This is a genomic window from Streptomyces sp. NPDC048606, from assembly GCF_040650855.1.
In the GTDB taxonomy this organism is placed as follows: Bacteria; Actinomycetota; Actinomycetes; order Streptomycetales; family Streptomycetaceae; genus Streptomyces.
The window spans coordinates 1-56,553 of sequence record NZ_JBEZIB010000002.1 but is presented as its reverse complement, the minus strand read 5'-3'; the positions used below and the strand labels follow the sequence as shown (position 1 = coordinate 56,553).

The window sequence follows — 56,553 nt, the reverse complement described above, 5'->3', positions numbered from 1 at the left end:
TTCGTGGCGACCAGCTCCGGGCGCTGGTAGAGCGGGATGGAGCCGGCGGCGGCCCAGATCCGGGCGTCGGCCTTGCGCATCAGCTCGCGCGCCTGGGCCTCGTCCAGCTCGCCCACCGCCTGGTCGAACAGCTGGTCGATGTGGTCCGTGCCGACCCGGGTGTAGTTCTGTTCGACGAGGAGGGAGCCGTCGGCCGCCGGTTCCGGCTTCGCGAAGATCGGGCGGGCGTCCGTGGCCGGGTAGGCCGTCGCGGGCCAGGAGTACAGGGCCAGGTCGTACTGGCCCGAGGCGATGTGGTCCTTGAAGAAGCTCTCGTCCGCGACCTTCTTCATCTCCGTCGCGATCCCGATCTTCCGGAGCATCTGGGAGATCCGGTCGCCCACCGTGCGCAGCGCCTCCGAGCCGGGGCCCGAGGGGAGGACGAAGCGCAGGCTGAGCGGCTTGCCGTCCTTGGCGAGCATCGAGCCGGAGGTACGGACGTTCTGCTTGGCCGGTGCGGGGGCCGGGGTGGACCTCGCCGGTTCCTTGTCGTCGTCCGCCCCGTCGGCGTCCCCGTCGGCGCGGGCGCTCTTGCCGTCGTCCTCGCCCTCTGCCCCGCCCGCGGCGGCCTCGGCCGCCGCGTCCTCCAGGGCCCGCGCCTGCTGGAGCAGTACGTGGCCCTGCTCGACGGCGAGCGATCCCGGGGCGAGCACCGGGGAGGTCCGCGGCGCCTGCCCCTCGACGCCCGGGAGGGCGTCCTCGGGCAGCGCGGGCAGCGCGTCGCCGAGGGCGCCCGGGGCCGCGCCCGGCATCGCGGGGCCGGCCTTCCGGGCGGGCAGGTCGGCGGTCGCGGAGCGCAGGTCGCCGTTGCGCCCGTCGTCCTGGCCCACGATGTAGAGGCCGTCGTTGCCGGTGCCGGGGCCCGCGGGCGTCTTGGAGTCGTCGTGCGGCGCGCCCTCGGCGCCCTCGGCGTTCTGCGCGCCCGCCTTGGCGCCGGCCGGCTCGGTGAGCTTGCCGTCCTTGCGCCAGCCGGCGTCCGCGAGGAGGGCTTGGGCCGCCTGGGTGTCCTGTCCGCCGAGGGCGTCGCTGTTGTCCGCGTACGCCTGCTGCCCGGCCAGCGCCAGGTGGCTGCCGACCGGCTTCGCCGGCAGGCCGAGGGGCTTGAGTACCGCCTCGGCGAGCGCCTTGCGGTCCAGGGCCCGGGCGACCGCGCGGCGGACGCGCTCGTCGGACAGGGCTCCGGAGGCGCCGTTCATGGCCAGCTGCGTGTAGGCCGGCTCCAGGGACTTGCGGATCCGGAAGCCGCGCAGGGCCGCCTGCTCCTCGGCGTACTTCTTGACGGCGTCGGCGCTCTTGCGGCGGCTCTCCGTCTCCTCCGCGGCCTTGGTCTCGTCGGCGCCGTGGGCCAGCGCCCAGGACAGGGTGGCCTGGGCGGGGGTCAGCGAGGCCCCGGGGCCGTGCCGGCCGTCGACGCGGCCCGCGTCGCGGTGGGCCAGGGCGATCCGGTCGACGCCGGCGCGGTCCACCTCGGCGAGGTCGACCTTCCCGGAGGCCAGCGCGGCCGGCCGGCCGGACCGGGGCACGGCCGTCAGTACGAGGGTGTCCAGCTTGGCGGGCGCCCCCCACCAGCGCGGGTTGCGGGTCAGGGCGGCGGTGCCCGTCTTCTTGTCGATGGCCCCGAGGGCGAAGGGGCCGGCGGTGACCTTCAGGGTGCCGCGGGCCCCCTCGTTGAAGGCGTCCGGGGTCCCGGTGACCTGCTTGGGGTAGAGCGGGCTGAACAGGGAGCGCCAGTCCGCGTACGGCTTGACGAAGGTGACCTTGACCTCCAGGTCGGTCTTGCCGCGCTCGATCTTCTCGATCCGCTCGTAACCCGCGTTGCGCGCCGTCCAGTACGCCGAGTCCTTGCCGTTCAGGGCCCGCCACTGGGCGACGAAGTCCGCCGCGCCGATCTCGCGGCCGTCGCTCCACACCGCCTGCTGGTTGAGCTTGTACAGGACGACCTGCTTGGGTTCGCGCTCGACGACCTCGGCCTTCTCCAGGTAGTCCGGGTTGGCGACGGGCCGTCCCTTGGCGTCCAGCGTGAACAGCTGCGGCAGCACGGCGCCCACGATCCGGGTGGTGGTGGCGTCGGCGTCGGCCTGGAAGGCGTTCAGGGTCTGGGGGAGGGCGTCCACGGCCCAGCGCAGCACCCCGCCGTCGGCCACCCGGTCGCGGGTGGTCGTCGCGATGTCCTGACCGGCGGCGACCGGTCCGCCCTCGTCCTCGCCCGCCCCGCAGCCCGCGAGGAGCGGCAGTGCGAGGACTCCCGAGGTGAGGAGCGCCAAGGACCTGCGCCTTCTCTGGGTCATGGGTGGTACCTCCGGGGCGTGGCGTGGGGGCCGTGAACAACGGGAGCGGGAGACCGGTGCTTTCGATCACGTTCGGCGGTATATGGAGCTGATCACACTGGTGCCGGAACCCACTGAAATCGACGGCCCCCCGGGTCCCGCGGACCGCACCCCCGCCACGCCGCGAACCCCACCCGTGCGGACCAATCGGGCGCGCGGGACGGCAGGGCGTTCCCCCGTACGAGGGACGACAATGGGGGCGGGGAGGGGGCGCACGGCCGGTGCCTGCGCACCCGCAATCGCTGCACGTCCCTTCACAACCGGGGACGGGAGGGGCGACACTCTCAGGCGCCCGTGAGCGATGCCATCGCACCCGCGGAAATGAGGTCACGACATGTCCCTGCAAGACGATCTGACCGCCGTACGACGCAACCTGAACGAACTGGTCCGCTCCGTGGAACGGCTGGAGCAGGACATCGCCCGCCAGTCGCCGGCCGGCGCCGGCCGTTCGACCGGCCAGGGCGGGATGGTCTCCGTCCCGGACACCCCGTACGACAGCACGTTGTGGACCGACAGCGACGACGAGGGGCTCGGCGCGCGCGACCGCCGCGCGCCCTGACGTCCGTCGCGGACCCCGGACACCACCCGCACCACCCGGCGCCATCCGCACCACCGGGCACCACCCGCACCATCCGCACCACCGGGCCCCGCGGCGCCGCAGCCGGCCCGCCGCGGCCGGCCCCCGGCGTCGCGGAGCCGTCCACCCCATCGGGACCGGCCGCCCCGCGGCCGGTCCTCCTGGGCCACCCCCGTCACTCCCCGCGGAGTTTCCTTTGGCCACAGGCACGGAACCACCCCGACAGCGGCCCGGAGGCGTGCACTCCCCCTCCCGGGCCGCGATCGCGGCCCGGCACCTGCGTACCGACCGGTGGTGGTTGTCGCCCGCCGGCACCGCGGCCGGGCTGCTCGCCTTCGTCGTCTACTCGACCTGGCGGGCCTTCGCCGACTCCCACTACTACGCGGCCCCGTACGTCTCGCCCTTCTACTCCCCCTGCCTGGCGGAGAACTGCGAGACGATGCGCGGCGGCCCCAACCTCGACCTCTTCGGCAGTTGGTGGGGCCTGTCCCCCGCCCTGCTGATCCTGATCTTCCCGCTCGGCTTCCGGCTGACCTGCTACTACTACCGCAAGGCCTACTACCGGGGCTTCTGGGCCTCGCCGCCCGCCTGCGCCGTCGCCGAGCCGCACGCCTCGTACACGGGCGAGACCCGCTTCCCGTTGATCCTCCAGAACCTGCACCGCTACTTCTTCTACGCGGCGGTGCCGGTCGCGGGGATCCTCACCTGGGACACCGTGCTGACCTTCCGCGACGAGCACTACGCGTGGGGCCACATGGGCGCGGGAACCCTGCTGTTCCTCGTCAACATCGGCCTGATCTGGGCCTACACCCTGTCCTGCCACTCCTGCCGGCACATCATGGGCGGCCGCCTGAAGCACTTCTCGAAGCACCCGGTGCGCTACCGCCTGTGGGGTTGGGTGAGCCGGCTCAACGCCCGCCACATGCAGCTGGCGTGGGCCTCCCTGATCAGCGTGGCCCTGTGCGACTTCTACGTGTACCTGCTGGCCAGTGGCACCATCACCGACCCGAGGATCTTCTGAGATGGCACAGGTGGAACGACAGCCGTGGGACGTGGTCGTGGTCGGCGCGGGCGGCGCCGGTCTGCGGGCCGCGATCGAGGCCCGCGAGCGGGGCGCCCGTACGGCCGTGATCTGCAAGTCCCTGTTCGGCAAGGCCCACACGGTGATGGCGGAGGGCGGGATCGCCGCCTCCATGGGCAACGTCAACGAACACGACAACTGGCAGGTGCACTTCCGCGACACCATGCGCGGCGGCAAGTTCCTCAACCAGTGGCGGATGGCGGAGCTGCACGCGAAGGAGGCCCCGGACCGGGTCTGGGAGCTGGAGACCTGGGGCGCGCTCTTCGACCGCACGCCCGACGGACGGATCTCGCAGCGCAACTTCGGCGGCCACGAGTACCCGCGCCTCGCGCACGTGGGCGACCGTACGGGCCTGGAGCTGATCCGCACCCTCCAGCAGAAGATCGTCCAGCTCCAGCAGGAGGACTTCCGGGAGCACGGGGACCACGAGGCCCGGCTGAAGGTCTTCCAGGAGTGCACGGTCACCCGGATCCTGAAGGACGGCGAGCGGGTCGCGGGGACCTTCTGCTACGAGCGCGAGAGCGGCCGGTTCTTCGTCCTGGAGGCCCCCGCCGTGGTGCTGGCCACCGGCGGCATCGGCAAGTCCTTCAAGACCACCTCCAACTCCTGGGAGTACACCGGCGACGGCCACGCCCTGGCCCTGCTCGCCGGGGCGCCGCTGCTGAACATGGAGTTCGTGCAGTTCCACCCGACGGGCATGGTCTGGCCCCCCTCGGTGAAGGGCATCCTCGTCACCGAGTCCGTGCGCGGCGACGGCGGGGTGCTGCGCAACTCCGAGGGCCGGCGGTTCATGTTCGACTACGTGCCGGACGTGTTCAAGGAGAAGTACGCGGAGTCCGAGGAGGAGGGCGACCGCTGGTACGAGGACCCGGACCACAACCGGCGTCCGCCCGAGCTGTTGCCCCGCGACGAGGTGGCCCGGGCCATCAACTCCGAGGTGAAGGCCGGCCGCGGCTCCCCGCACGGCGGGGTGTTCCTGGACGTGTCGACGCGGATGCCGGCCGAGCGGATCCGTCGGCGCCTGCCCTCCATGTACCACCAGTTCAAGGAGCTGGCGGACGTGGACATCACCGCCGAGGCGATGGAGGTCGGCCCGACCTGCCACTACGTGATGGGCGGGATCGCGGTGGACTCGGAGACCGCCGCCACGGTCGGCGTGCCGGGGCTGTTCGCGGCCGGCGAGGTCGCGGGCGGCATGCACGGCTCGAACCGGCTGGGCGGCAACTCCCTCTCCGACCTGCTGGTCTTCGGCCGCAGGGCGGGACTGCACGCGGCGGAGCGGGCCGCCGCGGCCGGCGCGCGGCCCGAGGTCTCCCAGGAGGCGGTCGACGAGGCGGCGGGCGAGGCGCTGGCCCCCTTCCACGCCGCCGAGGGCGCGGAGAACCCGTACACGCTCCACCAGGAGCTCCAGACGACCATGAACGACCTCGTCGGCATCATCCGCCGCGAGGGCGAGATGGCCGAGGCGCTGGAGCGGCTGGCGTCCCTGCGCGTGCGGGCGGCGCGGGCCGGGGTCGAGGGGCACCGGCAGTTCAACCCCGGCTGGCACCTGGCCCTGGACCTGCGCAACATGCTGCTGGTCAGCGAATGCGTGGCCCGGGCGGCGCTGGAGCGCACCGAGAGCCGCGGCGGGCACACCCGGGAGGACCGCCCGGCGATGGAGCGGGAGTGGCGGCCGGTGAACCTGCTGTGCCGGCCGGTGGAGCCGGCCCCGGCGGATCCGGCGGCCGACCGGATCGTCCTCGTACGCACCCGGACCGAACCGATCCGTGCCGACCTGCTCGCGTTGTTCGAGAAGGAAGAGCTGACCAAGTACCTCGCCGAAGAGGAGCTGTACGAGTGACTGCTTACGATGCCGCCTTCCGGGTCTGGCGCGGCGACGCGGAGGGCGGGGAACTGCGGGACTTCACGGTCGAGGTGCACGACGGGGAGGTGGTGCTGGACATCGTGCACCGCATCCAGGCCACCCAGGCCCCGGACCTGGCGGTGCGGTGGAACTGCAAGGCCGGCAAGTGCGGTTCGTGCAGCGCGGAGGTCAACGGCCGGCCCCGACTGATGTGCATGACGCGGATGTCGGTCTTCACCCGGGACGAGACGGTCACGATCACCCCGCTGCGGGCCTTCCCCGTGGTCCGGGACCTGGTGACGGACGTGTCCTTCAACTACGCCAAGGCCCGGGAGGTCCCTGCCTTCGTCCCGCCGGAGGGGGTGGCGGCGGGCGAGTACCGGATGGCGCAGGTGGACGTGGAACGCTCGCAGGAGTTCCGCAAGTGCATCGAGTGCTTCCTGTGCCAGGACACCTGCCACGTGGTGCGCGACCACGAGGAGAACAAGGCCGCCTTCGCCGGGCCCCGCTTCCTGATGCGGGTCGCCGAGCTGGACATGCACCCGCTGGACGCGGCGGAGGCGGCGGGCCTGGACCGCAAGCGCGCGGCCCAGGAGGAACACGGGCTGGGCTACTGCAACATCACCAAGTGCTGCACGGAGGTCTGCCCGGAGGGCATCAGGATCACCGACAACGCCCTGATCCCGTTGAAGGAGCGGGCCGTCGACCGCAAGTACGACCCCCTCGTGTGGCTCGGCAGCCGGATCCGCCGCCGCTCCTGATCGAACCTGATCGAACCGATGTCCGGCGCGACCCCCGCCGGACACGTGCGCCGTGGACAATGCCCCCTGGTGTTCGTCGATTGACGTGATGTCAGGGGGCTTCGCGGTGCGGGTGGGGGATCTGCTTGCGGACCGGTACCGACTGGACCGGCGGCTCGGCGCGGGCGGCATGGGCGAGGTGTGGGCGGGGCACGACCTGGCCCTGGAGCGGGCCGTGGCGGTCAAGGTGCTGCTCGACGCGGCGACCGGTGAGGAGCTGATCGTCCGCTTCCGGCGGGAGGCCACCATCGGGGCGCGGCTCCAGCATCCGGGGATCACGGTCGTGCACGACGTCGGCCGGCACGAGGGCCGGCTGTTCATCGTGATGGAACTGCTGACCGGGGAGGACCTGGGGGCGGTCCTCGCCCGGGAGCGGGGCGGGGTGGCGCCGGAGGTCGCGGTGGACCTGGCCGCGCAGACGGCGGAGGCGCTGGCCGCCGCGCACGAGCGGGGGGTGGTGCACCGGGACCTCAAGCCCGGCAACCTGTTCCTGCTCCGCTCCGGCCGCGAGGCCCCGGGGGAGGCCCCGGTCGCGGGGCGGCTGAAGATCTGCGACTTCGGCATCGCGCACTCCGCGGACGCGACGGCGGGCTGGACCGTGACGGGGAGGATGTTCGGCACGCCGCCGTACATGGCGCCCGAGCAGTGGCGGGGCGAACACGTCGACGCCCGCTGCGACCTGTACGCCCTGGGGTGCGTGCTGTACGCCCTGTTGAGCGGGGAGCCGCCGTTCGGCTCGGCCGAGCCGATGTACGTCCTGATGCGCCGGCACGTGGAGGACGTCCCGCTGACCCTGCGCGAGGCGGGGGCGGTGGTCTCCCCGGAGCTGGAGCGGCTGGTGCTGGCGCTGCTGGCGAAGGACCCGGCGGAGCGGCCGGAGTCGGCGGCGTGGGTGGCGAAGGCCCTGCGGGCGCTGCCGGTGGGGCCGACGCCGGGGGACGGGGACGGGGCCGGGGCCGGGGCGGAGGCGACCGGCGGGGCCGGCGTCACGGAGCGGGCCGGGGGCGCGGGCGACGAGGAGGCCGACGGGGCGGCCTCGGGGCGGGCCGGGGGCGACCGCACGGGCGCCGGACGCACCGGGGCCGGGAGCCCGCCGACCGGGACCGCCGGGGCCGGGGAGGCGAAGGCGCGCGGGAGTGCCGGGGCCGCCACGGCGGCCGGGAGCGCGGAGGCCGGGGGCGCCGGGACCACCGGGGCCGGGAACCTCGGGACCCGGACCACCGAAGCCGGGAACACCGAGGCAGGGAACACCGGGACCCGGACCACCGGGATCGGGAACGCCGAAGCTGGGACCAGCGGGGCCGGGAGCGGCGGGGTCGGGGGTGCGGGGGACGCCCGGGACGGGGCGACGGCGGCGCCGGCCGTGCTGATCCCGGCCCCCGTACGGGACTTCGTGCGCGAGGTGTTGCTGGAGGCGGAGGTGGCGTTGACCTCGCTGCCCCCCGGCGCGGGCGAGGTGCGTACGGAGGGGCTCGCCCTCGCGGCGGAGGCGGCGGCCCGCTTCGACGCGCGGCTCGCCGGCCGGCTGCTGTCGGACGCCGAGCGGTGGGCGTGGACCGACGGGGCCGGCGACGGGGAACGGATCGCAGGCCTGCTGACGAAGCTGGCCCGGCGGATCTCCCCGGACGCCCCGGCCCGCACCGAACGGGTGCTCACCGGGGCGCTCCAGGCGCTGTTCACGGTGGACGGGCAGCGGCGCGACAGACGGCTGCGCAAGGTGGCCGAGGAACTGGCCGCCGTCGCCCCCGAGCGGGGTCTCGCCCTGGCCCGGCGGCACTTCCCCGGGAGCGCGGCGCAGGACGGCGTACTGGCCCGGGCCGTGCCGGCGAGCGCCGCCACCGACCCGGCGCGGGCGCGGGAGTACCTGGCGGCCATCCGCAACCCGGCGGTGCGCGCGGCCGCCGAGGCCAAGGCCGTCACGGCCGTGGCCCGACGGGACCCGGCGGCGGCCCTGGCCCTGGCGGAACGGATCCCCGCGGGCTCCGGGCGGGTGCGGGCCCTGTGCCGGGTGGTGGTCGAGCGGGCCTCCGTCGGGGACCGGTCGGGGGCGGCCGGGGCCCTGGCCCTGGCGGAACGGGCCCTGGCCGAGTGGGTGGCCCCGCACTCCGCGAACGGACACGGGCCGGCGCGGCCCGATGCGGCGGGCGCGGGCGCTGCGCCGGGCCGCGACCCCGAGGTGGAGGAGGCCGTCCGCGCCCTGGAGGCGGCCCGGGACCTGAGCGGCGGGGAGTACCCGTCGGTGTCGGACCTGGACGCGGCGCGGGAGCGGGTGGCCGCCGCGCGCGCCCTGACGAGCCCCGCCGAGCGGGGTCGGGAGTTGGCCTGGATCGCCCGGGACTGCACGGCGGGGGCGCCCTGGCTGGCGGAGGCCGCCCGGGATCCCGGGCCGCAGCCCCCGCCGGCCGTGACGGTGACCACGAGCGCGGAGTCCGGACGCCCGGCCCGGCGGGTGGAGCCGGGCGGCACCCGGTGGGAGGTCGCCGCCCGCCCCGACGCGGTGTCCGCCGCCGGGGAGCGCGTCGTGTGGACGGCGGGCTCGGAGGTGGGCTGCGCGGACGCGGCGACGGGGGCGGTGCTGTGGCGGGCGCACGCCGACGAGGGGGTGGCAGCGCCCCCGCCGCCGGAGCGGCTCCCGGACCCGGGGCGGGTGGTGTGCCGGGCGGACGGGGACGCCGTCTGCGTGGTGGTGCCGGCGGCGGAGGGGTCGCCGGAGCGGCTGGTGGTGCGGGAGCCGGCCGACGGCAGGGTGCGCTGGTGGCGGGAGCTGCCGGCCGGGGCGGAGGTCCGGCCGGCGGGGGACGTGGTGCTGAGGCTGGTGGACGGGGAGCTGGCCGCGCTGGACGGCCGGGACGGCGCGACCCTGTGGCGGCGGGACCTGCCGGAGCGCACCCGGGTGGAGGAGGTCGCCGGGGACCTGGTGCTCCTGCGGTCCGGCGAACGGCTGCGCGCCCTGTCCCCGTCGGACGGGGAGCAGCTGTGGTCCTGGCCGCGCGGGTTCCGCTCCGGCGGGCGCGGACGCGGGCACGGGCCGGCGGAGCGGGCGGCCGGTCCGGTGCACGTGCTGGACGGGGGCGTCGTACGGGCCCTGGACCGGTCGGCCGGCTTCGAGGTGTGGAGTTTCGATCCGGGCCCGGCGGCCTCCCGGCCGTTGCCGCACGACGGGGTGGTGTACGTGACCGCGTACCGGTCGGCGGCCGGGGGCGACGTGGTCCACGCCCTGGACGCGCGCGACGGGACCGGGCGTTGGGAGCGGCCCGTGGCCCGGCGGGAGAACCCGCGCCGGGCGCTGGAGCCGCTCGGGGTGCGCGGCGGCGTGCTGTACCTGCGCTCGCGGGAGGGCAGCCGGCGGGGGCTGCTCGGGCGGATGGCCCGGGAGGGCCGGACGGGCGCGCCGTTCCTGGTCGGCCTGGACCTGGGGTCGGGGCGGGCCTCGCGGCTGTGGGAGCGCGAGGAGTTCGCGGCGGGCGATGTGGTGCTCGGGCACGACACCCTGGTCGTGGGGCTGGCAACGCTGACGGGGATCGGGCTGCCGCTGCCCTAGGCCGGACCGGGCCGGACCGGACCGGACCGGGCAGGGCAGGGCCGGAGCGGGCGCGGGCCGCGGCGGGCGCGGGTCTCCGTGCTCGGGGTGCGGGGGCCCGTAGGGGCCCATAACCTCCCAAATGTGTATCCGCCGAGAAGCAGGACGCGAAGCAAGGCCCTCCCCGGCACGGCCGCGCGCGGCTGCCTGGCCCTCGCCGCCGCGCTGCTCGCGCTCGGCGGCTGGGGGGTGGTCGGGGCGCCGCCGGCCCGCGCGGAGGATCCCGTCACCCTCTCGCGGCAGGGGCAGATCACCGACCGGGTGGGGGCGCTGGGCGACCGGGTCCCCGCCGTGACCGCCGCGTTGGAGAAGTTGTACGCCGACCGGAGGATCCAGCTGTTCGTGACGTACGTCGACGACTTCTCCGGTCATTCGGCGCAGGGCTGGGCGGACGCCACGGCGCAGAAGAACGGCCTCGGGCAGGACGACGTCCTGTTGGCGGTGGCCACGGGCGCCCGACAGTACGCCTATTCGGCGGACGTGGACTCCGGGTTCACGCGGGAGCAACTGGCCGAGGTGGCCCGTACCGCCATCGAGCCGGCCCTGCGGGTCGACGACTGGGCGGGCGCCGCGATCGGCGCGGCGAACGGCTACGACGCGGTCCTCGGCGGGCGCCCGGTGCCGACGCCGACCCTCACCCCCGGTGAGCGGGACCCGGGCGGGGACGCGGCGAACGGTGCGACGGGGGCCGGTGACTTCGTCCTGCCGGTGGTCGCCGTCGGCGCGGCCGGGGCCCTCGGCGCGTACGCGTACGCGCGCCGCAAGCGCGGCGGGGGCGCGGGGCGCGGCACCTCCACCGGCCATCAGGGGTGGGAGGGGCCGGGCGCGGCGCGGAGCCCGCTGCCGGAGCTGGACGCGCGGGCCAAGGCCCTGCTGGTGGAGACCGACGACGCGGTGCGCACCAGTACCGAGGAGCTGGGTTTCGCCACCGCCCAGTTCGGCGACGAGGCGGTCGGCGCGTTCACGGAGGCGGTGGAGTACGCCAAGAGCGAGCTGACGCAGGCCTTCCGGCTGCGCCAGCAGCTCGACGACGCCTACCCGGAGGACGACGCGACCCGGCGCCGGATGCTGGACGAGATCGTGGCCCGGTGCACGGAGGCGAACCGGCGGCTGGACGCCGAGTCGGCGGACTTCGACCGGCTGCGGGACCTGGAGAAGAACGCCCCGCAGGCCCTGGCCACCGTGGAGGCGCACTTCCGGACGCTGACGGGGCGCACGACCACCGCCGAGGCGACCCTGACGGCGCTGACGGGCCGCTACGCGGACTCCGCGTCCGCGCCGGTGGCCTCCAACGCCGAACAGGCCAAGGACCGGCTGCTGTTCGCGACGACCCACCTCGGCGAGGCGCGGGCGGCCCTCGACGCCGCGGACAACGGGCGGGCGGCCGTGCACGTCCGGGCCGCCGAGGGCGCCGTCGACCAGGCGGCGACGCTGGTGGACGCGGTGGAGCGGCGGGCGCGGGAGCTGGCGGAGGCGGCCGGGAAGCTGCCGGGGACCCTCGGCGAGACGGACGACGACCTCGCGGACGCGGAGGGGCTGCTCACCGGCACCACCGAGGGCACCTCCACCGCGGACCTGCGCGGCCGGATCGCCCGGGCCCGCGCCGTGGTGGCGGACGTGCGCCGGGAGCAGGGCGCCGGCCGGTACGACCCGATCGACGCCCTGCGCCGGGTCGAGGAGGCGGACGCGGCGCTCGACGAGGCCCTGGCGGGGGCGCGGGAGCGGGAGTCGGGCCGTCGGCGGGCGGCGGAGTTGCTGGACCAGGCCCTGTTGTCGGCCCGGAGCGCGATCGGCGCGGCCGCGGACTACGTGACCACCAGCCGGGGCGCGGTCGGCAGCCGGGCCCGTACCCGCCTGGCGGAGGCGCAGCGGCACCTGGAGCGGTCGCTGTCCCTGGCCGGGACGGACCCGACGTCCGCCCTGGCGGAGGCGCAGCGGGCGGACGCGCTGGCGCGGGAGGCGCAGGGGGAGGCGGAGCGGGACGTGGCGGCGTACGGCGATCCGTACGGGGGACGGCGCGCGGGCGGCGGGCGGGGCGGCGCCGTCCTGGGCGGGATCATCCTCGGCGAGATCCTGCGGGGCGGAGGCGGAGGCGGCGGCTTCGGCGGCGGGCGCGGCGGGGGCGGATTCGGCGGGGGCGGGGGCGGATTCGGCGGCGGTGGCGGGAGCGGTCCCGGCACCTTCGGCGGGGGCGGCACCCGCGGCCGGATGGGCGGTGGCGGCCGCTTCTGACCGACGCGCCCGCACGCACGCGTCGCGGGCCCGCACGACCGATGCCCCTCACCAGCAACCGGGAGAGAGACCGTCATGAGCAAGCAGACCATCCTCGGCCGCGTCACCCAGCTCGCGAAGGCGAACATCAACGCCCTGCTGGACCAGGCGGAGGATCCGCAGAAGATGCTCGACCAGCTGATCCGCGACTACACGAACAACATCTCGGAGGCCGAGCAGGCGGTGGCCACGACCATCGGGAACCTGCGGATGCTGGAGGCCGACCACAAGGAGGACGCGGACGCCGCCGCCGAGTGGGGCGGCAAGGCCCTGGCGGCCAGCCGCAAGGCGGACGAGCTGCGCGCGTCCGGTGGCGCGGCGGAAGCCGACCGGTTCGACAACCTCGCCAAGGTGGCGCTCGGCCGGCAGCTGCGGGCGGAGAAGGAGGCGACGGCGGCCGAGCCGACGATCGCGGCGCAGACGGAGGTGGTGGGCAAGCTCAAGGCGGGTCTGGACTCGATGCGCGACAAGCTCGCCGAACTCCAGTCCAAGCGGGACGAGCTGGTGGCGCGGGCGAAGACGGCGCAGGCGCAGAACACGATGATGGACGCGGTGAAGAACATCGACGTCCTGGACCCGACGAGCGAACTGCACCGTTTCGAGGAGAAGGTGCGCCGCGAGGAGGCCATGGCGATGGGCAAGAGCGAGCTGGCGGCGTCCTCGCTGGACGCCCAGTTCGAGGCGCTCGACGACCTCGCCGCGACCTCGGAGGTCGAGGCCCGCCTCGCCGCCCTCAAGGCCGGCCGGGCGGCGTAGGCGAGGACCGTCGTGCGGGCGCCGCGGTGGCGGTGGCGCGGCGCCCGCACGAGGTGGGGGCCGCTACCCGTACATGCTCAGCAGTTGCTCCGCCGAGAGTTCGGTGACGGCCTCGTCCCCGACTCCCCCGGGCATCGGCAGCGGCAGTTCGAACCAGACCGTCTTGCCCCGGTGCGTGCGCCGGGTGCCCCACCCGGCGGACAGCAGGCCGACGAGCTGGAGGCCGCGGCCGCCCTCGTCGGTGTCGCGGGCCCGGCGGCGGCGGGGCTGGGCCAGGTTGGCGTCCCAGACCTCGCACACCAGGGTCCGGTCGAGCAGCAGCCGCAGCCGGATCTCGCCCTCCCCGTACCGCAGGGCGTTGGTGACCAGCTCGCTGACCAGCAGTTCCGTGGTGTCGAGCAGCCCTTCGAGGCCCCAGGCCGGCAGCTTGGCCCGCGCCAGTTCCCGCGCCCGGCCCACGGAGCGGGCCTCGCGCGGGAGCTGCCAGTCGCCGACCGCGTCCACGGGCAGTCCCTGGACCCGCGCCATCAGCAGGGCGATGTCGTCCTCGCCGTGCCGGGTGTCGAGGGTGTTCAGGACGTGGTCGCAGACGTCCTCCAGGGGCCGTACGGGGTCGGCGAGGGCCTCGCGCAGGCCGCGCAGCCCCTCGTCCAGCGGGTGGTCGCGGGATTCGACGAGCCCGTCGGTGTACAGGGCGAGGAGGGCGCCCTCCGGGAGTTCCACCTCGACCTCCTCGAAGGGCTCGCCGCCGACGCCCAGCGGCATCCCGGGCGGCACCTCCAGCAGCAGTCCGGGGCGGGGCGGGGCGCCCTCCTCGGGGGGTTCGACCAGTACGGGCGGCATGTGGCCGGCGTTGGCGATCGTGCAGCGCCGGGTGACCGGGTCGTAGACGGCGTACACGCAGGTGGCGAGGTACACCTCCGAGCGGTCGGCGTCCCGGGTGTGCAGGGCCGCGCGGGAGGCCTGGGAGCCGCCGGGGCCCTCGGAGCCCGCCGGGCCCCCGTGGGAGCCGAGGCCGCGGGCGACCTCGTCGAGCGCGGTGAGCACCTCCGCCGGCTCCAGGTCGAGGAGCGCCAGGGTGCGTACGGCGGTGCGCAGCTCGCCCATGGCGGCGGCGGCGCGCAGGCCCCGGCCCATGACGTCGCCGACGACGAGGGCGGTGCGGTGGCCGGGCAGTTCGATCACGTCGAACCAGTCGCCGCCGACCTCGGTGGCGGCGTTGCCCGGCAGGTAGCGGCAGGCGATGTCGAGGCCGGCCGCCTCGGGGTCGCCGGGGGGCAGCAGGCTGCGCTGGAGTATCAGCGCCCGCTCGTGTTCGCGCCGGTACAGGCGCGCGTTGTCGATGCAGACGGCGGCCCGCGCGGCCAGTTCGACGGCGACGGCCCGGTCGCGTTCGCCGAACGGCTCGCTGCCCTTCGTACGGGAGAACCGGACCAGCCCGACCACCGTGTCGTGGGCGACCAGCGGCACGATCAGGGTGGACTGGACGAGGGCGTCGGCGGCTCCTCCCTCGACGAGCCGGGTCCGGGCCGTGCGCAGGGCCAGCGCCTCGGGCGAGGCGGCCGGGTAGCGGTGGGTCTCCCCCACCGAGACGGGCGCCCCGGAACCCGACAGGGGGGCGTCGGACACGGCGGAGGCGAAGGCCACCCGGCGCAGCGGGGCGGACGGTGCCCGCCCGGCGCCCTGGCCGGGCAGCGTGGGCACGCCGGGTCCCTGCGGTCGGGCGGGCCGGTCGTCGTCGCCGAGCAGCAGTCCCTGGTAGAGGTCGACGGCGGCCAGGTCGCAGAAGCCGGGCACGGTGACGTCGAGCAGCTCGCGGGCGGTGGTCTCCAGGTCGAGGGAGTTGCCGATGCGGTGCCCGGCCTCGTTGAGGAGGGCGAGGTTGCGCCGTACGCCGGCGGCCTCGCGGGCGGCGAGGTGGCGGCGGGTGACGTCGGTGCCGATGCCGGCGACGCCGACGGGGCGGCCGGAACCGCCGTGGACCCGGTAGAGGTTGATGGACCAGTGGCGGTTGTCGCGGCTGCCCGGGGCCGCGCCGGTGATCCTCAGGTCGGTGACGGAGTCGCCGGTCTCCAACACCCGGCGCAGGGCCTCGGACATCCGGTCGGCCTCGTGCGCGGGCAGGTAGTCGTGCACGGTCCGGCCGCGGTGCTCCTCGGCGGCGCCGCCGAAGACGGTCGCGAAGCGGCGGTTGGCGCGCTGCACGGTGAGGTCCGTACCAAAGAGCAGGAAACCGAAGGGAGATTGGCCGAATATGGCCTGCGAAGCGGCAAGGTCGGATTCGATGCGGCGCAGGGCGCGTACGTCGACCACGACGCACAGGGCGGCCCGCTCGCCGGTCTCGGTCTGGGTCGGCATCACATAGATCTCGGCCACGCCGTGGGCGCCACCGCCCCCGGGGATCCGGAAGGGGATCAGACCGGTCCATTCCTTGCCGTCGAGGATCTCGGCCACCTTGCGGTGCCCGCCGGCCCGGAGGTCCGGCGGCATGAACGCCTCGACCGGATCGCGCCCGACCGCCTGGGCCGCGGTGAGCCCGAACAGCTCCTCGGCGCGCAGGCTCCACTGGTCGACGAGCCCGTCCGGACCGATCGAGAACGAAGCGACCTTTATGTAGTCATATATCGAGCCAGGCGGGCTGCTGTGCCACAAGGAGTCGTGCCACGTCTCCTCGGACACTCGGGCCTGATGTGCCTGCGCAGGTATCTCGCTCACGCGACCGTCCCCTCCAGCTCACCGCAACCGGACCGGCCATGACCGAAGTATTCAGCACCACGGCCCCGTACGGCACGGCGTTCACGATCACAAAAGGGTCCCGTTGTTTTCCGGCCACGCCGGGCGGTCTCCCCCGGCGCCGTCCGGGAGACCCCCTGCCACCCTTCTCCTTGTTACTCACCAGGAAGAGCCAACTCGAACCACACCGTCTTGCCCGATTTACCGTGGCGGGTTCCCCAGCGCTGCGCCGAGACGGCCACGAGGTGGAGTCCCCGGCCCCCCTCGTCGTCGGGTTTCGCCACCCTTTCGCGGGGCGGATCCGGAAGCGGATCGGAGACCTCCACCAGCAGGGCGGGGCCGCCCGGGTGGTCGGGGGCGGCCGGATTGCGGCGTACCAGACGGACCCCGATGGGGCCGGAGGCGTAGCGCAGGGAATTGGTGACCAGCTCACTGACCAGCAGGACGGTCACGTCGCCGACGGAGTCGAGGCCCCAGGAGCGGAGGGTGCCGCGCACGGCGTGGCGGGCGGTGCGAACGGCACCGGGCTCGGCGGGAAAGGCCCACTCGGCGCATTCACCGTCTGTGTCGATCACGCCGATCACTTCCCGGGCCACCAGCGACCCCAGTCCGGTTCGTCGGGGACGAAAGGGGGACGAGATTGGGACTAATAGCGACATACCCGATATTCGAGGCGTCGTACCACTCGATCCGTCACGCACCGGCGCACTGTGGCGCGGACGGCCTACGGCGTGCGCGTCACGCGCCCCGATGCGCCCCACCGTGCGGCGCGCGGGGCGCGGCAGGGCGCCCGCCCGCGCGGCCGGACGTCTCGCCCCACGGTACGCCGCGGGCCCGGCGGGCGCTCGACCGGAGGGGGATCCGCACGCGCGGGCGGGGGTGCGCCCCCTCCCGCGCGCCCCTCACCGCTCCGCGCTCAGGCGGCGTCCGGCCTCGGCGACGGCGGGGCGGTCCTGGTCGAGCCAGTCGACCGAATCCAGCTCGTGCGGGGCGAGCCAGCGCAGCTCGTCGTGGTCCTCCAGCGGCGCCGGGTCCCCGGCCAGCAGGCGTGCGGTCCACACGTGCAGGACCAGGCCGGGCTTCAGCGGCCACTCCCCGGGGATCCGCTCCACCGCCTCGGTCTCGACGCCGAGTTCCTCGCGCAGTTCGCGGACCAGCGCCTCGGGGACGCTCTCGCCCGGTTCGGCCTTCCCGCCGGGGAGTTCCCAGCGGCCGGCGAGCTCGGGGGGCGCACTGCGCCGGGCGGCCAGCAGGCGCCCGTCATGACAAAGGGCTCCGCCCACGACCACGCGTACCGTCATGGGCGGAGCCTATGCCAAGGCCGTTCGACGCCGTTCCGGACCCGCTCCCGGGCCGGTCCTCGTGCTCGGGAGCGTGCTCGCGCTCGGGCCCGTTCGGCGCTCGTTCGACGCTCGTTCGGTTCTCTCCCGGTGCTTTCCCGGTGCTTTCCCGGTGCTCGTCAGGGCCGCGCCGCCACGTTCAGTTCGTGGTGGCCGTCTGGCTGCCCTGTCCGATCCGCTCGACCCAGTAGAGCTGCTTGTGTCCCCGGTCGTCGAGGCTGTCGACGACCTTCTGGGCCTCGGCCCGGGTGGCGTACCGACCCACCCGGTAGCGGTTGCCGTTGTCGTCCTGACGTATGACCAGCCATGCGAGCAGGGCACCGCTGTCGTTCATCGCGCTTCACCCTCCGCCGATGTACCTGCCCAGGAAACCGCATTGCGCATATGCCGGAGCTTACGCCCGACCTTTACTGAGCGGATACGGTTTTTCACGAAGAGGTACCTCGGGGGCGTACGCATCCGGCCAGGCGTACGAGCGGGCCGTGTGAGCCGGTGCGCGCCGGGGCGCGCTGGGCGCGGGGCGGGCGCGGGGCGGGCGCGGGGCGGGCGCCGGAAACGCGAGAGCGGCGGCGTCGGTGACGCCGCCGCTCGGCGGGGTGGTGGTGCGGCGGCCGTGACGGTCCGTCACAGCGGGCCGGGGTTCAGCGGACGGGCAGGTGGTAGGAGAGGCGGTAGCGGTCGGCCGGGACGACCACGTCGGCGGTCTCGACCGCGCGGCCCGAGGCGAAGTAGGTGCGGCTGACGACGAGGACCACGTGTCCGGGGACCCCTCCGAGGGACATGATCTCCTCGGCCAGGCCCGGTCGGGCGCCGACCTCCTCGACCACGTTGTCCACGACGACGTCGATGGCGGCCATCCGGTCGACGACCCCCGAACCCCCGAGCGGCCCCTCCTCGGGCAGCATCACCGGGGTCCGGCCGGTGACGGCCAGGGGTTCCCAGGAGGTGGAGAGCATCATGGCCTCGCCCGCGTCCCGGAAGACGTACCGGGTGCGCATGACCCGGTCGCCGGGCTCGATGCCGAGCCGTTTGGCGATGTCGGCCGGGGCCTCCTCCTGCTCGCTGCTCGACTCCCACGTGCCCCGCGCGCCGGAGTCCGCCTGCTCCTGGCGGAAGGGCGTCGACGCGCCGCCGGAGCGGTAGCCGGAGCGGGCCACCCGGCGCGGCACCGGCTGCTCCCGCACGTACGTACCCGAACCCGAACGGCCCTCGACGAGGCCCTCCGCCATGAGGACCTTGCGCGCCTCCAGCGCTACCGTGTCGGAGACGCCGTACTCCTCGCGGATGCGGGCCTGGGACGGGAGCCGGGCGTGCGGGGGCAGGGAACCGTCGACGATCTTCCGTCGCAGATCCCCGGCGACGCGAAGATAGGCCGGCTGCTCACCGAAAGTCACTCGCCACTCCCATCAGGTTGACAGACAGCTACACCCTGGCAACCGACGGTTGAGCTGCGCAAGCACGGGCCAGAGTTTCACCCGAAGTGATGAAGGCTGGTCACTCAAACCCGTTACCGCGCGTTACCCACAAGGCCCCGGAGCGGAAACGGCGACGGGGGCGACCGATTGCTCGGTCGCCCCCGCGTTCACCGCGCGAACCAGCCCTGCGGTCGCGCTCCTCGTCGCCCGGTGCCCCGGGCGGAGGTCAGACCTCCCGGGCGGGGATCAGAACTGCAGCGCCCAGGAGTCGATCTTGCCGACGTCCGCTCCCGCGAGGTCGGCGACCCGCAGCTTCCAGACCCCGTTGGCGACCTCGGAGGAGGCGTTCACGGTGAAGGTCTGGATGATGTTGTCGGCGCTGCCGCCGGTGCGGTTGCGCAGGTTGTAGACCGAGCCGTCGGGGGCGACCAGGTCGACCTTCAGGTCACCGACGTAGGTGTGCTTGATGTCGACGGGGACGCTGAGGTTCGAGGGCGCGTTGCCGGAGATCCCGCTGACCGTGATCGGCGACTCGACGGTGGAGTTGTCGTTGATCGCGTAGTCGTTGAGGTTCTCGAAGCGGGTGCCCGGGTTCGGCGGGTTGGTGGACGCGCCCACGTTCAGCAGTCGGTTCGGGGAGCCGGAGCCGGCGCCCGTGACCACGTTCGGGGTGGCCGCCGCGACCAGGCCCGCGGAGACCTGGGCCGGGGTGCTCGCCGGGTTCTGCGAGAGGTAGAGCGCCGCCGCGCCGGCCACGTGCGGGGAGGCCATCGACGTACCGGAGATGGTGTTGGTGGCGGTGTCCCCGGTGCCCCACGTGGAGGTGATGTTGGAGCCCGGCGCGAAGATGTCCAGGATCGAGCCGTAGTTGGAGAAGCTCGACTTGGCGTCGGTGTTGGTGGTCGAGCCGACGGTGATGGCCTCGGCCACGCGGGCCGGGGACTTGGTGGAGGCGTCGGTCGACTCGTTGCCCGCGGCGACGGCGTAGGTGATGCCGGCCGCGATGGAGTTGCGCACGGCCGTGTCGAGCGCGGAGTCCGCCCCGCCGCCGAGCGACATGTTGGCCACGGCGGGCTTGACCGCGTTGCGGGTCACCCAGTCGATGCCGGCGACGACCTGGGCGGTGGTGCCGGAGCCCTGGTTGTTGAGCACGCGGACGCCGACGATCTTGGCCTTCTTGGCCACGCCGTGCGCGGTGCCGCCGACAGTGCCGGCGACGTGCGTGCCGTGGCCGTGGCCGTCCTGGGCGGTGTTGTCGTTGTCGATGGCGTCGTAGCCGTAGGAGGCCCGGCCGCCGAAGTCCTGGTGGGTGATGCGCACGCCGGTGTCGATGATGTAGGCGGTGACGCCCTCACCGGCCTTGTCCGGGTAGGTGTAGCTCTGGTCGAGCGGGAGCGCCCGCTGGTCGATGCGGTCCAGGCCCCACGACGGCGGGTTGGGCTGGGTCGCGTCGACGGTGAAGACGCGGTTCTGCACGACCGACTTCACGGCCGGGTCCGCGGCGAGCTTTCTGGCCTGCGCCTCGGAGACCTCCACGGAGTAGCCGTTGAGGGCCGAGCTGTAGGTCCGGTCGATCTTCGCTCCGTACCGCTTGGCGACCGCCTTGCCGCTCTCGGCGGTGGAGCGGGCGGCGGAGTCGTTCAGCGTGACGATGTAGCTGCCGGGGACGGCCCCGGCGGCACCCGCGTTCTCGATGACGCCCCACGGGGTGTTGTCGACGGCGGAAGCGGGTAACGCGGAGGCCGCGCCGAGCGCGAGGGCGACGACGGCTATCGCGCCGGCGCCGGCGAACCTGCGGCGGGTGGTACGCATCACTGACATGCGAGGGTCCTCCTCTTGGTGGTGCGTTGCGGGGGGTCGACGGGCCCCTCGGACACGACGCCGGACCATGCCGGTAGACATGACCATGACAATCCGTCGTGCTCAACGGGCCGTCGCCTCCGAAAGGTTGACCCACCCCCGCGCCGTCCCACAAGAGGACAACGGACGCGTAACATCCGTGCCATACAACGGCCATGAAAGGGCAAAGGTGCTCCGCACATGACGCACGCACTTCCCGGATACCTCTGCCCCGAGGACGGCACGCGCGCGGACGTCCGGACCGCGCCCTGGTGCTGCCCGGTCTGCGAGGGCCCCTGGGACCTCGACTTCGCACCGGATCCGGCCGGCGTCCTGGATCCGGCCTCCGGACCCCCCTCGCTGTGGCGCTACGCCTCCGCCCTGCCGCTACCGGGCGCTTTCGCCGTCACCCTCGCCGAGGGGCACACCCCACTGGTGCCGCTCGCCGAGCGGATTCACGCCAAGCTCGACTTCCTCATGCCGACGCTGTCCTTCAAGGACCGGGGCGCCGTCATGCTCGCCGAGGTGGCCCGCCGGCTGGCCCCGGACCGGGTGGTCGCGGACAGCAGCGGCAACGCGGGAACCTCCGTCGCGGCGTACTGCGCGCGGGCCGGCCTGAGTTGTGAAGTTTTCGTGCCCGAGGCAACCTCGAAGAAGAAGACCGAGCAGATCCGCGCCCACGGGGCGACCGTACGCGTCGTCCCGGGCGGGCGCGAGGACACCGCCCTGGCCGCCCGACGGGCCGCCGACACCCCCGGCGTCTTCTACGCGAGCCACGTCTTCAACCCGTACTTCCTGCACGGGACGAAGACGTACGCGTACGAGATCTGGGAGGCCCTCGGCGGACGGCTGCCCGAGGCCCTGGTGCTCCCCGTCGGCAACGGCACCCTGCTGCTGGGCGCCGCGCTGGCCGTGGAGGAACTGGCCCGGCGCGGCGTACGGCCGCCCGCGCTGATCGCCGTACAGGCCGAGGCCGTGGCACCGCTGGCGAACGCCTTCGCCGCCGGCGCCGAGGACGTCGAGCCCGTGGAGCAGCGGCCCACCCTGGCGGAGGGCATCGCCATCCCGGCCCCGCCGCGCGCCCGGCAGATCCTGGCCGCGGTGCGCAAGTCCGGGGGGACCTTCCTGACGGTCCCCGACGATCGGCTGCGCGCCGCCCAGCGGGACCTCGCCCGGCGCGGCCTCTTCGTGGAACCGACGGCGGCGGCCTGCTGGGCCGCGGTGGGCCCCGGCGCTCCCGGGGACCCGCTCCAGGGCCGTACCGCCGTCCTGCCGCTGTGCGGGGCCGGCGCCAAGTCGGGCCTGGCCCCGGCCCCGTAGGAACGCCGACGGGCACCGGCGACCGGCCCGGGCGCGCCGGGGCCGGTCGTCGCGGACCGTCGTCGGCGGGGCCGGTCGTCGGGGGCCGGTCGTGTCGGAAATCCGCCGGACCCGGGCGGCGCGATCTGTTGAACTGACCCCATGACCACCACACACGACCTGACCGCCCGCGCCGAGGCCTTCGCCGCCCTGCACGTCCCCGGCTCCCCCCTCGCCCTCGCCAACGCCTGGGACGTCGCCAGCGCCCGCGTCGTCGAGGCGGCCGGCTCCCCCGCCGTCGCCACCACCAGCGCGGGCGTCGCCTGGTCCCTGGGCGCGGCCGACGGGGACCTCCTGGCCCGCGACCGGGCCCTGGACCTGATCGGCCGGGTCGTCGACGCGGTCTCCGTACCCGTCACCGCCGACATCGAGGGCGGCTTCGGCGCCGACGCCGAGGCCGTCGGCGAGACGATCACCGGGGTCCTGACGGCCGGCGCGGTCGGCGTGAACATCGAGGACGGCACCCGCTCCCCCGCCGAGTTCGCCGAGCGGCTCGCCGCGGCGCGGGCCGCCGCCGACTCCGCCGGGGTCCCGCTGTACGTCAACGCCCGCATCGACACCTTCCTGTTCGGCCTCGGCGCCCCGGAGTCCCGGCTCGACGAGACCCTCTCCCGCGCCGCCGCCTACCTCCGGGCGGGTGCCACCGGCGTCTTCGTGCCCGGGGTCGTCGACCCGGCCGTCATCACCGAGCTGGTCAAGGGCGTCGGGGCGCCGCTGAACGTGCTCGCCGCCCCCGGCGCGCCGACGGTCTCCGAACTCGCCGCCCTCGGGGTGGCGCGCGTCAGCCTCGGCAGCTGGGTCGCCGAGACGGCCTACGCCGTGGCCCGTCGGGCCACCGAGGAACTCCTCGCCGGCGGCGGCTACGGGGCGCTCGCCGGGGCCCTCCCGTACGGGGAGCTGAACGCCCTGCTCAAGGGCTGAGAAATCGAGGGGACGCGCCCGTGGGCCGACCGTACGATCCGCTCATGAACCGAGCGACCCCGGTGGACACCTCGCCGACCGCAGCGACCGCCCCGACCGCGTCCGCGCGGCGCACGGGCGGCGCGGTGTGGACCGCCCTCACCCTCGTGTACGTGGTCTGGGGGTCGACCTACCTCGGCATCCGGATCGTCGTCGAGACCATGCCGCCGTTCCTGTCGGCCGGGGCCCGGTTCATCACCGCCGGGCTCGTCCTGGCCGTGGCCGTCACCGTGCGGTTCGGCCCGGGCGCGCTGCGCGTCACCCGTCGGCAGCTCGCCTCCACCGTCCTGGTCGGGCTGCTGCTGATCCCCGGCGGCAACGGCCTGGTGGCCCTGGCCGAGACCTCGGTGCCGTCCGGGCTCGCCGCGCTGCTGGTGGCGTCGGTCCCGATGTGGGTGGTGCTGCTGCGCGCGGGCAGCGGGGACCGACCCCGCGCGTGGACCCTGGTCGGGGTGCTGGTGGGACTCGCCGGCCTGGCGGTACTGGTCGGCCCCGGGCTGAGCGGGGAGGTCCGGCTCTCGGGGGTGCTGCTCGTGCTGGCGGCCTCCGTGAGCTGGTCGCTGGGCTCCTTCTCGGGCTCGAAGCTGTCGACGCCGACGAACCCCTTCACCGGCAGCGCCTACCAGATGCTGGTCGGCGGGGTCGCCGGGATCGCGATCGGGCTGCTGCGCGGGGAGGGCCGCGGCCTGGACGTGGGCTCCTTCTCCACCGCCTCCTGGGTGGCCCTGGCCTACCTGGCGCTGATCGGCTCGGCGGTGGGCTTCACCGCGTACGCGTGGCTGCTGCGGTCGGCGCCGCTGTCGCTGGTGTCCACGTACGCCTACGTCAATCCGGTGGTCGCCGTCGCACTGGGCGCGCTGATCCTCGACGAGGCCCTGACCTGGCCGATCCTGGTCGGCGGCGGGATCGTGGTGGCGGCGGTCGGCGTGATCGTCAGTACGGAACGACGCAAGGCCGGGCCACCGGCCGCCCCCGACCCGGCACCTGCACCGGCCCCCGAGCCCGGCTCCGCTCAGCCCCGGGCGGCCCGCTCGTAGAGGGCCTTGGCCCGGTCGTCGTAGAGCGCGGCGGTGGAGTCCACGTCCGTGTCCCCGCCGCTCAGGACGCCGATCAGGCGTCCCGGGCTGCCCGTGCCGCCCCGGTCGGCGATCCAGGGGCTGCCGCTGGTGCCCGTCCAGAAGCCGGCGCAGCTGATGTACAGCATGGCGGGGTCGTCCAGGTCGTGGCGGGTCTGGGTGGTGCACGACACCGGTTTGTTCTGCGGGTTGTGTTCGGATTCCGGGTAGCCCACGACGGTGACGTCGCGTTCGTAGCCGGAGGTCCAGTCGGGCGTCGGGGCCTCGCCGCGGCCGACCCGCTCCTGGACGCCGCGCCCGTCCTCGTCCGGGTCGATGGTGAGGAAGGCGTAGTCGGCGGTCTCGTCGCCCCACTTCGTCCACCGCTCGTCGACGTGGATGGAGCGGACCTTCCACGTGCCGAGGGGTTGGGTGCCCGAGCCCTCGCCGGAGAAGGCGGGGGCGAAGGAGAGCTCGCCGATGGCGAGGCCGTCGTGGGCGACCTCGCCCGGCTGTCCGTCCTCGCCGGCGGGGGCCACGCAGTGCGCGGCGGTGGCGACGACGTTGCCCTTCGGGCTGTCGACCACGCTCGCCGTGCACCAGTGCTCGCCGCCCGCCATCAGCACGCCCACGGTCGGGAAGGGGTGCACCGGCCGCTCGGCGGACGCCGTGAGGAACACGGCGGCGCACACCGCCGTGATCCCCGCCGCGGCCGCGGCCGAGGCCCCCTTCACCACCGGGCTCACGGCACGGCGGGGTCGGGTGTCGGTCCCTGCATCACCTTGCTGATCCACGCCAGGGAGCCCTCCCTCATGCCACGTACGTACGACTTTCCGTTGTGCTCACCATCCTGGATCACCTGGAGCGAGGTGTGCACGGGGCCCCTGCCGTACTCCTTCATGAACTTCTCGGCCAGATCGCGACCGCTCTCCTTGGTGCCGATCTGGAAGTTCACGTAGACGTCCGGACCGCCGGCCTTGATCAGCTTCTCGGCCAGTCGTTCCGGGTTGTTCGCGTCCATGGCCTGCCGGTTCCCCTTCCACAGCGGGGAGTCGGGGACGATGTCGACGCCGCTCGCGATGACCGCCTTGAAGCGGTCGGGGTACTTCATGACCTGCTTGAGGCCGTTGAACCCGCCGGCCGAGGAGCCCATGAAGGCCCAGCCGTCGCGGGAGGTGAAGGTGCGGAAATTGGCCTTCGCGAAATCCGGGACGTCCTCGGCCATCCAGGTGCCCATCTTGGGCTCTCCGGGGATGTCCGAGCCGTCGAAGTGGTGCTTGGTGTCGGCGTTGGTCACCGGCATGACGAGGATGAAGGGCAGGCTGGTGCCGGCCGCGGCCCCGTCCGCGACGGCCTGCTGGAGGCCGAGGCCGGGGCCGGTCCCCCAGTAGTTCGTGGGGTAGCCGCGGCCGCCGGGCAGGGAGATCAGCACCGGGAAGGCGCTCTTGGCGTACCGGGGCTCGTCGTACTCCTTCGGCACCCACACCCACACGTCACCGGTGAAGCCGGACTTCGCGCCGACCAGGGTGGTCTTGGCGATCTGCGTGCCGTCGGGCAGCCGGCTGGTGCGGGCGAACTCGGCCTTGGGACCGGTGGGCATCAGCACCCCGGGACGGATGTCCTCGGCGGCGGCCGACTCCTGGATCTTCCCGAAGGACACCGGATCCCCTATGTCGGAGAACAGGCCGAACTTGTACGCGGCGCCGCCCCCGGCGGCGAGGACGGCCGCGAGGCCGCCGACGAGGATGATCTGGCGCAGGCGCTTGGGGCGACGGCGGGCCTTGGTCACGGTGCCGCCGTCGCCTTGCTGGTCATACTGCACGGATTTGTTCCCGTTCCTTCTCCGGCGCCCTGGTTGGACGCGGGTCGGACCGATAGGTCCCCCTTACACCCCTGACAGAGGTGTGAACGAGCGGAAGGGTTGCCTGGGACCGGGGTGACGTGGCGCGTGCCACGTCGCGCCCCCGTGCGGGGCGGTCGGGGCGGGGCGGCTCAGCCGGCCTCGGGCTTGGGGCCCTTCAGGACCTTGCTGACCTCGGCGAGCGCGCTCTCCTTCATGCCCCGGACGTAGTCCCAGCCGTTGTGGTCGCCGCCCTTGATCTCGTGGATCGTGACCTTGATCGGGCCCTTGCCGAACTGCTGCTGGAACTTGTCCAGGCGGGCCCGGCCGCCCTCCTTGGTGCCGTACTGGAAGGCGACGTGGACGTCGGGGCCCTTGGTGTCGATCAGCTTCTGCGCGAGCTTCTCGGGGTTGTTCGCGTCCATCTCCGCCTGGTGGCCCTTCCACAGCGGGGAGTCGGGGACGATCTCGCCGCCGTTGGCGATGACGGCCTTGAAGCGGTCGGGGTGCTGCATGACCTGCTTGAGGCCCACGAAGGCGCCGGAGGAGTTGCCCATGAAGGCCCAGCCCTCGCGGGACTTGTAGGTGCGGAAGTTCTTGCGGGCGAAGTCCGGCACGTCCTCGGCCATCCAGGTGCCCATCTTGGCCTGGCCGGGTATGTCGGCGCCGTCGTAGTAGTACTTGTTGTCCGGGTTGAGCACCGGCATGACGAGGATGAAGGGCAGGCTGGTGCCCGCCGAGGCGCCCTCGGCGACGGCCTTCTGGAGGCCGAGGCTGCGGTCGGACCAGTAGTTGGCCGGGAAGCCGTTGCCGCCGGGCAGGGCTATCAGGACCGGGAAGGCGCTCTTGGCGTACTTCGGGTCGTCGTACTCCTTGGGGGCCCAGACCCAGACGTCGCCCTCGAAGCCGGACTTGGCGCCCGCCAGGCGGGTCTTCGCGATGATCGTGCCGTCGTCGAGCTTGGCGGTCTGCTTGAACTCCGACCTCGGACCGGACGGCATGAGCACGTCCGGGTCACCGCTCGGCCTGCCCGCGGGCGCGGAGGGGTCGGAACCCTTCTTGCCGGCGCCCGCGTCCGCGCCGCCGGCCGGGCTCTTGCCGAAGCTGACGGCCTCGCCGTTGCCCGAGAACCACTCGTACTTCCAGGCGCCGAAGCCGGCGCCGCCCAGGGCCAGCACGCAGGCGACGCCCGCGCCGATCCATATCGCGCGCCGGGACTTCCCGCTCCCCCGACCGCTCCCGCGCGGGGGCTCGGGCTCGTAGCCGGACGACTGCTGCGGGTACTCGTGCACGAACTTCGCTCCGAACGGTCATGCCTGCCCCGGGGCGGGACAGGACGGGTGGACATCCCCTACGTTGGGATGGGGGAACGGCCCACGAAGTTCCAAATGCTCGCAAAAACCTGTGACGAACGTCGACCCCGGCCCCGGCCCCCGGACGTCGCGGCGGGGTCGCCCCGGCGCCGCCCCCGCGTCACCTCAGGGTGTCGAGCACGTCCGCGCACCGCCCCAGCAGCTCGACGAGCCGCTCCCGTTCCTCCTCGGAGAAGGCGTCGGCGAGCGCCCGCTCCACCCGCACGGCGGCCACGTCCGCCTGCTCCATCACCTCGCGGCCCCGCGGCGTCAGCCGCGTCTCCAGGACGTTGCGGTGCCATTCGTGCGGGGTCCGCTCGATGAGCCCGCGCTCGTCCAGGTTCTTCAGCACCGTGTTCATGGTGGGCGGCGTGACCCCGCAGAGCCGGGAGAGCGCCGCGGCGGAGATGCCCGGCTTCTCGGCCAGCCAGAGCAGCGCGGCGTACTGCGGAACCGTTACTGCGGCCGGCTTGAGCGCGGCGGACTTCGCCGCGAGGAGCGCCTGCTCGGCGCGCTTCACGTGCGCGCCGATCCGCTCCTCGGGGGGCATGGAGGTCATGGGCGCATCCTACGACCCTTGCCAAGCATTAGAACCCTAACTACTCTTCGAGCACACCCGATCGAACGGATACGCAGATGTCGAAGCCCTCGAAGCTTTCCCGGTTCGCCACCCTGACCACCGTCGCGGCCCTGACCCTCGGCGCCCTCGGCACCGCGGGCGCCGCCCCCGCCGCGGCCGGCGGGGCCCCGACCGTCTCCACCGCGTTCACCCTCCCCGGCGCGAAGGTCTTCCCCGAGGGCATAGCCACCGACGCGCGCACGGGTGCGGTCTACGTCGGCTCGTACGCGGACGGCAGCGTGTACCGCGCCCGCCCCGGGGCCCGTACGGCCGAGGTCTTCCTCCCGGCCGGCCGCGACGGCCGGCGCACGGCGAACGGCCTGCGCGTCGACGCCGCCCGGCACCGGCTGTGGGTCACCGACTCCACCGCCGGGGTGTCGGTGTACGACACCCGGTCGGGCGCCCGCCTGGCCCACTTCGAGGTGCCGGGCGAAGGCCCCCGCTTCGTCAACGACCTGACCCTCACCCCGGACGGCACCGCGTACCTGACGGACAGCGTCCGCGCGGTGGTCTACCGCGTCAGCCCGGCCGAACTGCGGACCGGCTCGGGCCCGCTCACCGTGGCGCACGACCTGAGCGGACACCTCGCGCCGTCGCCGGCCGGGAGCTTCGCGCTGAACGGCATCGTCTCCGACCCCGCGGGCCGCTACCTCCTGACGGTCGACATGACCGCGGGCGAGCTCCACCGCGTCGACCTGCGCACCGGCGCGATCGGCCGCGTCGCCCTGAGCGGCGGCGACCTGAAGGCCGCCGACGGCCTCGACCTCGCCGCCGGCGGCGTCCTGCGGGTGGCCCAGAACCTGCCGAACACCCTGACGCGCTGGCAGCTGAGCGCCGACGGCACCCGCGCCCGCCTGGTCCGCTCCGTCACGGACGCGTCGCTCCAGATCCCCACGACCCTGGCGCACACCCCGGGGCGCACCCTGGTGGTGCGCTCCCAGTTCGACAGGGACGGCGGCCCGATGAACCCGACCGCGGGCGCCCCGACGACCTTCACGGTCGCGGCGGTGCGGGGGCTGTAGGGGGCTCCGGGGGCTGCAGGGGCTCCGGGCGGGGGCTCAGCTCGGGTCGGAGAAGGCGTGGACGCCCCTGATCCGACCGCCCTCGAACAGGGCGACGTCGACCCCCACCAGCACCGGGGCGCCCTCCTCCCCGAAGGCCCACCCGAAGCGGGCCTGCTCGTGGTGGCCGTCGACCTTCCCCGTCAGGGAGAACGAGACCCCCGGCGGGAAGCTCGCGCGCAGCAGCGCGAGGTGCTCGACGAGCGCCTCGCGCCCGCGCACCCGTACGTCGGGGTCGCAGTATTCGGCGTCCTCGGTGAACAGCGCCTCGACGCCGGCCCGCCGCCGCCCGTCGTCGACCTCGTTGACGATCCCGATGAACGCCTCGATCAGCCCCTGGTAGTCCATCCCCCCAGCCTGCCCGAGGCCCCCGGAGCCCTCCTGGACTCCCGCCGAACTAGTCGACGAAGTAGGAGTCGTGGCGCACGAAGAACTCCGCGCGCTCCTCGTCCGTGGCGTCCGCCATGGCCGCCAGTCCCTCGAAGTACTCCTCGCGCGGGGCACCCGGGGCGAAGATCATCAGCATCTCGGCGGGCGCGTCGGAGTCGTTGCGGAAGGCGTGCAGGCCGCCCTGGGGCACGTAGAGGAAGTCGCCCTTGCCCGCGTCGACCCACCGCTCGCCGTCGAACAGCCGGACCGTGCCGTCGAGCACGAAGAACGACTCCGAGATCGTCTTGTGGAAGTGCGTCTTCGGACCGCCGGCCCGCGCGCTCATCTCCACCCGGTAGAGCCCGAACTCCCCCCGCGTGGAGGCCTTCGTGGCGAGGTAGTGCATCGCGTCCCCGCCCGCCACCCCCAGCTCGGGCGGCGTGTCCACGGTCCGGAAGACCGCGCTGACCTCGCCCTCCTCGCGGTGGTACACCTGCTCCGGATACTCCGGATACGACATCGGATCCCCCTGGTCGCCGGTCCCGCCGGAAGCCTCCGCTCCCGACCATGATCAACACCCGGCCCGGCCCGGTATTCCCGCGCGGCGACCGGTCGGCGAGACTGCGCGGGTGAGTCGCCACCGCCCTGCGCCGCCCCGCCCGCTCCCCGAACCGGGACGGGCCGAGGTCACGCCCTCCCGCCTCGCACACCTCATCAGCCTGCTCGACGACTCGACGGGCCCGTCCTACGACGCGCGCGCGGAGCTGATCCGCATCGGCCCCGAGGCCGTACCCGCCCTCATCGACGGCCTGCCCTCCCTCGACGCCTTCGGGCAGCTGACCGCCATCGAGGTCTTCGAGGAGGTGGCCGACCCCCGCTGCGGGCCCGCCCTCGTCGGCCTGCTCGACAGCGAGGACGCCGCCGTCCGCGAATGGGCCGCCATCGCCCTGACGGACCTGAGGATCGACGGGGCCGTCGCACACGTACGCCGCGCCTACCGCGCCTGCCTGGACCGGCGCACCCCGCCCGACCGGAGCGAACCCGAGGGACTGCGCTGGGCCCTGACCACCCTCGGCGCCCGCACCCCCGTGGTCCCGACCCTCACCGCGCGCCTGCGCTCCACACCCCCGGACGAGGCCCCCGGCTGGCCCTCGGCCCACTTCGCCGCGATCGTCGACGACCTGGCCGACCACGCCCAGGTGATCCTCCACTCGCAGTTCCGACGGGTGACCGCCGGCCGCGCGTACGACCTCTCCGGCACCTCCCTGGACCGGGAACTCGACTGGGACGCACCCTGGGAGCACCTGGTCGAGGAGTCCCGCACCTGGTCCCTCCTGGAGGCCTCCGAGGCCCCGATCGGCGACGACGTCCTCGTCGCCCCCACCTGGATCGACCGCAGCGACCTGCATCCGGAGAGCTGACCGATGCCGTCACGCCACCCCGCCGAGAACTACGTGACGAGGATGTACGGGGGCCTTCCCCGCCACCTCGTCCTGAACGGCGAACGCTTCCTGGACCCCGGGTGGTCGCACACCGCCCGTTTCACCCGGCACCTCGTCGACGACGCCACCGCGATCGACGACGACAAGTTGGAAACCCTCCTGGCGTACGAATGGCGCTCACGGCTCACCGCCGCCTGGCTGATCGGCGTCGACCGCCGCGACCGCTTCCGGGCACGCCTGGGCGACCTGCTCCTGGCCGGCGACGTCTGCTTCTCCGGCAGCGCCTACTGCTTCGCCCTGGCCCGCTTCGGCACCCACGCCGACGCCGAGATCCTCACCGCCTACCTCGACCATTACCTCCCCCTCACCAACCTCCGCTACGACCAGCCCGCAGCCCTCGGCGCCCTCCTGCGCCTCGACGCCCGACTCGGCACCCGCCACGCCGACCGCTTCACGGAGCCCGACAGCCTCTGGGACCAGTGGAGCAGGGCCATGGGCGGCCTCGGCCGGCCCCGCCACACCCCCGCCGAGCTCCACCACCGGTCGAACCTCCGGTGCGACTTCTCCCACGGCTGGACCCGCCCCTAGCCACCATCCTCGACGCACACCGTTGTGTACACATGCGACACTCGGTACGCTTGAGCGCATGACGCAGCCGCTGCCCATCGAGTCCATCCGCGATGTGCGCGCCCACCTCGCCGACGTCGTGGAGCGCGCCGACCGCGACGACGTACCCACGGTGATCACGCGCCGCGGCAAGGAGGTCGCCGCGGTCGTCTCCATCGACGTGCTGCGCAAGTACCAGGAGTGGGAAGAGCGCGAGATCAACCGGATCATCGACGAGCGCCTGGCCAACCCCGCGCCCGGCGTCCCCATCGAGGACGTCATGAGGGAGACGCTGGCGCGCGGTGAGTGAGTACCGAACCGTCTTCCGCCCCGAGGCGCAGGCCGAACTTCGGAAGATCCCTCGCGACACGGCGCTGCGCATCCTGGCCAAGCTGACCGAGCTGGAGACCGATCCCCTCGGCTTCCACACCACCGCACTCGTGTCACGGCCCGACCGCCGTCGCCTCCGGGTCGGCGACTACCGCGTCGTCTACACGATCGACGACGGAGAGCTCGTGGTGTGGGTCGTACACATCGGACACCGCTCGTCCGTCTACGACACCTGACGGTCACGACGAAGGGGCTGACTCCGCCGCGGAGTCGGCCCCTTCCGAAGGTTCCCGCAGTCAGTAGTGATACCGAGCCGCGAGGATGATGATCTCCTTCTCCGTCACCAGGTAGACGAGGCGGTGCTCGTCGTCGATCCGCCGCGACCACGCGCCGGGCAGGTGGTACTTCAAAGGTTCGGGCTTGCCGATCCCCGAGAAGGGGTCACGCCTGACGTCCTCGATGAGCTTGTTGATCCGGGCGAGCATCTTGCGGTCGTTCTTGAGCCAGGACGTGTAGTCCTCGCAGCCCTGATCCTCGAAGACAAGCCTCACGCGGCACCCGCACCCGCACCCGCATCGGCCGAGTCCGGATCGATCAGTTCGCGCTCCGACACGTTGATGCTCGACAGGGCGTTCTCGTACGCCTTGAGCAGCCGGCGGGCGTTCGCCGGAGAGCGCAACAGGTACGAGCCCTCGCGCAGGGCCGCGTAGTCCTCGGCCGAGACGAGCACGGCGTTGCCGTGCTTCGAGACGATCTCGATGGCCTCGTGGTTCTCGTTGACCTGCCTGATCAGCGGAAAGAGCTCCCTGCGGGCTTCGCTGGCGGTTATGGACATGGCCTGACCTCTTCCCTGAAGTGGTACTTGATAACGTACCACTTCGGCGCTCCTTGGGCAGAGTGAACCAGCCGGGGGTCCAAGTCGGCACAGAATCAGCACGGGATTGCGCCGGTGCCTTCTACGCGAGACCGCCGTCACCGCTCAGCGGCCGCATGGGAATCTCGAGGGGGGCGGGTTCCACCAACGGGGACCTCCACACATGAGACCTGCTCCGAGCTTTGCCGCCCAAACCGCTTCCGGACCTCGCTGCTCAGCACTTCGACGGAGCGGGACTGCCCCTCCTGCGCTTTTGCGCTCCTCTCGCGGCCGTCGTCGAGAGGACGAGAGCCGCCACGGAGACGACCACCGTGGCGACCTGGACCGATGAGTCGCTCATGGCCGGATGCTGGGCGCGCGGCCGGTCATGGCGCGGCAGGTCGCCGAGAACCACCGGACCGGGTTCGTTGGCTCTCCGGCTTGAGCCGCGGCCCGCTACCGTGAAGCCATGACCGCACTGCCCGACTGGATGCGCCCGCCGCGCGCGGAAGGCTGGTTCGCGGAGGACCTCGACCGCCTCCCCGAGGCACCCCGCCACACCGAGCTGATCGACGGAGCCCTCGTCTTCATGATGTCGCCCCAGCGGTCCTGGCATGGCCGCCTCGTCACCGCCCTGACCACCACCCTCATGGCGCAGGCGCCGGACGGCTTCGAGGTCGAGCGTGAGATGACGATCCGCCTCGATGCCCGCAACCGGCCTGAGCCGGACCTCCTGCTGACGAACCTGGCCTACGACCCCGACCGCACCTGGTACGCCCCGGAGGACGTGAAGCTCGTCGTGGAGGCGGTCTCACCCGAGTCCGCCCATCGCGATCGCACGGTAAAGCTCCGCAAGTATGCGGAGGCCGGCATCCCGCACTACTGGTGCATCGAGGACGAGGACGGGGCACCCGTCGTCCACGTCTACGAGCTCGACGAACCCACCGGCGCCTACGCGCCCGCCGGCATCTTCCGCGGCACCCTCCAGCGCCCGGTGCCCTTCGAGATCAGCCTGGACCTCGACAAACTCACGCCACCCCGAAGCAGCTGAAAGCCGGCACGGGAATGCAGAAGGGGTCGAGCTCACCAGAGTCCGACCCCTTCTGACCTGCATGTTTGATGAGACCGTTACACGTTGAAGCGGAACGTTCATAGAACTCCCTCCTGCCCAGTGTTCCCAAGGGTTTCCGCCCCTCGAAGGGGCACAGGGTCAGCACCAAGTCAGCACGTTGTCGTCGAGTCAGCACGTCATACCGCCACGGCAACGGCACGCACCGGAGACGGCCGAAGCGCCTGCTGCATCACGTCCCGGCACCGGTCCCACGCCTCCGGCACCAGGTGCCCGTACGTGTCGACGGTCGTCTTGATGTTCCGGTGCCCGAGCCAGCGGCTCACTTCGTGGATCGGGACGCCGTTCGCCAGCGCAGTCGAGGCGAAGAAGTGGCGCAGTGAGTGCGGGGTGCACTTCGGCTTCTTGTCCGGGGCGACCACGCCCGCCGCCACGCACGCCTTCCGCCAGTGATAGCCGTATGTCGAAGCCGTGGGCATCTTCCCCTTGCCCCGCTCACGCGGCGCGAACAGCGCCTCGACGCCGTCGACCTCGACCGTGCCCCAGCGCTTGAGGTGGTTGCCGATCTCCTGGTCCAGGAACGTCGGCGAGGGCACATCCCGGTACTTGTCCGCCGTGCGATGCTTGAGCGGCACGAAGCGGGTCACGCAGTCACCCTGGTTCGCCTTGGCGCTGATCTGCCGACGCAGCCGCAGGAAGCCCTCCCGCTGACAGTCGGAGGTCAGCCCGAGAGCCTCGCTGATACGCAGCCCAGCGCCCGCCTGGAGCCACACCGTGAGCCGGTACTGATCGGACATGGCGGCGGCGATGGCGTACACCTCCGCCAGCGTCGGTATCTCGTCCGGGTCGACGGCCGCACCCGCCGTCTTGATCGGCGGCACCCCGTCACAGGGACTCTCGGATATGCGCCGTTCCTTGACGGCCGTCGCCATCATGGCGCGCAGGATGTTCATGCGGTCGTTGACCGTCGAGGCCGCCAGTCCGCCGTTGGCCTCTTCGCCGCTGCCTTCCTCGGGCCGCAGGGGCGGCCCTCTCGTCAGGAGTTGTTCAGGCTCATGCCTTGCTCTGCTCTTCATCCCTGCCCGTCCGCCGTTGCTCTTCACCGCCGCTGCGTACAACGTCGATCTACCCCAAGACACCCCTCACGGGGTGACGGCAGCTCCGACCGAACCGCTGTCCCCCGACCTCGCCGCGGGTACTGTGCCGTCGTTCACCAGGTCCACGACCGTATCGGCGTGTTCCCTGATCAGATAGTCCATGGCGTGCTCGGTCGACGACTGGTACTCAAGCTGCTCGCTGTAGAAACGAAGCCGCTCCTGGGCATCCTCAATGATCTCGCCCCAGGTACGCACCCAGATCCGGTACGTCGGCTGCGTGACAGCGCATCCGGGCATTCGGTCCGGCTGGTGGGCGAGTTGGCGGAGGCCGTCGTCCATGGCGTTGCCGACGAGCCAGAAGTCCCAAGTCACCTTAGGTTCCCGGAACCTGTCGTCGTTCATGACCGCTTGCGCGTAACTGTTGATCTGCGCGAACTCAGTCATACCGAGCGTGACACTCGACCTCTTGAGTTCCACCACAAGATGGTGACGCTCCCCTTTCCGCTGCCGGGCAGCACGGGACAGCATCAGGTCGACGATCCCCCGAGTCCCGTCCTCTCTCAGGACAGGGTCCGGAGCCGGCGCGTCCCGGTCGAGTAGACGGCAGTGCTGCCTCAGCACCTCGTTGAGACTGCGGTCGCTGACATGCAGTCCGTACTCCTCACCGAAGATCCAGCACTCGTTCTCCAGAATCCGGTGCAGCTCGGTGCGCTCCTTGACTCGCCCCTTGGCCGCAGGGTCGAAGACGAGGTGCTCCAGGGCCGACAGGAAGTCAAGGCGCCCGGTCGTCGCCGTCGACGCCTTGATCAGAGCAGACAGCGGCGTACGGTCCAGCAGGCGGCTGAGCTCCGCCTGCTCCTGCTTGGAAAGAGCGAAGAGCTCCTCGGCGATCCGGAGCACTTCGCCTGGTTCATGGGTCAAGACAGACCGCAGAAGCGCGAAGGACACCTTCTGGGCCCTCTTGCTCGCCGGCAGGTGCCGGACGACCGCGGTCGCCACGGCGTCGAAGGTCTCGCGCTCCGCGCGCTCCTGGTCGTTGGCGGGCTCGCCCGCATACGGGTAGAAGCCTTCCGCACGCCACGAGTCAACGAGCTCCCGACGGCGCTCGTCAGCGCGGGATCGGAAGTGCGCGCGCATACGCTCCCGAGCTTCAGCCAACACCTCGGCAGCGGGCCCTTCCGGCGTCCAATCGGCAAAGGCGAGGTCACCGACCGCATCGTCCTCGAACCCTGACCAGGAGAGGTACGCCGTGAAGTGGAAGCCTGGGGCCTGGATCTCCGGCTTCAGCTGCGCCAACGACATCTCCCGGCCATCGCACAGGATCAGTGCCCGAGAGTACGGACGCGACCATTCGATGATCTTCAGTTGAGCCGGAGGGTGCGGACTTCCCGACGGAGCCGCCACCTCGTACGTATCGACGTGAACCTGCTCCGACGCTGGATCCAGCTGCCTCCCGTCATAGGTGATGCAGATGTCCGGGTACGCCTCCAGGTGGAGCGCAAAGGCGGCAGTGAGCGCGGAACGGACGGCGTCTTCGGTCAGCTTCTGGAGATCCTCACCACCGAAGGCCTCGAAGACCGTGCCTGTCGCGTCAACCGTCGGCTCAGGATCACTGACGTCGAACTCGTCCATGGAACTGCGATCGGACTCGATGACGACTCGACCACGACTCCCCGGTGCACCGCTCACGCTGCTCCACCGCACCTCACTGCCGAGCGCGAATGCCCGGACACGGCCCCGCCCGTTCTTCCCGTGCAGCACGCGCTTCTTGACCTCACTGACCTGCGTCCGCTTCTTCCAGGACGTGCCGATCTGCTCGAAGTAGTCGCTGCACTTCTCCGCCGTGATACCGGTGCCGTCGTCGATCACGGCGACCCGGTCGACGCCACCGATGTCGTTGCGCTCAAGCACCACAGTGACGTTCTCGGCATCCGCGTCGAGGGAGTTCCAGATCAGCTCCTCGATGGCCCCAACAGGATGACGCAGCCGAGCAAGCTCCTCGACGTGCCCCCGCCCTACGGTCAACCGAAGCTTCGCCATGGGGTACAGCACCTTCCGCGTCATCGTCATCTGGTGGGTTCGCGGAGGAAGCAGGACGCTTCCTCGCATTCATTAACTCGGATACCTGATAAACGTCACTCGAAGTTTTCGAGGGACGGAAGTGCGTGCACTGCTTCCACATGCTCCCGGACAGGTCCGGGGCTCTTGCCGCAGCGAAAACCCCGTCCGGTCCCGAGCAGTCCTCGCCACACTCAACGTTCCGCCCAGAGCTCGTCGGAGAGCGGCGCGGCATTCAAGCCATCGCGGCGGTTGCGCCAGTCCGGCAGGAAGCTGTCCATCAGCTGGGTGAAACGCTGACCGTGCCCCCGTTCGAGGTAGTGGACCATCTCGTGAACGACGACGTATTCAAGGCACTCCGGATGCTTCTTGGCGAGTTCGGAGTTGAACCAAAGGCGGCGGGTCTCCCGGTTGCAGGAGCCCCACTTTGTCTTCATCCGCCGGATGCCCCACCACGGAACCGAAACCCCTAGCTTGTGCTCCCAGCGCTCGATGAGCGCAGGGATCGCCTGCCGGAGCTGCTGGCGGTACCACTGGTCGAGCACGTCACGACGGCGCTCGTCACTCGTGCTGATCGGCACGTACAGCAGCATCCGATCGCCGTCGACTTCAACATGCGGGCGCCCTGGCCGCTCGATGACCTTCAGGCGGCGTCGTACACCCCAGACGTAATGGGACTCGCCGCTGACCATCTCTCGTACCGACTGCCGCTGGGCTGAGCGCAGCTGGTCTTGCTGGCGCTTGATCCACGGCAAACGCTGGATGACGGCCAGGCGAACCTGGTCGTCATCCAGCTGCTGAGGGGCAGCCACTCGGACACGCCCTATGGGCGGGTATACGCCGATGTGCAGGTTCTTGATGTCCTTGTACACCACATGGACGTCGATGCCTCGGACAGCAAGGCGGGCGCTAGTGGTACTCATTCCGCGCTTTCACCAGTTCGAAGAGCTCGTCAAGCCGATCGAAGTCGTCGGGAAGCGTTCGCTTGAGCGCGTTGCGGACCCTCCGCTCTCTCAGCGAATTTCCCACCCAGGCATGCGGCTTGGAGTGGAGCACTGCTGTATCGACCTCAATGGCCAGACGCTCGTCAGGGAGGAAGAAGTCGACCAGCGCCCGCTTCGCCCCGTTGTTGGCCCAGGCCGGGTACTTATAGGTGCTGTCAGAGTCACCGCTGCCGAGCTGCGCGGCAGCCTCCAGCAGTTTGGCGAGGTAGTCCTGGTACTCGATCGCCCCCTTGCGCCGCTCCTCGATTATTGCGTCGAGTAGCTCCGACATTTTGTCGAAGTACTTCGGGTTCGTCGCACGCTCTTCGATGATCAGCTTGCGCATGTTGTTGGCGACAGTCTCAGCGACGGCCTCCGGACTGTTCTTGATTCCCTTCGGCAGCTTGTCGAGGGCTCCGGCGCCGAGTTCGACGATGAGCTGGACAAGCCCGGTCTCCTCGAAGTCGGACACGCTCTCGGACGGGTCTGCCTGAATGTAGGTGTCCAGCAGGAATCGCATGCCGGCCTCGTACTGCTTGAAGTCGACGTCCTCGCCGGCTCCAAGCTTCACCTCGTCGCGGACATCCGTGTAATGCCGGATCTCGGCTCTGATGTCCGCGGTCTCCTGGCTGGTGTACCCGGCAGCCTCCATGTCGTTGGCCAGGTTGGCGTAGGCCCGCGTGACCGCGGCCACGGCCTTGTAGAGCTCGACGCGCTTGGGCTCGTTGGCCTTGAGCTGCTCAGCGTCACCCGGCTCTGCCGCGCAGAAGTACTGCTGGTACTGGAGGGTGTTCCGAGGCGGCGCGACCGCCTCGCACAGGGCGCGGATTTGTTCCAGCGCTTCGTCGAGTGCCTCTCGCGCCTTGCCGATCCGGTCGCTCAGCAGACCCTCGATGTCCTGCGGCTCGTACCCGTCGAGTGCACCGGAGGTGTAGTCGGTGATGGCGTCCTGGAGGGAATTGAACAGGTCCCGGTAGTCGACGATGCAGCCGAATTCCTTGTCATCCCCGTCAAGGCGGTTGACCCGGCAGATCGCCTGGAACAGCCCGTGGTTGCTCATCTTCTTGTCGATGTAGAGGTACGTGGCGCTCGGAGCATCGAACCCGGTCAGGAGCTTGTCAACCACGATGAGGAGGCGCATGCGGCTGGGCTCTTCGACGAACTGCCGCTTGACCTCCTTCTCGAACTGCTCAACCTTCGTCATGGCAACGTCTTCGGACTCTCCGAAGTGGTCGGCGAGCATCTTTCGATAGATGTCGTACTGGCGGAGCTTCTCGGTCTGGCCTGCGCCGGAGTCCTCCTTGGAGATGTCGCCGGGGCTCGGTGCGTAACTGGTGACGATGGCGCACTTGCCACGAAAGCCCGCGTTGCAGAACAACTCGTAGAACTTGCACGCCTGGTAGATGCTCTCCCCTACGAGCATGGCGTTGCCCCGCCCATCCATCAGCCGGGGCTTGGTCTCCATGTCGAGAAGGACGTCCTGCACGATCTGCTTCGCCCGAGGCTCGGAGGAGACGACCTTCTGCATCGTGCCCCAGCGCTTCTTCAGCTCCGCCTTGGACAAGTCGGTCATGCCTCTGGTCTTGGCCTCGAACCACCTGTCCACCTGCGCCGGCGACGTCAGGTGCTGGTCGATGGAGCGGGGCTCGTAACGCAGATCGAGCACGACACCGTCCTCGACGGCCTCATCGAACTTGTACGTATGGATGAACGACCCGAAGGTCTCCATGCTGGTGGCCTTGTCCGCCTTGAGCAGCGGCGTTCCCGTGAACCCGACAAACATGGCGCCCGGCAGCAGGTCCTTCATCGCATCGTGCATCTTGCCGGACTGGGTGCGGTGGGCCTCGTCGACGAAGACGAAGAGGTTTCCCTTGGCCTTGAAGCCCTTCGGAATCTTAGCCTTGAGCTCCTTGATGAACTCGGTACTTGCCTCGGCTCCATCCTCATCATTCGCTGAGCTACCGAACTTATGGACAAGAGAGCACATCAGCCACTCGGCGGATTTGTTCAGTGTGTCCAGGAGATCCACGCCACTGTTGGTGCGATAGATCTGCTCGTTGACTCCGTTGAAGACCTTCTCGATCTGCTCGTCCAACTCGGTGCGATCGGTGATCAGCAGAACTCGCGCGTCCTTCTGACGCTCCCGGATCCACTTCGCCAACCACACCATCGTGAGCGACTTACCCGACCCCTGGGTGTGCCAGATGATGCCGCCCTCACGACGACCGATACGTTCCTGCGCGGCCTTGACGCCGAAGTACTGGTTGTGACGGCACGCCTTGCGGATACCGGAGTCGAAGACGGTGAAGTCATGGATCAGCTCAAGCAGCCGCTCCTTACCGCACATCTGGAGCAGTGCGCGATCCAGCGGCTCCTCGACGTCGGAGGGCTCCTTCCACTGCAACCAGTACCTCTCAGGTGTGTCGATGACGCCGTAACGCAGGCCCTCTACGTCGTTGCCGGCAAGCACAAGCTGGACGGTGGAGAAGAACGACCGGATGAACTCAGGCTTCTGATTCCCAATGGTCTGCCGGATACCCTCGCTCACAGCCACACGGGAGCGCTTGAGCTCCAGGGTCACAAGAGCCAGGCCGTTGACGTAGAGCATGATGTCCGGCCGCTTCGTCTGCTTCCCAACAATCGTCACCTCCTCGACGACCACGAAGTCATTGGCCTGCGGGTCGCTCCAGTCGATGAGCCAGACCGTCTCGTACTGCTCGCCAGCGCCCGGCTTAACCTTCACTCCGTAGCGCAGCAACTCGTAGACCCGGCGGTTCGCCTCGTAGAGGTCACGGCCGCCACCGAGCGCGGCGGCCTTCCTCAGCTGGTCGATCGCTTTACTGACCAGAGTGCCGCCGTAACCTCGGGTAAGTAGGTTCGACTCCAGCAGCCCGACCTCGATGTTCGAGTTACCTGCGCGGTTCTCCCAGCTGCCCTCGTAGCGGTAGCTCAACCGCTCCCTGAACAACCGCACGACCCGGTCTTGCGCTTTGCGCTCGGCCTGTCCGACATCACTCATGCTGACTCGCCTCCCCATGCACGGGGAGGCGAGTCCGCCCACTGAGCAGCTCTTGCATCACACCCCGCTTGATGTCGCGTGCGACGCGGAGCCTCTGCTCCAGCTTTTCGATCTCTAGCTCCGAGTCTCGGAGAACACAACTGATGCGTCGCTGCTCTTCGACATCTGGAACAGACACTTCGATTTGCGAGAACTCCGACCACCGCAAGCTGCCCCGCCGATCGACAGAAGCATTAGTGGCCTGCGAGAACTTCTGCCGGTAAGTTTCAAGCTTCAACATCCGCTGCAGGAAGTAACTATCGACGCCCGGCCGAGGCTCCATAACGACATAGATAGGACTCACCAACGCCCGATCTTCGAGTTCCTGAACTCCAATCGACCCCTCTTCGACATGATTGGCGGGATATCCGATATCTCCTCGGTGGATCACCCGATAACCTCTGAGGTCACGACTAAAGACTTGATTCTTGAAGTAATCCATAGAGCGGACAAAGCCCATACTCTTCGTGCACGTCAACACCGTCAGATTCTCGGCTGAAGCATTGCGCTCGGATCGAGGTCGCAGGAGTTCTGAAATACTGCACCGCCTCCACGTTTCCGTAAAGCCGGGGAGACGGGTGCGGCCAGTCAGCAGCTGCTGCATAAGCCCCCGTCTAATTTCCTGCTTTTTGGTCACCAAACTATCCAGCAACCGCAGGAGATCCGAGATATCTGATACCGCGTTCACGATTGCCTGCTGCTCCTGCTTCGAGGGAACAGGAATCGGCAGTTCCGTCAATGCCGCCTTCGTGAGCTTGTATCGACTCGCCCCTTGACGGGTTAGGTGTGCCGTAATGTCGCGATTTTCAAAATATGTCTTGAACCACTCAACGAGGTTGACGCCATCTGACCCTACGACGTGAGCATGATTATTGACGTTAAATCGGCCACGCGCCAGCAATGTCATGGGGTGAGTGGCGAACTTCAGGAAGTTATCGCCATCCTCACCAATAAGCGCAAACTTTCCGTCGAACCTATACTCATTGATGTAGTCGAGCACCCCTGTCGGTCCGTAGTAGGGGTAAGGGCCCGCCATCTCGCGCCGTCGTTCACGACTGAGCGGCAACCGGTTCTGGTTATGAATCTCGTACGCAGAACCGACCGTCGCACGCTCCCACCCATCCGGGAATGACCCGACTACAGAATCCTGCGCGGCTGTCATTTGACCCCCATGTCTGCCAGGTGACCAGCAACCCGACTCTCGAGATTGGCGCACTCACTCTCAATTTGCGCAACGGTCTCGGCGTAACGGTCACCAAGCTGCTGGATGCGCTTTACCAAGGCCAAAGTCAGCGCCTCCCCCTCGGAGGCCACGCGCGCAGTGATCGTCGTCCGCCACTTGTCGTCCAGGACGAGTGTCCGCACATCGTCCTCCGTGAGGTCGCCGTACTTCTTCAGCGTCGCGAGGTGAAGCGCTCCCTCCGCCTCCTTGGCAGCCTTCCTGGCTACCGTCTCCGCGTTGTACAGGTTGATCAGGTGCGCCAAGGCTGCCACTTCGGCAGTATCCGTATTTTCGTGTCGCGCCTTCTTCAGGCGGTCCGACGCGAGGACCTTGCTGATCTTGTCGTCTACCATGGCCTCCGCCAGGATCCCGCCTTCGATGGCGTGCTCCTCGACATACTCCTCAAGCGCGCGACTGGCGTCCTCTACTGCCATCATGAGCTTGTCGACCTCGATCTGCTCCTTCGCGAAATAGCGCGAGACGATCAGGGTCGGCGAGATGAGGTCCATTTTGTACCGAGTAGCACTGCGACCTGAACCCACCACGAGATCGGGACTTTCGGACATTTTGCGTTCCTTGCTCACTACGATCTTGCGAGGCCTGGCAGCGCCGAGCCAGCCCTCGTTCATGATCATGAAGACGTCATCGTGCATAACGTCATGCCAGTACGTCATGAGCTGTTCGTAGACGTCGTACTCGTCCAACAGGGGCACCGGCTTGAAGCGGGCGAGCAGATCGTCGCCGAGGATGGCGATGAGGTCATTCGGCAGGATATTGGCGTTGATTCCTTCCAGCCGCTCGCGATGGGCACCGAACCACTCGGCAGTGAATTCGCGAGCCTCGTCAGTGAAATTCTGGAACTCGGACGAGTCGAGGATTGCCTGCTGAACCTTACGAACGTCGACGGTCAGGTCGCTGTAGCAAGGACGGTTCGGCTGGAACAGTTGCCCGCGCAACTGCGGAAAGGCGTCCCAATAGCCGCTCAGTGCATCAAGGTCTCGTTCGGGGATTCCGCCGTGTAGGTGTGCATGGAGGTCGTGGATGTCCTCGGGCTCCGAGGAGTCGATGTAGCGGGAGATGTTGAGGTTGTAGTCGTTTTTCGAATCGGCGATTTCCGACAGCGGAACCATGCGCGAGTAGCGGTCGATCGTGGTCTGTCGCGTGAAGACGTCGACAATCTTGTGGATGTCCTGGCTGCGGAGGCGATTCTTGGTGCCGTCCTTGATGAAGCCCTTGGACGCGTCGATCATGAAAACGCCGGTGCGGCCGACGGCGTTCTTCTTATCTAGAACGATGATGCAGGCGGGGATGCCGGTCCCGTAGAAGAGGTTCGCGGGGAGGCCGATAATGCCCTTGATGAACCCCTGCTTCAGCAGGCGCTGACGAATGTCGGCTTCGGCGTTGCCACGGAAGAGCACGCCGTGCGGAAGGATGACCGCCGCCTTGCCCGTGCTCTTGAGTGACTTGAGGATGTGCAACAGGAAGGCGTAGTCACCGTTCTTTTCCGGCGGCCGGCCGTACTCGAAGCGGCCGTACTCCTGCTCCAGTCCGTTGCTCCAGGACTTGATCGAGAATGGCGGGTTGGCCACGGCGAAGTCAAACGTCTGGAGAGCATGGCCGTTGGTGAACTGAGGGCTGGTGATGGTGTCGCCCTTGAGGATCTCGGCATCCTCGTTCCCGTGAAGGATCATGTTCATCTTGGACAACGCCCACGTGGCGTTGTCCTTCTCCTGGCCGTAGATCGTGATGCCGCGTGAGGTCTCGGCAGCGACCTTCAGGAGAAGCGAGCCGGAGCCGCAGGTCGGGTCGTAGACCGTCTGGTCCTGGCTGGTGTCCTTCGTGATGCCGACCACCTTTGCCAGAACACGGGATACCTCGGCAGGGGTGTAGAACTGGCCCTTGCTCTTGCCGGACTCCGTGGCGAAGTGGCGCATCAGGTACTCGTAAGCGTCACCGAGGAGATCGTCGCCTTCGGCTCGGGAGCCTCGGAAGTCAAGGTCGCTGAAGATCGTGACGAGCTTGGAGAGGCGGTCCTGCATCTCCTTGCCCTTGCCGAGCTTCTCCTCGTCATTGAAGTCGGCGACGTCGATCACGTTCCGCAGATCGTTCGCCTCGGCGAGCCGACTGATGATCTTGTTGAAGCGGTCGCCGATCTCCTTGTCGCCCTTGGCAGCCACCATGTCATCGAAGGAGCCACCGGGCGGGACGTCGATGAGACTGTCGGGGTCCGCCTTCGCCTTGTCGGAGACGTACTTAACGAAGAGGAGCGTCAGAATGTAGTCCTTGTACTGGCCGGCGTCCATCCCGCCGCGCAACTCGTCGCAGCTCTTCCAGAGCGAGCTGTAAAGGTCTGTCTTCTTGAGGGCCAAGGCTCTTCTTCCCGGTATGTCATGGCGGTCGCGCGGGCCGCCAACCCTGATGCCTGCGGCGTGACGCACGTCGCCCGGCCGTCCCCAGCCGTCGATGTGAGTTCCACACAAGCGGCGGCTGAGTCCACGCGGGAAGCGTAGTAGAGAATGCGGCCGAGCTGCCCTGTACGGGAAGAGAGACACCTCGCAGCCAGCGCACGTCAGACCGCTGGTCATGCAAGCGGTGCACGACTAGCGCCCTCTTCGGCTGCTCTCCACACGATCGGCGGATGCAGCCTGTGCCTGGCTGCTGTCATGGCCTGTGCTGCCGAACCCCAGGAACGTGCGTCCCAGAAAGGCGTCACCTGCATCGCTGAAACTCTTCTGACCTGGGGAAACGTCTCGTATCAGCGGCAAGTAGCAGACCTTGTCGCGCCTGGAACCGTGGCAGATTCCGAGCTGCTAAGACGCGGCGGCTGGAAAGGCAGGCTCAAGGGGTCATACCGCACCCCCTCACCTCTCCCGTCTGCATGCCTCCGCCTCTACGATCCGACTCATGATCAAGCTGTCGTGGGCTCTGGTAGCCGAGCACGTGGACGAGTGGACCGGGGACGACATCGCGCAGGGAGCGGATGTCCTCGAAGCCAGGTTGGGGTCCGTGGTCGACACGAGCGGCATGAAGCCCGAGACCGTACAGCACTGGCGGACCACCTTCCTCGCACCTGTGGTCGATTCCCTGCGCACCGAGGGGTCGGGCTCTCTCGCGCGGGGCGAGTCGTGGAGCAAGGCGGCCGGGCCCCTCCTGGCCTGCGCCGCCCCTATCGGTTGAACGCTGCCCCCGTGGCCAGGTCGGGCTGGCTACGAGGGGCCCGCGTCAGGGAGCTTCCGCATGGCCGCCTCCGTGCTGCTCTGCTATCGCGCGCCTCCCCTTGTCCCGCAGCATCGCTTTCTCCCGCAGCATCGCTTCGTAGGCCGCCTCCACCTGTTCCGGCGGGAAGCCGAACCTGTTCAGCACCCACCAGACATCCTCGGCCGTCGGCTTCGGAGCCTTGGCCAGCTCTCGCTCGATCCACTCTTCCTTGGTCATCGGCCTCCTCGACTTGGAATTCTCCGTCGTGAAATCCCGCCTTGCCGGGCGCGTACGGCCGTCGACTGCGCCGGCTCCTTGGCTGTCGGCGTCACCTGCAACGTGTCTTGCTTCAGCTGAGGGTCGGCCCGCCGAGCCTCTTTCACTCAGCCCTCACCACCAGGGCGAATGACGTGCACACCCGCCTGAATCCCTTGTGACCGCTGAGTCCTGCATGTGCCATGCACTCGATGTCCACAGCCGCCCCGTCCTCCGACGGATGTGCCGTCCACGCGCAGTGGAGGCACTCGGCCTCGAACGTCACGTCGGTGTCCGGGTGCTGGGTGATCCGGTGCGTCACGTACCGCAGCACGGCGCGGGTCATTACTCGCCCCCGTGCGCGTCACGCAGGTGCGCCTGCAGGGTCACATTCATGTCCGAGACCTTGGAGTAGTCCCTGACCGACCCTGCGTTGACCCGCTGCACCGCGAAGCCGAGACAGTCCCGGCAGCCCGCGACGGGCTCCGGGCGTACTGGCGGCAGGGACAGGGCCACCGTCTCGGACATCGTCGTCTGTGCTTCATACGTCTCGCGCATCTCGCACGCCTCCCCGCCTGGGTTCTCCGATGTCACGGCATCTTGCCCGCAGGCAGGGACTGCATCGAGGTTCAGTCATGTCCTGGACTAAAGATGCAGGAGCGGAAGGCCGCGGCCCATTCCGCAAGACGTTCCCGAGCGTCTTCGCCGAAGACCGCCCGTTCCTCGTAGGCGGCGAACTCGTCGAGGTACATCCGGATGTCCCGTGGGTCGCGGAAGACCATGACCCCTGTCGTCGTCTCTACCGTCGCCAACCGCTCGTCGTACACGGTGAACGTGTTCAGCGGGCAGCCCGGCAGCCGGGTGTCCAGGGGCAGCACGCCGAGGCGCAGGTTCGGCAGGTGGGTCAGCGACGCCAACCGGTCCAGTTGCACGGCCATGGCGTCCGGAGGGATGAAGGGGGAGCACGCAGCTTGTTCGGTGACGAGGAACGTGAACTGCTTGCGGCAGTCGTAGAGGACGTCCTGCCGCTCCAGCTTCTTCGCCACCGCACGGCTGTGGTCACCGGGGATGTGCTCCAGGCTGGCCCGGATGTACTCCGGGGTCGACAACAGGGCCGTGAGCATGGACAGGAGGAAGAACCGGAAATGGATCGAGGACGCTTCCAGGCCTGCCAGTTCGAGCTGCTTCTTGTCCAGGCCCTTGCGACGCATCGAGCGGGCGTCCTGCCACTCCGTCGCGGCGATACGGGCCAACGCCGACACCTCGGCCACTAGGGCCTGTGTGATGTCGTGATCATTCGGTGGGTTTGAGGAGGTCGTCGACCCAGATCATGGCGGCGCGGAGGTGGAGACCAGCGAGGTAGCTGTCCGGGGTTTTGTCGTAGCGGGTGGCGATGCCTCGCCAGGCTTTCAGCTTGTTGATCAGGCGTTCGACGGTGTTCCGTTCCTTGTAGAGGTCGGCTTCGTGGCTGATGGGCCGGCCGCCTCGTGCGCCCTTCTTCCGGGATGACGGCCTTGATTCCGCGTTTGCGCAGGTAGGCGCGGTTGCCGCGGGACGAATAGGCCTTGTCCGCGGCGACCGCGCCGGGCGTCGTGCGGGGACGGCCGACCGGCAGACGGACTCGCACCTTCGCCAGCACGGGGATGAACTGCGGACTGTCCCCGGCCTGCCCGACCGTCAGGACCAGCGCGAGCGGACGGCACTGGCGGTCCGCGGCGAGGTGAATCTTGCTGGTGAGGCCGCCCCGGGACCTGCCGAGCAGGCCTTCGGTCAGGCGGAGCCTGCGTCTGCGCCGGATGCGCCGCCGTTCGTCCTGTCCGTTCTGTTCCGCCGTGCCGCCCCTTTTTGACGGGCCTCCTCCTGCTCCTGCACGGCTTCCTCCAGGGCCTTCATGAGGTGCCTGCTGACACGCATCCCTGCGGCGTCGTGGTGGGCCCGGACCGTGGTGGAGTCCACGCTGACCAGCGACAAGTCCGTTCTGCCCGCCCGGGCCCCCTCTGCGATCAGACCTTCCAACAGGGCGCTGAACACACCGGCGTCCCGCCAGACGCGGAAGCGTCCGTAGACGGTCGCCCAGGGCCCGAACTCGGCAGGCATCTCCCGCCACTGGGCACTGGAGCGGAACCGCCAGATCACACCCTCGAACTGCTCCCGCAACCGCTCCGGATACGGGCCGTACCTGCCGATCGGCAGATACGGCTCGATGAACTTCCACTGGTCATTTGTGAGTTGCCTGCGCGTCACAACCCCAGGCCTACAGGATCCCGGCCTACGAAGAGGGCAGAACCCAGAAGCTGATCACGACGTCACACAGGCCCTAGGGCCGGCGGGGCCTCCAGAGCCGTGAGCAGGCGCTCTATGTCCACCAGGGTGGGGCGTACCTTCCCGTTCTCGATGCGGCTCACCTTCGACTGCGACATGTTGCACCGCGCGGCAAGCCGGTCCCCGGAGAGACCGGCCTGCTTGCGCAGCTTCCGCAGCGTGGCGGCGAGTTCCTGAGCGGACTGGCCGAGCTGCTCGGGCTCGAACGTCACGCAGTCACGTACTCCAGGAACGGAACCGACCCAGCGAGAGCAATGCGCTGGTACTCCAGGAACGGAGCGGGATCACCTTCGTACTGTTCCCGCTCGATCTGTGTCCCGTCGTCGGCGTACTTCATCAGGACGACTGTGGAGCGGTCGAACATCCAGAAGTCGTCGACACCTGCCAGGGGGTTCGTCCGGTCCGTGACATCGAGGATGCGGCTGTCTTCCCCGACCGGAGCCTGATGGCGGTAGTACCGCTCGAACTCGAAGCGTAGGTAGTCCGAGAACGGACGCGTCACCACGTGGACGCGGCCGATCGTCCCGCCGGTCTCGCGGTGCCTGCGGATCAGCGCCGTCCAGTCGTCCTCGTACGGGCCGGGGAACCGTTCCCCTGCGAGGAACCGGGAGAACTCGTCCGCCTCCTGGGGGACGCGGTAGATGGGACGCGTCTCCAGCCGCCACGCCTCACTCGTGAACTCGCTGAACTTCGCCTGCCACTTCTCACCAGCCAAGAGCACGGACTGCCTCCCGCAACACGCTCTCCGGAACCTCCACTAGGCCCTCCCCCTGCGGGGGCGTGAAGCCGTCGAACAGGTCACCCTGTACCACGATGCTTCCCTGCTCAGTGCGGTACACGTTCGGGCAGTCGCCGTGTCCGCACTCCCCGCTTCCGTTCTTGTCGTCTCCGCCCGTCAGCCGAGTCAATCCAGTGCGCTCGGACACGTGAACCCCCAAGTCCGCAGCCCCCTGCCGGAGCCGCCCAGAACGACGGTACGGACGCCATGCACGGCCGTCTATGCACTCTCGCGACTATGCGCGTTCTTGCATAAAGAGGGCCCGCGTGCGGGCCTCTGAGGGCTTTGCCCCTCCTCCCCTCGCCAAGGGCTATCCCGACGCCCTTGCTGCCCCCTCGAAAGCCCAGGTCATCAGCGACCCAACCCCCTCCGCAGGGTCAGCACCAAGTCAGCACACGACCCGGAAACGGCCTGAATCCGCAGGAGAAAACAGGAAGGGGCCAGACCCGAAGATCTGGCCCCTGAACTGGGGTTCCTTACCTCGACCAGTCACTTCGACCGATCAAGGAATCAGGCACTACACATTGAAGCGGAACTCCACCACGTCGCCGTCCTGCATGACGTAGTCCTTGCCTTCCATGCGGGCCTTGCCCTTGGCGCGGGCCTCGGTGACCGAGCCGCACTCGACGAGGTCCGCGAAGGAGATGACCTCGGCCTTGATGAAGCCGCGCTGGAAGTCGGTGTGGATGACGCCCGCCGCCTCCGGGGCGGTGGCGCCCTGCTTGATCGTCCAGGCGCGGGTTTCCTTCGGGCCGGCCGTCAGGTACGTCTGGAGGCCCAGGGTGGCGAAGCCGACGCGGCCGAGGGTGGCGAGGCCGGGCTCGTCCTGGCCGACCGACTGGAGGAGCTCCAGGGCCTCCTCGTCGTCGAGCTCCGCGAGGTCCGCCTCCAGCTTCGCGTTCAGGAAGATGGCCTCGGCCGGGGCGACCAGCGCGGACTGCTCCGCCTTGAAGGCGTCGTCCGTCAGCTCGTCCTCGTCCACGTTGAAGACGTACAGGAACGGCTTCGTGGTCAGCAGGTGCAGCTCGTGCAGGAGGTCGCCCTGCTCGGTGCCCTTGGTGATGCCCTTCGAGAAGAGGGTCTCGCCCGCTTCGAGGATCTTCTGGGCCTTCTCGACGGCGGCCAGGACGGCGACCTTGTCCTTCTGGAGGCGGGACTCCTTCGTCAGGCGCGGCACCGCCTTCTCGATGGACTGGAGGTCGGCGAGGATCAGCTCGGTGTTGATCGTCTCGATGTCGTCCTTCGGCGAGACCTTGCCGTCGACGTGGACGACGTTCTCGTCCTTGAAGGCGCGGATGACCTGGCAGATCGCGTCCGACTCGCGGATGTTCGCGAGGAACTTGTTGCCGAGGCCCTCGCCCTCCGAGGCGCCGCGCACGATGCCGGCGATGTCGACGAAGTCGACGGTGGCGGGCAGGACCTTCTGCGAGCCGAAGATGCCCGCGAGGACGGCCAGACGCGGGTCCGGCACGCCGACGACGCCGACGTTCGGCTCGATGGTGGCGAACGGGTAGTTGGCCGCCAGCACGTCGTTCTTGGTCAGGGCGTTGAACAGGGTCGACTTGCCGACATTCGGCAGGCCGACGATTCCGATCGTGAGCGACACGTTGGCGACTTCCCGTAGCTGGAGGGGGCGGCGGCCCGGAGTGGGCCGTCGGACAGTTTACTTTCCGATGAGCGCCGGTGGATGTACGCGTGTCCAGGCGGCCACTCGGTGCCCTCCCGCCTAGTTTGGTGGGGTGGAGCAATACAGGATGCGTTCGGTACCTCACCCTCAGGCGCGACGGCCCCGTCCCCCGGCCGCAGGGCCGGCCCGGCGGATGCCGCGGCCCATGCTGACCGGTCTCGGCGGCGGGCTGTTCGCCTGCGTGGCGATGCTGCTGGTCGCCGGGATCTCCTGGCTGCTCTTCGACTCCTCGCTCTTCGCGTACGGGCTGCTGTTCCTGCCCGTCGCCGCCGCGACCTCCGTCTGGGTGAGGCCGGCCGACCTGATCACCGCGCCCATCTCCGTGCCGATCGCCTTCGCCGCCGGGGTGTGGCCCGTCTCCGGCGGCTCCGGCGGCTTCGGCGGGGAGCTGATGGGGGTGGTGTCCGCGCTGTCCCTGCACGCGGGCTGGCTGTACGCGGGCACGCTCGTCGCCGCCCTGATCGCGCTGGTGCGCCGGGCCGCGCTCAGCGGCCGCAGGCGGGCCGCGGCGGCCCGGCGCAGCAGTACGGCGTAGCAGGAGCGGGGTGGCCGGGGACGGCTACGCGGCGCCCCGCGCGGCCATCGCCGCGCCCACGATGCCCGCGTTGTTCTGGAGCTCGGCGGGGACGATCGGGGCCCGGACGTGGTCCTTGACCAGCGGCAGGAACTTCTCCGGCTTGCGGCTCACCCCGCCGCCGAGGATGAACAGGTCGGGCGAGAAGAGCATCTCCACGTGGGCCAGGTAGCGGGCCAGCCGGTGCGACCAGCGCTCCCAGCTGAGGTCCCCGTCCTCCTTGGCCTTGACCGAGGCCCGGGTCTCCGCGTCGTGGCCCTTGAGCTCCAGGTGGCCCAGCTCGGTGTTGGGCACGAGCACCCCGTCGCGGAAGAGGGCGCTGCCGATGCCGGTGCCCAGGGTCAGCAGCAGCACCGTGCCCGCCACGCCGCGGCCCGCCCCGTGGGTGATCTCGGCGACGCCGGCCGCGTCGGCGTCGTTGAGGACCGTCACCGGGCGCCCGTCGAGCCGTGAGGAGAGCAGGGCCGCCGCGTCCAGGCCGACCCAGGCCTTGTCGACGTTGGCGGCCGTGCGGGTGATGCCGTTGGTGACCACGCCCGGGAAGGTGACGCCGACCGGGCCGCTCCAGTCGAAGGCGCCGACCACCTCGGCGACGCATCCGGCCACCCCGTCGGGGGTGGCCGGATGGGGGGTCAGTACCTTGTGCCGCTCCTGCACGAGCTCGCCGCGCTCCACGTTGACGGGAGCGCCCTTGATGCCGGAACCGCCGATGTCCACACCGAAGATCTGCATGGAATCACCGTACGAACGAGCCGCGCCCGTAGCTACTTGTCGGAGCCGTGCTCCTTGTCGGAGCCGTGCTCCTTGTCGGAGCCGTGCTACTTGTCGGAGCCGTCGGCCACCAGCTCGGCCGCCGCGGCGCGCAGGTCGCGGCGCAGTTCCTTGGGCAGCGAGAAGGTGATGGACTCCTCGGCGGTCTTGACGATCTCCACGTCCGCGTAACCGCGGGCCGCGAGCCACTCCAGGACCTCCTCGACGAGCACCTCCGGCACCGAGGCGCCCGAGGTCAGGCCGACCGTGGTGACGCCCTCCAGCCAGGCCTCGTCGATCTCGCTCGCGAAGTCGACCAGGTACGCGGCCCTGGCGCCGGCGTCCTTGGCGACCTCGACCAGGCGGATGGAGTTCGAGGAGTTCTTCGAACCGACGACGATGACCAGGTCGGAGTCGGCGCCCATGACCTTGACGGCCGCCTGCCGGTTGGAGGTGGCGTAGCAGATGTCGTCGCTCGGCGGGGAGACCAGCAGCGGGAACTTGGTCTTCAGCGCGTCGACCGTCTCCATCGTCTCGTCGACGGAGAGGGTGGTCTGGGAGAGCCAGACGACCTTGGACTCGTCACGGACGGTGACCTTGTCCACGTCGTGGGGGCCGTCGACGATCGTGATGTGGTCGGGGGCCTCGCCGGAGGTGCCGATGACCTCCTCGTGGCCCTCGTGGCCGATGAGGAGGATGTCGAAGTCGTCGTTGGCGTAGCGGATGGCTTCCTTGTGGACCTTCGTGACCAGCGGGCAGGTCGCGTCGATCGTCGCGAGCCGGCCGCGCGCCGCCTCCTCGTGCACCACGGGGGCCACGCCGTGCGCGGAGAACATCACGATGTTGCCCGGCGGGACCTCCTCCGTCCGTTCGACGAAGATGGCGCCCTTCTTCTCCAGCGTCTGGACGACGTACTTGTTGTGCACGATCTCGTGTCGGACGTAGACCGGCGCACCGTACTGCTCGAGGGCCTTCTCGACAGCGATCACGGCTCGGTCCACGCCCGCGCAGTAGCCGCGCGGGGCGGCGAGCAGGACGCGGCGGGATGCGGGAGCGGGGGCGGGAGCAGTCATACGCTCCATCGTACGGGGGTCTCCAGCAGGCCGGACGTCCCCCGTTCGGCAGAGACTTGCAGGGACGCGCAGGGATCCGGTCGAACGTCCGCACCGGAGATCACCCGGAGGAACGATGACATCCGCTACGGATTCCCGCCCGCCCGCGCCCACGGCGCTCCGGCGGAGTCTCGGCTTCCGGGACCTGGTCGTCTACGGGCTGCTCTTCATCGCCCCGATGGCCCCGGTCGGGGTCTTCGGGACGCTGGACGCCAAGTCGCACGGGGCCGTCGCCCTCGTCTACCTGGTCGCCACGGTGGCGATGGCCTTCACGGCCTTCTCCTACGCGCAGATGGTGCGGGTGGCCCCGCAGGCCGGCTCGGTGTTCACCTACGCCCGCAAGGGGCTGGGCGAGGGGCCGGGGCTGATCGCGGGGTGGATGGCGATGCTGGACTACCTGCTGATCCCGGCGGTGGCGTACCTGTTCTCGGGGATCGCGATGCACGCGCTGGTGCCGGCGGTCTCGCAGTGGGTGTGGACGGCGCTGGCCGTGGTGGTCACCACCGCGCTGAACCTGTGGGGCGTACGGGCGGCCGCCCGGGTGGGCTTCGCGGTGCTGGCCATGGAGATCGTGGTGCTGCTGGTGTTCCTGGTGGCGGCGGTGACGGTGCTGGTGCGCGACGGGGCCCGGCGGGGCTGGCTGTCGCCGCTGACCGGGGACGGCTCGCTGGGGTTCAGTACGGCGGCGGTGCTGGGGGCGGTGTCGGTGGCGGTCCTGTCCTACCTCGGCTTCGACGCCATCGCCTCGTTCGCGGAGGAGGTCACGGGCGGCGGTGCGCGGGTGGCGCGGGCGGTGTTGTTCTGCCTCGCCCTGACGGGGGTGCTGTTCATCGCGCAGACCTACCTGGTGGCGCTGCTGACGCCGGTCTCCTCGGCGGAGCTGGCCGCCGATCCGGCGAAGCAGGGGCCGGCCTTCTACGACAGCGTCGAGGCGTCGGTGGGGGTGTGGCTGCACGACCTGGTGGCGGTGAGCAAGGCGGTGGGGGCGGCGTTCGCGGCGTTGGCGGGGCAGGCGGCGGCCGGGCGGCTGCTGTTCGCGATGGCCCGGGAGGGGCGGCTGCCGCGCGGGCTCGCCCGCACCTCGCACGGCACCCCGCGGGTGGCGCTGCTGGTGGCGGCGACGGTGACGCTGGTGGCGGCGGTGTGGGCGGCGCGGCGCGACGACGGGCTGGACCACCTGGTCTCGGTGGTGGACGTGGGGGCGCTGGTGGCGTTCACCCTGCTGCACGCCTCGGTGGTCGGCTGGTTCGTGGTCAAGCGGGGCGGGGGCGCTCCCGTGTGGTGGAAGCACCTGGTGGTTCCGGTGCTGGGCGCGGTGGTGACGGTGGCGGTGATCGTCGAGGCGTCCCGGGCGGCGCAGCTGGTGGGGGCGGTGTGGCTGGTGGTGGGGCTCGTGGTGTTGTTCGTCCAGCGCGGCCGCCGCACGACCCGCCCCGCCGCCTGAGACGCTGTCAGCCGGGCCGGTTAGCCTGCCTGCATGGCTCTCAACACGTCGGCGGACGCGCCGCTCCCGGTCGGTCAGGTCTCCCGGCTGATCGGCGGCTGGATCGACCGGCTCGGGCAGGTCTGGGTGGAGGGGCAGATCACCCAGCTGAACCGGCGCCCGGGGGCCGGGGTGGTCTTCTTGACCCTGCGCGACCCCTCGCACGACATCTCGGTCGGCGTGACCTGCTTCCGGCAGGTGTTCGAGGAGGTCGCGGACGTGGTCACGGAGGGCGCGCGGGTCGTCGTCCTGGCCAAGCCGGAGTGGTACGCACCGCGCGGACAGCTGTCCCTGCGGGTGACGGAGATCCGTCCGGTCGGCATCGGGGAGCTGCTGGCCCGCCTGGAGCGGCTCAAGCGGTCGTTGGCCTCCGAGGGGCTGTTCGCCCAGGACCGCAAGAAGCCCCTGCCGTTCCTGCCTCAGCTGATCGGGCTGGTGGTCGGGCGGGCCTCGGCGGCGGAGCGCGACGTGCTGGAGAACGCCCGGCGGCGTTGGCCGGCGGTCCGTTTCGAGGTGCGCAACGTGGCCGTGCAGGGCGTCCACGCGGTACCGCAGGTGATCGAGGCCGTACGGGAGCTGGACGCCCGGCCCGACGTGGACGTGATCATCGTGGCGCGCGGCGGCGGCAGCGTGGAGGACCTGCTGCCCTTCTCGGACGAGGAGGTCGTACGGACCGTGGCGGCGGCCCGTACCCCCGTGGTCTCGGCGATCGGGCACGAGCCGGACTCCCCGCTGCTGGACCTGGTCGCCGACCTGCGGGCCTCCACCCCGACGGACGCGGCGAAGAAGGTGGTCCCGGACGTCGGGGAGGAGCTGGAGCGGGTGCGCCAGCTCCAGGGTCGGGGGCTGCGCGCCCTGCGCGGACTGCTCGACCGGGAGGAACGGGGACTGGCGCACGCGCTCGCCCGGCCGGTGTTCGTGCACCCGCAGCGGATGGTGGAGTCCCGGGAGGCGGAGGTGGAGGCCCTGCTCGGGCGCAGCCGGCGCACGCTCGGGCACCTGTTGGACCGGGCCGACTCGGAGCTGGAGCACACCCGGGCGCGGGTCGTGGCGCTGTCGCCGGCCGCCACCCTGGAGCGGGGGTACGCGGTGCTCCAGCGGGCCGACGGACACGTGGTGCGGGCGCCGGCGGAGGTGACGGCGGGCGAGCCGCTGCGGGCGCGGGTCGCGGCGGGCGAGTTCGCGGTCACCGTGACGGACGCGGCCCCGGACGCGGCCCCGGACGTGCCCCCGGCCACCACCCCGCAAGCGCCCTCGGACACGGCCCCGGGTCCCGCGCCTCGGGCGTAGCCGCGTCCACGAACGGTCTCGACACACTCCGGCAACAATCTCGATGCACTACACACCTACTATTCAGGGAGCGATCACGGGAATGGCTGAAACCGATACGGCGCTGGGGTACGAGCAGGCCCGCGACGAACTCATCGAGGTCGTCCGCAAGCTGGAGGCCGGTGGCACCTCCCTGGAGGAGTCCCTGGCGCTCTGGGAGCGCGGCGAGGAGCTGGCCCAGGTGTGTCGTCGCTGGTTGGAGGGGGCGCGGGCCCGGCTGGACTCGGCCCTGGCCGCCCGCGAGGCGGAGGCCGAGGGGGGCTCGGCCGGCCGCCAGGAGTGATTCGGGCCACCTCCGACACCGCTTTAGTTGAAATTTCACCTACTTTCGCCGTAGAGTTCAGGACATCGCGCTTCACCTCCGTACAGAAGAAGGCTTTTCGATGTCTCTCGTTCTCGACGCCGCCGCTCAGGACCTGCTCTTCCGCGAGGCCCGCACCGCCAACTCGTTCTCCGACGAGCCGGTGACCGAGGAGCAGGTCCAGGCGATCTACGACCTGGTGAAGTTCGGCCCCACCGCCTTCAACCAGACCCCGCTGCGCATCACGCTGGTCCGCTCCGCCGAGGCCCGCGAGCGCCTCGTGAAGCACATGGCCGAGGGCAACCAGGCCAAGACCGCCGCCGCGCCGCTGGTCGCGATCCTGTCCGTGGACAACGAGTTCCACGAGGAGCTCCCCCAGCTGCTGCCGCACTTCCCGCAGGCCAAGGACGCCTTCTTCTCCGAGCGCCCGGTCCGCGAGCAGTCCGCCCTGGTCAACGGCGCCCTCCAGGCCGCCTACTTCATCGTCGGCGTCCGCGCCGCCGGCCTGGCCGCCGGCCCGATGACCGGCCTGGACTTCGCCGGCGTGCAGAAGGAGTTCCTGGACGCCGACCACACCCCGCTGATGGTGATCAACATCGGCAAGCCGGGCGAGAACGCCTGGTTCCCGCGCTCCCCGCGCCTGGACTTCGACCAGGTCGTCACCACCGTCTGATCCTCCGGGCCCCGCGCACGACGAGAAGGCCGCCCACCCCGACGTACGGGGGGGGGGGGCGTGCGCGTGTTCGGGGGGGCGCGGGGCGGGGGCCCCCCGGGGGACCGGGGGGGCGGGGGCCCGCGGCGCGCGGGGGCGGGGGGGGGGCTGGGGT

At 70.6% G+C, this 56,553-nt stretch carries 54 protein-coding genes (1 of these 54 only partly in view); 22 read left to right on the top strand and 32 right to left on the bottom strand.

What is annotated here, in order from left to right; genetic code table 11:
* Positions 1-2,327 carry the 5' portion of an ABC transporter family substrate-binding protein gene (locus tag AB0D01_RS02335; protein WP_363053101.1) on the bottom strand. 103 nt of this gene lie to the left of the window's left edge, so only the first 2,327 of its 2,430 coding nucleotides appear in the window; the start codon lies at positions 2,325-2,327; its stop codon lies beyond the left edge, outside the window.
* 373 nt (positions 2,328-2,700) lie between these two features.
* Here AB0D01_RS02335 and AB0D01_RS02330 point away from each other — a divergent pair, with 373 nt between their 5' ends.
* The 7 genes from AB0D01_RS02330 (at position 2,701) to AB0D01_RS02300 (ending at position 13,277) form a co-directional block, all read left to right on the top strand.
* Positions 2,701-2,925 carry a hypothetical protein gene (locus AB0D01_RS02330; RefSeq protein WP_363053100.1) on the top strand — a complete coding sequence of 75 codons (225 nt, stop codon included), beginning with the start codon at positions 2,701-2,703 and terminating at the stop codon, positions 2,923-2,925.
* 214 nt (positions 2,926-3,139) lie between these two features.
* Positions 3,140-3,964: a hypothetical protein gene (locus tag AB0D01_RS02325; RefSeq protein ID WP_363053099.1), complete on the top strand. Its 825-nt coding sequence runs from the start codon at positions 3,140-3,142 to the stop codon at positions 3,962-3,964.
* A 1-nt stretch (position 3,965) separates the two neighbouring features.
* Complete coding sequence (locus AB0D01_RS02320; RefSeq protein ID WP_363053098.1) at positions 3,966-5,867, top strand: fumarate reductase/succinate dehydrogenase flavoprotein subunit; 1,902 nt, start codon at positions 3,966-3,968, stop codon at positions 5,865-5,867.
* Positions 5,864-6,631 (top strand): succinate dehydrogenase/fumarate reductase iron-sulfur subunit, encoded by a 768-nt coding sequence (locus AB0D01_RS02315; RefSeq protein WP_363053097.1) that lies wholly within the window; start codon positions 5,864-5,866, stop codon positions 6,629-6,631. Before AB0D01_RS02320 ends, AB0D01_RS02315 begins: the two co-directional genes overlap by 4 nt.
* A gap of 112 nt (positions 6,632-6,743) precedes the next feature.
* Positions 6,744-10,211 carry a protein kinase gene (locus tag AB0D01_RS02310; protein WP_363053096.1) on the top strand — a complete coding sequence of 1,156 codons (3,468 nt, stop codon included), beginning with the start codon at positions 6,744-6,746 and terminating at the stop codon, positions 10,209-10,211.
* 204 nt (positions 10,212-10,415) lie between these two features.
* Complete coding sequence (locus tag AB0D01_RS02305; RefSeq protein ID WP_363053415.1) at positions 10,416-12,482, top strand: TPM domain-containing protein; 2,067 nt, start codon at positions 10,416-10,418, stop codon at positions 12,480-12,482.
* Positions 12,483-12,557: 75 nt separating this feature from the next.
* Entirely contained in the window at positions 12,558-13,277 is a 720-nt protein-coding gene (locus AB0D01_RS02300) for a PspA/IM30 family protein (RefSeq protein ID WP_363053095.1), read from the top strand.
* Between the two features lie 63 nt (positions 13,278-13,340).
* Here the strand turns inward: AB0D01_RS02300 and AB0D01_RS02295 are convergent, their stop codons facing one another.
* From AB0D01_RS02295 to AB0D01_RS02270, 6 genes are all read right to left on the bottom strand, one after another.
* Positions 13,341-15,929 carry a SpoIIE family protein phosphatase gene (locus AB0D01_RS02295; RefSeq protein WP_363053414.1) on the bottom strand — a complete coding sequence of 863 codons (2,589 nt, stop codon included), beginning with the start codon at positions 15,927-15,929 and terminating at the stop codon, positions 13,341-13,343.
* Between the two features lie 236 nt (positions 15,930-16,165).
* A complete protein-coding gene (locus AB0D01_RS02290; RefSeq protein WP_363053413.1) occupies positions 16,166-16,594 on the bottom strand; it encodes an ATP-binding protein in 429 nt (142 codons plus the stop codon).
* A gap of 318 nt (positions 16,595-16,912) precedes the next feature.
* Positions 16,913-17,311 (bottom strand): (deoxy)nucleoside triphosphate pyrophosphohydrolase, encoded by a 399-nt coding sequence (locus AB0D01_RS02285; RefSeq protein ID WP_363053094.1) that lies wholly within the window; start codon positions 17,309-17,311, stop codon positions 16,913-16,915.
* A 178-nt stretch (positions 17,312-17,489) separates the two neighbouring features.
* Positions 17,490-17,684 carry an SPOR domain-containing protein gene (locus tag AB0D01_RS02280; RefSeq protein WP_363053093.1) on the bottom strand — a complete coding sequence of 65 codons (195 nt, stop codon included), beginning with the start codon at positions 17,682-17,684 and terminating at the stop codon, positions 17,490-17,492.
* Positions 17,685-17,991: 307 nt separating this feature from the next.
* Entirely contained in the window at positions 17,992-18,744 is a 753-nt protein-coding gene (locus tag AB0D01_RS02275; RefSeq protein ID WP_363053092.1) for a GntR family transcriptional regulator, read from the bottom strand.
* Between the two features lie 267 nt (positions 18,745-19,011).
* Positions 19,012-20,586 carry a S8 family serine peptidase gene (locus tag AB0D01_RS02270; protein WP_363053091.1) on the bottom strand — a complete coding sequence of 525 codons (1,575 nt, stop codon included), beginning with the start codon at positions 20,584-20,586 and terminating at the stop codon, positions 19,012-19,014.
* Positions 20,587-20,805: 219 nt separating this feature from the next.
* On the opposite strand from AB0D01_RS02270, the gene AB0D01_RS02265 reads away from it, so the two are divergent.
* From AB0D01_RS02265 to AB0D01_RS02255, 3 genes are all read left to right on the top strand, one after another.
* Positions 20,806-21,924, top strand: coding sequence for a threonine synthase (locus AB0D01_RS02265; protein ID WP_363053090.1), 1,119 nt, complete (start codon positions 20,806-20,808; stop codon positions 21,922-21,924).
* 141 nt (positions 21,925-22,065) lie between these two features.
* On the top strand, positions 22,066-22,884 hold the full coding sequence (locus AB0D01_RS02260) for an isocitrate lyase/phosphoenolpyruvate mutase family protein (protein WP_363053089.1): 819 nt from the start codon (positions 22,066-22,068) through the stop codon (positions 22,882-22,884).
* A 44-nt stretch (positions 22,885-22,928) separates the two neighbouring features.
* Positions 22,929-23,960 carry an EamA family transporter gene (locus AB0D01_RS02255; protein ID WP_363053088.1) on the top strand — a complete coding sequence of 344 codons (1,032 nt, stop codon included), beginning with the start codon at positions 22,929-22,931 and terminating at the stop codon, positions 23,958-23,960.
* On the opposite strand, the gene AB0D01_RS02250 is transcribed toward AB0D01_RS02255, so the two are convergent.
* From AB0D01_RS02250 to AB0D01_RS02235, 4 genes are all read right to left on the bottom strand, one after another.
* Complete coding sequence (locus AB0D01_RS02250) at positions 23,936-24,724, bottom strand: trypsin-like peptidase domain-containing protein (protein ID WP_363053087.1); 789 nt, start codon at positions 24,722-24,724, stop codon at positions 23,936-23,938. The two genes, AB0D01_RS02255 and AB0D01_RS02250, sit on opposite strands and share 25 nt — an antisense overlap.
* Positions 24,721-25,800, bottom strand: coding sequence for an alpha/beta hydrolase-fold protein (locus AB0D01_RS02245; RefSeq protein ID WP_363053086.1), 1,080 nt, complete (start codon positions 25,798-25,800; stop codon positions 24,721-24,723). Before AB0D01_RS02245 ends, AB0D01_RS02250 begins: the two co-directional genes overlap by 4 nt.
* A gap of 170 nt (positions 25,801-25,970) precedes the next feature.
* Entirely contained in the window at positions 25,971-27,110 is a 1,140-nt protein-coding gene (locus AB0D01_RS02240; protein WP_363053085.1) for an alpha/beta hydrolase-fold protein, read from the bottom strand.
* A 181-nt stretch (positions 27,111-27,291) separates the two neighbouring features.
* A complete protein-coding gene (locus tag AB0D01_RS02235; RefSeq protein WP_363053084.1) occupies positions 27,292-27,729 on the bottom strand; it encodes a MarR family transcriptional regulator in 438 nt (145 codons plus the stop codon).
* A 77-nt stretch (positions 27,730-27,806) separates the two neighbouring features.
* On the opposite strand from AB0D01_RS02235, the gene AB0D01_RS02230 reads away from it, so the two are divergent.
* A complete protein-coding gene (locus AB0D01_RS02230; protein ID WP_363053083.1) occupies positions 27,807-28,811 on the top strand; it encodes a superoxide dismutase in 1,005 nt (334 codons plus the stop codon).
* 36 nt (positions 28,812-28,847) lie between these two features.
* On the opposite strand, the gene AB0D01_RS02225 is transcribed toward AB0D01_RS02230, so the two are convergent.
* Both AB0D01_RS02225 and AB0D01_RS02220 read right to left on the bottom strand, forming a co-directional pair.
* Positions 28,848-29,198: a nuclear transport factor 2 family protein gene (locus tag AB0D01_RS02225; protein WP_363053082.1), complete on the bottom strand. Its 351-nt coding sequence runs from the start codon at positions 29,196-29,198 to the stop codon at positions 28,848-28,850.
* A gap of 49 nt (positions 29,199-29,247) precedes the next feature.
* Positions 29,248-29,739, bottom strand: coding sequence for a cupin domain-containing protein (locus AB0D01_RS02220; protein WP_363053081.1), 492 nt, complete (start codon positions 29,737-29,739; stop codon positions 29,248-29,250).
* 109 nt (positions 29,740-29,848) lie between these two features.
* On the opposite strand from AB0D01_RS02220, the gene AB0D01_RS02215 reads away from it, so the two are divergent.
* From AB0D01_RS02215 to AB0D01_RS02200, 4 genes are read left to right on the top strand one after another with little or no spacing between them, the layout of a single operon-like run.
* A complete protein-coding gene (locus AB0D01_RS02215) occupies positions 29,849-30,640 on the top strand; it encodes a HEAT repeat domain-containing protein (protein WP_363053080.1) in 792 nt (263 codons plus the stop codon).
* Positions 30,641-30,643: 3 nt separating this feature from the next.
* Complete coding sequence (locus AB0D01_RS02210) at positions 30,644-31,249, top strand: DUF6000 family protein (RefSeq protein WP_363053079.1); 606 nt, start codon at positions 30,644-30,646, stop codon at positions 31,247-31,249.
* 58 nt (positions 31,250-31,307) lie between these two features.
* Positions 31,308-31,577 carry a type II toxin-antitoxin system Phd/YefM family antitoxin gene (locus AB0D01_RS02205; protein WP_363053078.1) on the top strand — a complete coding sequence of 90 codons (270 nt, stop codon included), beginning with the start codon at positions 31,308-31,310 and terminating at the stop codon, positions 31,575-31,577.
* Positions 31,570-31,833 (top strand): type II toxin-antitoxin system RelE/ParE family toxin, encoded by a 264-nt coding sequence (locus AB0D01_RS02200; RefSeq protein ID WP_363053077.1) that lies wholly within the window; start codon positions 31,570-31,572, stop codon positions 31,831-31,833. The genes AB0D01_RS02205 and AB0D01_RS02200 overlap by 8 nt, the downstream gene beginning before the upstream one ends.
* A 60-nt stretch (positions 31,834-31,893) precedes the next feature.
* Here the strand turns inward: AB0D01_RS02200 and AB0D01_RS02195 are convergent, their stop codons facing one another.
* Positions 31,894-32,148, bottom strand: coding sequence for a Txe/YoeB family addiction module toxin (locus AB0D01_RS02195; RefSeq protein WP_363053076.1), 255 nt, complete (start codon positions 32,146-32,148; stop codon positions 31,894-31,896).
* On the bottom strand, positions 32,145-32,432 hold the full coding sequence (locus tag AB0D01_RS02190) for a type II toxin-antitoxin system prevent-host-death family antitoxin (protein WP_363053075.1): 288 nt from the start codon (positions 32,430-32,432) through the stop codon (positions 32,145-32,147). The genes AB0D01_RS02195 and AB0D01_RS02190 overlap by 4 nt, the downstream gene beginning before the upstream one ends.
* Before the next feature lie 487 nt (positions 32,433-32,919).
* On the opposite strand from AB0D01_RS02190, the gene AB0D01_RS02185 reads away from it, so the two are divergent.
* The gene (locus AB0D01_RS02185; RefSeq protein ID WP_363053074.1) at positions 32,920-33,501 is read left to right on the top strand and encodes a Uma2 family endonuclease; all 582 of its coding nucleotides are present in this window, start codon (positions 32,920-32,922) and stop codon (positions 33,499-33,501) included.
* Positions 33,502-33,698: 197 nt separating this feature from the next.
* Here AB0D01_RS02185 and AB0D01_RS02180 read toward each other — a convergent pair whose 3' ends face one another.
* The 6 genes from AB0D01_RS02180 to AB0D01_RS02155 all read right to left on the bottom strand — a co-directional run bounded on the left by AB0D01_RS02180 (position 33,699) and on the right by AB0D01_RS02155 (position 44,306).
* On the bottom strand, positions 33,699-34,622 hold the full coding sequence (locus AB0D01_RS02180; protein WP_363053073.1) for a site-specific integrase: 924 nt from the start codon (positions 34,620-34,622) through the stop codon (positions 33,699-33,701).
* Between the two features lie 39 nt (positions 34,623-34,661).
* Positions 34,662-36,656, bottom strand: coding sequence for an ATP-binding protein (locus AB0D01_RS02175; RefSeq protein ID WP_363053072.1), 1,995 nt, complete (start codon positions 36,654-36,656; stop codon positions 34,662-34,664).
* A 212-nt stretch (positions 36,657-36,868) separates the two neighbouring features.
* A complete protein-coding gene (locus AB0D01_RS02170) occupies positions 36,869-37,546 on the bottom strand; it encodes a SprT family zinc-dependent metalloprotease (protein ID WP_363053071.1) in 678 nt (225 codons plus the stop codon).
* A gap of 37 nt (positions 37,547-37,583) precedes the next feature.
* Complete coding sequence (locus AB0D01_RS02165) at positions 37,584-40,676, bottom strand: HsdR family type I site-specific deoxyribonuclease (protein ID WP_363053070.1); 3,093 nt, start codon at positions 40,674-40,676, stop codon at positions 37,584-37,586.
* Complete coding sequence (locus AB0D01_RS02160) at positions 40,669-41,877, bottom strand: restriction endonuclease subunit S (protein WP_363053069.1); 1,209 nt, start codon at positions 41,875-41,877, stop codon at positions 40,669-40,671. Before AB0D01_RS02160 ends, AB0D01_RS02165 begins: the two co-directional genes overlap by 8 nt.
* On the bottom strand, positions 41,874-44,306 hold the full coding sequence (locus tag AB0D01_RS02155) for a type I restriction-modification system subunit M (protein ID WP_363053068.1): 2,433 nt from the start codon (positions 44,304-44,306) through the stop codon (positions 41,874-41,876). The genes AB0D01_RS02160 and AB0D01_RS02155 overlap by 4 nt, the downstream gene beginning before the upstream one ends.
* A gap of 535 nt (positions 44,307-44,841) precedes the next feature.
* Between AB0D01_RS02155 and AB0D01_RS02150 the strand changes: the two genes are divergently transcribed.
* Entirely contained in the window at positions 44,842-45,114 is a 273-nt protein-coding gene (locus AB0D01_RS02150) for a hypothetical protein (protein ID WP_363053067.1), read from the top strand.
* 45 nt (positions 45,115-45,159) lie between these two features.
* On the opposite strand, the gene AB0D01_RS02145 is transcribed toward AB0D01_RS02150, so the two are convergent.
* The 9 genes from AB0D01_RS02145 to ychF all read right to left on the bottom strand — a co-directional run bounded on the left by AB0D01_RS02145 (position 45,160) and on the right by ychF (position 50,096).
* A complete protein-coding gene (locus AB0D01_RS02145) occupies positions 45,160-45,372 on the bottom strand; it encodes a hypothetical protein (protein WP_363053066.1) in 213 nt (70 codons plus the stop codon).
* A 363-nt stretch (positions 45,373-45,735) separates the two neighbouring features.
* On the bottom strand, positions 45,736-45,948 hold the full coding sequence (locus AB0D01_RS02140) for a hypothetical protein (protein ID WP_363053065.1): 213 nt from the start codon (positions 45,946-45,948) through the stop codon (positions 45,736-45,738).
* Between the two features lie 71 nt (positions 45,949-46,019).
* On the bottom strand, positions 46,020-46,652 hold the full coding sequence (locus tag AB0D01_RS02135; protein WP_363053412.1) for a DUF5753 domain-containing protein: 633 nt from the start codon (positions 46,650-46,652) through the stop codon (positions 46,020-46,022).
* An 8-nt stretch (positions 46,653-46,660) separates the two neighbouring features.
* Positions 46,661-47,116, bottom strand: coding sequence for a transposase (locus AB0D01_RS02130; RefSeq protein ID WP_363053411.1), 456 nt, complete (start codon positions 47,114-47,116; stop codon positions 46,661-46,663).
* Positions 47,117-47,160: 44 nt separating this feature from the next.
* Entirely contained in the window at positions 47,161-47,634 is a 474-nt protein-coding gene (locus AB0D01_RS02125; RefSeq protein ID WP_363053064.1) for a transposase, read from the bottom strand.
* Positions 47,635-47,696: 62 nt separating this feature from the next.
* Positions 47,697-47,924: a helix-turn-helix transcriptional regulator gene (locus AB0D01_RS02120; RefSeq protein ID WP_363053063.1), complete on the bottom strand. Its 228-nt coding sequence runs from the start codon at positions 47,922-47,924 to the stop codon at positions 47,697-47,699.
* On the bottom strand, positions 47,921-48,433 hold the full coding sequence (locus tag AB0D01_RS02115) for a DUF6879 family protein (RefSeq protein WP_363053062.1): 513 nt from the start codon (positions 48,431-48,433) through the stop codon (positions 47,921-47,923). Before AB0D01_RS02115 ends, AB0D01_RS02120 begins: the two co-directional genes overlap by 4 nt.
* On the bottom strand, positions 48,417-48,611 hold the full coding sequence (locus AB0D01_RS02110; protein ID WP_363053410.1) for a hypothetical protein: 195 nt from the start codon (positions 48,609-48,611) through the stop codon (positions 48,417-48,419). The genes AB0D01_RS02115 and AB0D01_RS02110 overlap by 17 nt, the downstream gene beginning before the upstream one ends.
* 396 nt (positions 48,612-49,007) lie before the next feature.
* Entirely contained in the window at positions 49,008-50,096 is a 1,089-nt protein-coding gene (gene ychF / locus AB0D01_RS02105; RefSeq protein WP_363053061.1) for a redox-regulated ATPase YchF, read from the bottom strand.
* 226 nt (positions 50,097-50,322) lie between these two features.
* Between ychF and AB0D01_RS02100 the strand changes: the two genes are divergently transcribed.
* Positions 50,323-50,712, top strand: a complete 390-nt coding sequence (locus tag AB0D01_RS02100; RefSeq protein ID WP_363053060.1) for a DUF6542 domain-containing protein — start codon at positions 50,323-50,325, stop codon at positions 50,710-50,712.
* A 24-nt stretch (positions 50,713-50,736) separates the two neighbouring features.
* Here the strand turns inward: AB0D01_RS02100 and ppgK are convergent, their stop codons facing one another.
* Positions 50,737-51,483 (bottom strand): polyphosphate--glucose phosphotransferase, encoded by a 747-nt coding sequence (gene ppgK / locus AB0D01_RS02095; protein WP_363053059.1) that lies wholly within the window; start codon positions 51,481-51,483, stop codon positions 50,737-50,739.
* Positions 51,484-51,569: 86 nt separating this feature from the next.
* Positions 51,570-52,583, bottom strand: coding sequence for a 4-hydroxy-3-methylbut-2-enyl diphosphate reductase (locus AB0D01_RS02090; RefSeq protein ID WP_363053058.1), 1,014 nt, complete (start codon positions 52,581-52,583; stop codon positions 51,570-51,572).
* Positions 52,584-52,689: 106 nt separating this feature from the next.
* On the opposite strand from AB0D01_RS02090, the gene AB0D01_RS02085 reads away from it, so the two are divergent.
* From AB0D01_RS02085 to AB0D01_RS02070, 4 genes are all read left to right on the top strand, one after another.
* Positions 52,690-54,057, top strand: a complete 1,368-nt coding sequence (locus AB0D01_RS02085; protein ID WP_363053057.1) for an APC family permease — start codon at positions 52,690-52,692, stop codon at positions 54,055-54,057.
* 33 nt (positions 54,058-54,090) lie between these two features.
* Positions 54,091-55,386: an exodeoxyribonuclease VII large subunit gene (xseA, locus tag AB0D01_RS02080; RefSeq protein ID WP_363053056.1), complete on the top strand. Its 1,296-nt coding sequence runs from the start codon at positions 54,091-54,093 to the stop codon at positions 55,384-55,386.
* 82 nt (positions 55,387-55,468) lie between these two features.
* Entirely contained in the window at positions 55,469-55,708 is a 240-nt protein-coding gene (locus AB0D01_RS02075) for an exodeoxyribonuclease VII small subunit (RefSeq protein WP_363053055.1), read from the top strand.
* A 100-nt stretch (positions 55,709-55,808) separates the two neighbouring features.
* Positions 55,809-56,399 carry a malonic semialdehyde reductase gene (locus AB0D01_RS02070; protein ID WP_363053054.1) on the top strand — a complete coding sequence of 197 codons (591 nt, stop codon included), beginning with the start codon at positions 55,809-55,811 and terminating at the stop codon, positions 56,397-56,399.
* Positions 56,400-56,553 lie beyond the last annotated feature (154 nt).

What these genes read in the sequence shown, in the direction of transcription:
- AB0D01_RS02210 (WP_363053079.1), top strand. Translation starts at nt 30,644, where the DNA reads ATGCCGTCACGCCACCCCGCCGAGAACTACGTGACGAGGATGTACGGG.
- AB0D01_RS02165 (WP_363053070.1), bottom strand. Translation starts at nt 40,676, where the DNA reads ATGAGTGATGTCGGACAGGCCGAGCGCAAAGCGCAAGACCGGGTCGTG.
- AB0D01_RS02265 (WP_363053090.1), top strand. Translation starts at nt 20,806, where the DNA reads ATGACGCACGCACTTCCCGGATACCTCTGCCCCGAGGACGGCACGCGC.
- AB0D01_RS02320 (WP_363053098.1), top strand. Translation starts at nt 3,966, where the DNA reads ATGGCACAGGTGGAACGACAGCCGTGGGACGTGGTCGTGGTCGGCGCG.
- AB0D01_RS02090 (WP_363053058.1), bottom strand. Translation starts at nt 52,583, where the DNA reads ATGGAGCGTATGACTGCTCCCGCCCCCGCTCCCGCATCCCGCCGCGTC.
- AB0D01_RS02220 (WP_363053081.1), bottom strand. Translation starts at nt 29,739, where the DNA reads ATGTCGTATCCGGAGTATCCGGAGCAGGTGTACCACCGCGAGGAGGGC.
- AB0D01_RS02140 (WP_363053065.1), bottom strand. Translation starts at nt 45,948, where the DNA reads ATGCGCGAGACGTATGAAGCACAGACGACGATGTCCGAGACGGTGGCC.
- AB0D01_RS02270 (WP_363053091.1), bottom strand. Translation starts at nt 20,586, where the DNA reads ATGTCAGTGATGCGTACCACCCGCCGCAGGTTCGCCGGCGCCGGCGCG.
- AB0D01_RS02075 (WP_363053055.1), top strand. Translation starts at nt 55,469, where the DNA reads ATGGCTGAAACCGATACGGCGCTGGGGTACGAGCAGGCCCGCGACGAA.
- AB0D01_RS02185 (WP_363053074.1), top strand. Translation starts at nt 32,920, where the DNA reads ATGACCGCACTGCCCGACTGGATGCGCCCGCCGCGCGCGGAAGGCTGG.
- AB0D01_RS02190 (WP_363053075.1), bottom strand. Translation starts at nt 32,432, where the DNA reads ATGTCCATAACCGCCAGCGAAGCCCGCAGGGAGCTCTTTCCGCTGATC.
- AB0D01_RS02070 (WP_363053054.1), top strand. Translation starts at nt 55,809, where the DNA reads ATGTCTCTCGTTCTCGACGCCGCCGCTCAGGACCTGCTCTTCCGCGAG.
- ppgK (WP_363053059.1), bottom strand. Translation starts at nt 51,483, where the DNA reads ATGCAGATCTTCGGTGTGGACATCGGCGGTTCCGGCATCAAGGGCGCT.
- AB0D01_RS02300 (WP_363053095.1), top strand. Translation starts at nt 12,558, where the DNA reads ATGAGCAAGCAGACCATCCTCGGCCGCGTCACCCAGCTCGCGAAGGCG.
- AB0D01_RS02230 (WP_363053083.1), top strand. Translation starts at nt 27,807, where the DNA reads ATGTCGAAGCCCTCGAAGCTTTCCCGGTTCGCCACCCTGACCACCGTC.
- AB0D01_RS02280 (WP_363053093.1), bottom strand. Translation starts at nt 17,684, where the DNA reads ATGAACGACAGCGGTGCCCTGCTCGCATGGCTGGTCATACGTCAGGAC.
- AB0D01_RS02235 (WP_363053084.1), bottom strand. Translation starts at nt 27,729, where the DNA reads ATGACCTCCATGCCCCCCGAGGAGCGGATCGGCGCGCACGTGAAGCGC.
- AB0D01_RS02330 (WP_363053100.1), top strand. Translation starts at nt 2,701, where the DNA reads ATGTCCCTGCAAGACGATCTGACCGCCGTACGACGCAACCTGAACGAA.
- AB0D01_RS02150 (WP_363053067.1), top strand. Translation starts at nt 44,842, where the DNA reads ATGATCAAGCTGTCGTGGGCTCTGGTAGCCGAGCACGTGGACGAGTGG.
- AB0D01_RS02255 (WP_363053088.1), top strand. Translation starts at nt 22,929, where the DNA reads ATGAACCGAGCGACCCCGGTGGACACCTCGCCGACCGCAGCGACCGCC.
- AB0D01_RS02225 (WP_363053082.1), bottom strand. Translation starts at nt 29,198, where the DNA reads ATGGACTACCAGGGGCTGATCGAGGCGTTCATCGGGATCGTCAACGAG.
- AB0D01_RS02145 (WP_363053066.1), bottom strand. Translation starts at nt 45,372, where the DNA reads ATGACCAAGGAAGAGTGGATCGAGCGAGAGCTGGCCAAGGCTCCGAAG.
- AB0D01_RS02160 (WP_363053069.1), bottom strand. Translation starts at nt 41,877, where the DNA reads ATGACAGCCGCGCAGGATTCTGTAGTCGGGTCATTCCCGGATGGGTGG.
- AB0D01_RS02175 (WP_363053072.1), bottom strand. Translation starts at nt 36,656, where the DNA reads ATGGCGAAGCTTCGGTTGACCGTAGGGCGGGGGCACGTCGAGGAGCTT.
- xseA (WP_363053056.1), top strand. Translation starts at nt 54,091, where the DNA reads ATGGCTCTCAACACGTCGGCGGACGCGCCGCTCCCGGTCGGTCAGGTC.
- AB0D01_RS02085 (WP_363053057.1), top strand. Translation starts at nt 52,690, where the DNA reads ATGACATCCGCTACGGATTCCCGCCCGCCCGCGCCCACGGCGCTCCGG.
- AB0D01_RS02100 (WP_363053060.1), top strand. Translation starts at nt 50,323, where the DNA reads ATGCTGACCGGTCTCGGCGGCGGGCTGTTCGCCTGCGTGGCGATGCTG.
- AB0D01_RS02260 (WP_363053089.1), top strand. Translation starts at nt 22,066, where the DNA reads ATGACCACCACACACGACCTGACCGCCCGCGCCGAGGCCTTCGCCGCC.
- AB0D01_RS02205 (WP_363053078.1), top strand. Translation starts at nt 31,308, where the DNA reads ATGACGCAGCCGCTGCCCATCGAGTCCATCCGCGATGTGCGCGCCCAC.
- AB0D01_RS02285 (WP_363053094.1), bottom strand. Translation starts at nt 17,311, where the DNA reads ATGACGGTACGCGTGGTCGTGGGCGGAGCCCTTTGTCATGACGGGCGC.